Here is a 56,964-nt window from a genome sequence, read left to right as displayed (position 1 = left end):
TGGCCACATAGGCCACGCTCGGAAAGCCGTAATTGGCGACCAGTCCCGCGATGGATGAAATGTTCACGATGGAGCCCTTTCCTGCGCGCAGCATCGCCGGGATAACGGCTTGCATGCCCAGAAACACCGAGTGCTGGTTGATCTCGCACACGGCGTGGTAGTCCGCCACCGGCAACTCCGCGGTGTTGCGCATGGGGCCCAGGATGCCGGCGTTGTTGACCAGGACGTTGACTTGACCGAAGCGCGCCTCCGCCTGTCGCACCACCCGCTGCCATGCGGCCGCGTCGCGCACGTCATGGTCCACAAACAGCGCGCTGGCGCCCAGCTCATCGGCCAGTGCCTGGCCCGCCGCCGCGTTCATGTCCGTCAGCACCACTTTCGCGCCTTCGGCCACGAAGCGGCGGGCGTGCGAAGCGCCCATGCCGCGCGCGGCGCCCGTGATGATGGCTACTTTCCCGTCCAATCGATTCATTTTTCCCCCTCCGGTTTAATAAACGTGTCGTAAGCGTGTTGCGTATCCATGTATTCCTTGACGCGCCAGATCTTGCCGTCGGCGATCTCGAATACAAAGTGATAGAAATTGTTGTAGACGCGGCCGTTTTGCAGTTCCGCGTAGGACTCGGCCTCGGCCGCCACCCGGGCGCCCTCGGCGATCATCGACAGGGGCGTGATCTTGAGCGCGCCTTGCTTGTAGATGGCGGTGACGCCTTTCAGCAGTTCACCGAGCTCCCGCCGCGTGTAGGTGGCGGACAAACCGGCGATCCGGCCCGACACCCACCAAGTGGCGTCCGGATGCAGCAGTCCGACGATGCCGGCGACGTCGCCGCTTGAGAATACCTCGAGAAAATGGCGGACAACATCCTTGTTGTCCGCGGCGGGGGAAATAGCCATTCTGGTCTCCTGTTTTTTGGTCCGGGCGCGCCCGGCGGCGCATGTTTTACGCTGGATTCAGGCTATCACGGGTTTCCGCCATCGGTCAACTGTAGTGTTGATTGATGTGGTGTTGCGTTCCAGCCACACCGCTCGCCTTCCATCGAGAGGTCGCGGGAGCCGGGCGGGCGGCCGGCGCTGTGGCGGCGAATACAATTCAAATCAACAATAGCGTTGACGATCCGGTTTTTCTGGGCTATCGTTAATGTCATCGAAGGCGCCCGGACAAGAGCGATGTCGATGCAATCTAATTCTTACTACGTATTCACATGAGGAGGGACATATCTTGGCAATGGAGACCGGTCTAATTTTTCACCCGTACATGCGGCCAGGACGGACGGCGCGCCAAACCTTCGATTGGGGCGTGCAAAGTTCAATCGCCGCCGACAAGGCGGGTTTCAGCTCGATGATGATCTCGGAGCACGCGTCCCAAATCTGGGAGAACATTCCGAATCCGGAACTGATGATCGCGGCGGCGGCGCTGCAGACCAAGAACATCAAGTTCGCGCCGATGGCGCACCTGCTGCCGCACCAGCATCCCGCCAAGCTGGCGATCATGATCGGCTGGCTGTCGCAGATTCTCGAGGGCCGCTATTTCCTCGGCATCGGCGCCGGCGCCTATCCGCAGGCCTCGTACATCCACGGCATCAAAAACGGCCAGGACACGCAGTTCCTGAACCAGATGGTGCGCGAGTCGCTCGACATCATGGAGAAGATCTGGAAGCGCGAGCCATTCTTTTATGAGGGCAAATTCTGGAACGCCGGCTATCCCGAGGAGGTCGCGTCGGACCACGAGGACGACGAGCAGCACAAGCTGGCCAATTTCGCGCCGTGGAACGGCGTGGCGCCGGAAATCGCGGTGACCGGCTTCAGCATGAACTCGCCGTCGATGCGGCTGGCGGGCGAGCGCAACTTCAAGCCGGTGTCCATTTTCTCCGGACTGGACGCGCTGAAGAGCCACTGGGACATCTATGCCGAAGCCCAGATCAAGGCCGGCTTCACCCCGGACCGTTCGCGGCACGCGGTGTCGCAGACGGTGTTCGTGGCCGAGACCGACAAAGAGGCCAAGCGGCTGGTGATGGAGGGCCCGATCGGCTACTGCTTCGAACGCTACCTGATCCCGATCTGGCGCCGCTTCGGCATGATGGACGGCTTCGCCAAGGACGCGGGCATCGACCCGGCCGACGCCGATCTGGAATTCCTGGTCGACAAGGTGTTCGTGGTGGGCTCGCCGGACACCGTGACCGACAAGATCAACACCTTGTTCGAAGCCTGCGGCGGCTGGGGCACCCTGCAGGTGGAGTCGCATGACTACTACGACGATCCGGCGCCCTGGTTCCAGTCGCTCGAGCTGATCGCCAAGGAAGTCGCGCCCCGCATCAAGCTGCCGTCCTGAAGCCGGCCTCCGCCGGCCGAGGGGCCGGCGGAGGCGCTGTTTCGCCCTCTTAGTCAACGTTAGTGTTGATAGAATATGAAAATGCGTGGAGTGAACATGAAAACAACCGAGCAAAAAGTGGAACAACTGCTGGCGGAGGCGGAGATCAGCCGTCTGATTTACGACTATGCCTATCATCTGGACATGAACCACGCCAGCGAGCTGGCCGAATTGTTCGTCGAGGACTGCGTCGTGTTGTACGCGCCCAATTTCGGCGCCGAGGGCCGCGCCGCCTACGCCAAGACGCTGGAGGGCGTGGGTTCGTACTTCGTCGCCACCAGCCACCATGTGTCGAACATCGTGATCGACTTCGACGGCGCCGACGCGGCGAAGGTGCGCACCATCGTGTACGCCTGGCATCGATACAGCCGGGAGCGCCCGGACTCGCACGTGTGGGGCCAGTACCACGACGAGGTGGTGCGCGTCGACGGCCGCTGGCGTTTCAAGCGGCGCGAGTTGCGCACCACCGGGGCGAAGGATTTCCATGTGAAGGAAACCCTGGCCATCGGACGCCGCGGCTGATGCGGGAGTCCGCCGTGTTCAACTACAACACCATCCGCGTCGAGCATCGCGGGCCGCTGACCTGGGTGATACTGGACCGGCCCGGCAAGGCCAACGCGCTGTCGAACGAGCTGCTCGACGAGTTCTCGGACGCGCTGCGCCGCCTGGCCACGGAGGGCGGGCCGGTGATCGCCATCCGCGGCGAAGGCAAGGGTTTTTCGTCCGGCTACGACCTGGAGCAGGTCGGCAAGCTCACGGTGCTGCCCGACCCGGTGGTCGACCGGGAGCGCCTGCAGCGCAACGTCGACCGCTATCTCGCGATGTGGGACCATCCGAAACCCATCATCGCCGCCGTCCACGGCTATTGCATCGCCGGCGCCACCCAGATGTGCGTCTACGCCGACATCACCGTGGTGGCCGACGACGCGCGCATCGGCGAGCCGACCGTGCCGATCGGCGGCGGCTATGTGGCGCCGCTGTGGGTGCCGCTGGTCGGCCCCAAGCGGGCCAAGGAGTTCGCCTTCGTGCCCGGCAACAGCATCGACGGCCCCACCGCCGTCGAGTGGGGCTGGGCCAACCACAGCGTGCCGGCCGACCAGTTGGTGGCCGTGGTGGAGGACCTGGCCCGGCGCATCGCCATGACCCCGCCGTCGGTGCTGCGCATCAAGAAATTGTCGATCAACCGGGCCGCCGAGGCGACCGGGTTCCGCGACGCGGCGTCGGCGGGGGCGGGCATGGACGCCTTGCTGCACCTGTCCCCCGAGGTGCTCGAGGTGAAGGAATTCATCAAGCGCGTCGGACTCAAGGAGGCCATGGCCGCCTACCGGGTCGCCGCCACCACACCGTTGACCGTATCGCCCGTCCATACTTCCAAGGAGACCCCACCCCATGTCTGATATCGAATTTTCCATCCAGGGCCATGTCGCGCACGTCAAGCTGAACCGCCCGAAGTCGCTCAACGCCATCGATCCCGGCATGGACGCGGCGCTGCTCGAGGCGTGGCGGGAAATCAACCGCAACCCCGAGATCCGGGCCGCGATTTTAAGCGCGGAGGGCGAGCGCGCCTTTTGCGTGGGCGCGGACGTCAGCCAGGGCACGGAGCGCGCCGGGCGCATGGCGCTCGGCGGCGGCCTGACCGGCATCGGCGGGCCGCAAGTGACGCTGACCAAGCCCCTGGTCGCGGCGGTCCAGGGCTACGCCCTCGGCGGCGGCTTCGAACTGGCGATGTGCGCCGACGTCATCGTCGCGGCCGGCAACACCCTGTTCGGCCTGCCAGAAACCAAGGCGGGCATCATGGGCGAATGCGGCGTGATGCACCGCGCCATCCGCCAACTGCCGCACCGCGTGGCGATGGCCATGATCCTGACGGGCGACCGGATGCCGGCCGCCGACGCGCTGGCGCACGGGCTGGTCAACGAAGTGGTGGAACTGGCCGACCTGGCCGCCGCCGCGCAGCGCTGGGCCGACAAGATCGTCGCCGCCTCGCCGCTGGCGGTGCAGGCCGCGAAGGCGGCGGTGCTGCAGCGCCTGGACTGGCCGCTGGAGGTGGCGCTCGCCACCCGCTTCGAGCCGATCGAGGCCTACGCCTACACCGAGGACCGGCACGAGGGCGAGCGCGCCTTCGCCGAGAAGCGCAAGCCCGTGTGGCGCGGGCGTTAACCCCATCACGACGACGAGGCATGACATGACTACATCCAGCCAGGAAGCGCGCAAGGCCAGCGATCCCAAATGGTTCAGGCAGGTACTCGGCCAGTTCCCCACCGGGGTCTGCGTCATCACGGCGGCCCCCCCCGGCGCACCATTGGCTGGCATGGTGGTCGGTTCGTTCACCTCCGTCTCGCTCGATCCGCCGCTGGTCGCGTTCCTGCCCGACCGGACTTCGTCCAGCTGGCCGAAGATCGAGGCGGCCGGCAGGTTCTGCGTCAACATCCTGGGCGCGGACCAGGAGGCGCTGTGCCGCCGTTTCGCCGCCAAGGCGGGGGACAAATTCGAGGGCGTGGCCTGGCGGCCGGCGCCCACCGGTTCGCCCATCCTGGCCGACTCGGTCGCCTGGATCGACTGCGAAATCGGCTCGGTGCTGGAGGCGGGCGACCATTACATCGTGATCGGCGAAGTCGGCGAACTGCAGATCAACACGGGCGGCCTGCCGATGCTGTTCTTCCAGGGCGGTTACGGCAAATTCTCGCCCTTGTCGATGGTGGCGCCGGATCCGCTGGGCGCCATCGCCGAGCCGCTGCGCCAGGTCGACATGCTGCGCGCGGAGATGGAGGAGTTGGCCGCCGAGCTCGACGCGCGCTGCATCGCCACCGCGCGGGTCGACGACGAGATCGTCATCATCGCCGGCGCCGGCAGCGCGCGCCGCGACTCCATCCCGACGCTGGTGGGACAGCGCTTGCCGAACATGCCGCCGACCGCCTCCGTGTTCGGCGCCTGGTGCGGCGACGCCGAGATCGCCCGCTGGTTGGACGCTTCCATCCCGGCCGCGGCGCGGCCGCGGGCCCTGACCGCCCTGCGCCTGGTCCGCGAGCGCGGCTATTCGGTGGGGCTGGTCAACGATGCGCAGCGCGCCTTCATCAGCACGCTGGCGCAACTGGCCGGCGCCGGAACGGCGGGGCCGGACACGGAACTGCGCGAACTGATCCCGCGCCTGTCGTTCGATCCCGAACACCTGCTGCCGGCGGTGCAAAACGATATCCGGCTGATCTCGGTGCCGGTGTTCGGGCCGCGCGGCAATGTCGCGCTGGCGTTGACGCTGCACGATTTCCCCAAGCCGGCCGAGGGCGTCGGCATCCAGTCCTATATCGACCGCATGCTCGCCATGGCCGGCCGGGCGACCCGTAAAATCGGCGGCTTCCCGAAGGAATCGTCGAGCTAACCGTTCACCATCGAGTATCCAAACCATGATCGATCTAGAGTATTTCAGCGAAGTGTCGAGCATCCCGGACCTGCTGGTGCGCGCCGCGCGCGCGCAGCCGCTGCGCGACGCGGTGGTCTTTCCCGACGCCAGCAAGAGTTATCGCCAATTGCTGCTGGACGCGGTGGAGGTCGCGCGCGGCCTGCACGCGCTGGGCGTCAAGCGGGGCGACCATGTGGGGCTGCTGGCCGTCAACTGCCCCGAGTTCGTGGACGCCTTGTTCGGCATCAGCCTGCTCGGCTGCGTCGCCGTGCCGCTCAATGCGCGCCACAAGGCCAGTGAACTCGGCTATATCATCGACAACGCCCAACTGACGGCCGTGCTGACCACGGCGGCCGAGGGCCAGTACGTGGACTTTTGCCAGTTGCTGTGCGAAGCCCTGCCGTCGCTGTCCGGCGCCGCCGATCCGCCGCGGCTGGCGCTGCCCGAGGCGCCTTTGCTGCGCAGGGTGGTCGTGCTGCGCGGCGGGGAACGCGCCGGCTGCGTCGGCCGGGCCGACTTTGTCCGCCTGGCCGCGCGGGTCGACGACGACGTGGTGGAGCGGGCGCGGTGCCGGATCAGACTGCGCGACCCGGCCTTGATCATGTATACGTCCGGCACCACGGCCAATCCGAAGGGCTGCGTACTGGCGCACGAGGCGGTGACGCGCGGTCCCGCCGAGCGCAGCCGGCGCCGCCTGTCGCGCGGCGGGCATGACGTGACATGGGGGGCGGGCCCGCTGTTCCACATCGGCTCGCTGGCGCCGTTCATCGGCACCATCGCGGTGGCCGGCACCTATCTGACCGACACCCATTTCGAGCCGGGCAGGGCGCTCGAACTGATGGCGCGGGGCGGGGTCACCAACGCCTGGCCATGGTTCCCGGCCATCGTGCAGGGCTTGCTGGACCACCCGGCGTTCGATCCGGCCAGGCTGGCGCAGCTGCGCCACCTGATCGTGATCGGTCCGCCGTCGCTGATCGTTCGCTTGCAACGGTTGCTGCCGGATGTCGAGGTCATCCAGGGATGCGGCATGACCGAGACCGCCGGCATCTTCGCCATCAGCGACCGCGACGCCCCGCAGGCGTTGCGCGCCACCACGCATGGCAAGGTGGTGCCCGGCATGGAGATCCGGATCGTCGATCCGGGATCCGGGCTGCCGGTGGCGCCGGGCCAGGTCGGCGAGATCCAGGTGCGCGGGTATTGCGTCATGGACGGCTATTTCCGCGATCCGGCCAAGACCGCCGAGGCGCTGGACGGCGACGGCTGGCTGCACACCGGCGACCTGTACTGCCAGAGCGCCGCCGACGACCTGATGTTCCAGGGCCGGCTCAAGGACATGCTGAAGGTCGGCGGCGAGAACGTGGCGGCGATCGAGGTGGAAGCCTTCCTGTGCGGCCACCCGGCGGTCAAGCTGGCCGAGGTGATCGGCCGCCCCGACCCCCGGCTCGACGAGGTGCCCGTCGCCTTCGTCGAACTGCGTCCCGGGGCCAGCGCCGACGCCGAGGAGCTGATCGCGTTTTGCAAAGGCCGCATCGCCAACTACAAGGTGCCGCGCGCGGTGTACTTCATGCGGGCCGACGAATGGCCGATGTCGGCGACCAAGGTCAACAAGCGCGCCTTGCGCGCCCGCCTGCCCGCCGCCGGCGGCCAGTAGGCCACCGGCCGGCGCGGCGGCCGGGAACCACCGCCGCGCCATCCGCCGCCGGCCCCCGGTTCTGTCAACGGCGTCGCTCATTTCGGCCGTTCGCCGCCCGTTCCATTCATCTCGTCCATCCCCATCCGCGCGCCTCTCCGTGCCGAAACGCATGGGTGCGTGCCGTTGTCCCGGGCGGGAGCGTGCTATGGTGAAACGGATCGATGTCGTCTTTGATCAACACCCGAGTTTACTATCAACATTAGTGTTGACATGTCTCCGGGACCAGTGCATTCTTCAAAATAAGCGATCCGGAAACGGAACGCGGTCAACCGAAAACAAACACCCAGACAAAGGAGTCAATGCAATGGGGATCAAGAAGGTTAGGAGACAGGCGGACAGCACGGGCGGCAACGCCCTCGAACGCAACGCGCCGCAGGCACGCCAGGCCACGTTGCTGCGCCGCGGCGTCATGGCCGCCACCGTCGCGTCGATTTGCGCGGCCGGCGCGGCCCACGCCGTCCAGCTCGATGCCGGCCCGGACTGGAAAATCAATCTGGACAATTCCGCCATGTACACGGCCGGCTGGCGGGTCCAGGGAGTCAGCCCGTATGTGGCCAACCATCCGTTTTTCCACCAGGGGGAGACCCGCTTCGGCAAGGGCGACATGGTCACCAACCGCCTGCAGGACCTGGTGGAATTCCAGGCGATCTACCAGGACCGCTTCGGCGTGCGGGTGACCGGTTCCGGCTGGAAGGACTGGGCGTATCACGACCGCGTGCCGGGCAACCCGGCGCTGCTGGCGATGGGCTTGAACACCTACCCCGGCGGCGTCAGCGATTACACCAAGCGCTATCACTACCAGGGCGGCGAATTGCTGGACGCCTTCGTGTTCGGCAGCGCCAAATTCGGCGACGTGACGATGCACGCCAAGGCCGGCCGCCTGACCCAGTTCTGGGGCAACGCCTTCTACTTCGGCTTTTCCAACATCGCCTACGGACAGGCCGGCGTCGACAACATCAAGGGTTTTTCGCAGCCGGGTTCCGAGCTCAAGGAACTATTCCTGCCGCGTAAGCAGCTGCTGCTGTCGGCCGACATTTCCCCCGAGCTGTCCGTCGCCGCCCAGTACTTCTTCGAATTCGGCGCCAACCGCTACCCCGAGGCCGGCACTTACTTCAGCGCGGGCGACTTCATCTACAAGGGACCGGCCTCGGTGCCGGCGCTGGCCGGCTTCGCCGGCGGCGCGGTCTCGGCCGGCACCGAGAACGCGCCGCCGGACAACAACCACAATTTCGGCGTCAAGGTGGCTTGGTCGCCGGCCTGGGCGCAGGGCGATCTGGGCCTTTACTATCGCCAGCTCGACGATCCGCACCCCTGGGCCCTGTTCGACATCAACGCAGGCGCCAACGGCGGCAGCGTCCACCTCGATTACGCCCGCAAGGTCAAGCTGATGGGGCTGAGCTACGAGCGCACCTTCGGCACCGTCAGCACCGGCTTCGAACTGTCCTATCGCAAGAACACCGGCTTGAACAGCGCGCTCGGCAACTTCGTGCCCGGCGCGCCGTCGCAGGGCGCCACCGGCGATATCGTCAACCTGATCGCCAACGCCTTCATCCAGCTCGGCTCGACCCCGCTGTACGACACCGGCCTGTTCATCGCCGAGCTGTCGCACACCCACCTGGCCAAGGTGACCGGCAACGAAGGCATGTACAACGGCGTCGGCCACGCCGCCTGCGCCGGGGGCAGCAAGTGGAGCGGCTGCTCGACCAAGAACGCGACCGCGCTGTGGGTCAGTTTCGAGCCGCAGTGGCTGCAGGTGTGGCCGGGCATCGATCTCAGCATGCCATCCTCGTACGCGTGGGGGGCGAAAGGGCTGCCCGCGTACGCGGCCGGCGCGTTCTACGCGCAGGGCACCGGCATCTACAACATCGGCCTCAAGGCGCTACTGGACGGCAAGCACTCGGTGACGCTGTCGTACAACGGCCTGAACTGGAAACCGGGCCCGGTCGTCGACGGGCCGGTGGGCCCGATGTACGGCAGCGGCACCGGCGCCCACGCCCTCAACAGCCGCAACTGGGTGTCGCTGACTTTCAAGACCTCGTTTTAGGATTTTTCAGGAGACTAGCAATGGATAACAAAAAGAGTGTCATGGGCGGCCTGCTGGCCGCAGCGTCCCTCGCCTGGCTGGCGCAGCCGGCGCTGGCGCAGGTGGGCGCCGACGAGGCGCGCCAGCTGGGCGCCAAGTTGACCGAATTCGGCGCCGAGAAGGGCGCCAACGCCGACGGCTCCATCCCCGCCTACACCGGCGGCCTGAGCAAGCCGCCGGCCGGCTGGAGCAAGGGCGCGGAACGCTACGTCGACCCGTTCGCGGCGGAAAAGCCGCTGTTCTCGGTCACCTCGAAAAACATGGCGCAGTACGGCGCCATGCTCACCGAGGGCAACAAGGCGATGCTGGAGCGTTTTCCGGACAGCTACCGGCTCGACGTCTACCCGACCCAGCGCACGATGGTGTATCCGTCGTGGGTGCTGAAGAACACGGTGAAAAACGCCACCACCGCCAAGCTGGCGGGGAAGGTCGAGGGCGACTCGGTGACGGGCGCCGACGCCGACGGCGCGCCGTACCCCGGGATTCCGTTCCCGCTGCCGAAAAGCGGCGTCGAGGTCATGTGGAACGCCAACTTCCACTACGCGCCGCCGGTCACGCACACCATCGCCGGGGCCTGGCTGATCGACACTGGCGGGCGGGCCTCGAGCCTGCCGACGCCCAACGAGTACTTCCTGCACCCGTGGTACGAGCAGAGCGGCAAACTGCGCAAGGAAACCTACAACGCGGTCCACGGCCTGACGTCGCTGCTGCAGGACCCGCCGTCGTCGGCCGGTATCGTGTTCCTGAACTACTATATGCACGACGCCGGCGACGGCGGACAGAAGGTCTGGTTTTACACGCCGGGCCAGCGCCGCGTCCGCGCCGCGCCGGAGTTCGCCTACGACATTCCGATCGCCAGCTATGGCGGCGTGTTGCTGTGGGACGAGATCCATGGCTTCACGGGCCGCATGGACCGTTTCGACTTCAAGCTGGTCGGCAAGAAGGAGATGCTGGTGCCGTACAACGTGTTCGGCATCACCAACCAGGTCGCGTCGAAGGACTTCATCGGGCCCAAGCACGTGAACCCCGAGGCGGTGCGCTTCGAAAAACGGCGGGTCTGGGTGGTGGACGCGACGCGCAAGACGGGCGCCCGCCACGTCTACAGCCGGCGCACCTTCTATGTCGAGGAGGACTGCTGGTGCATCGTGGCGTCGGAGTCCTATGACAACGGCGGCAAGCTGTGGAAGAACATGAGCTTGTACACCTTCCCGGCCTATGACGTCGGCGGCGTCAACAACGATGGCTGGGGCTTCAACGACCTGATCAAGGGCAACTACACGGTGATCAACGTCGGCCGCAAGGATCCGGGCAAGCTGGTGCGCAGCTACAACAGCCACGAGGGCTTGCCGCTGATGCTGTCGCCGCAGGCGGTGGTGGGGGGCAGCGTTCGCTAGCACAGCCCGGGCCGCGCGCGCCCGGCGCGCGCGGCCCTCCCGCAACAGCCTACACCGGACCATATTCATGAAAACATTCACTCTTCGATGCCGCGCGCGGCGCGGCGCGGCCGCGGCGGCGGCCCTCTTCGCGCTGATGGCGCCCGCGCACGGCGCCGGCGTCCCGGCCCCGTCGGCTTTCAAGGACCCGCTGGACCACCCGGCGCCGCGGGTGACGGAACCGCAGCTGCGGCCGATGATGGCCGTCGCGCGGGCGGGCGCGCGCATTGTCGCGGTCGGCTCCCGGGGCCTGGTCGTCGTCTCCGACGACCAGGGCGCGAGCTGGACGCAGGCGCGGGTGCCGGTCCAGAGCGACCTGGTGGCGGTGCAATTCCCGAACGCCAGCGATGGCTGGGCGGTGGGGCACGACGGCGTCATCCTGCACAGCGCCGATGGCGGCGCCAGCTGGACCAAACAACTCGACGGCCGCATGGCCGCGACACGGTTCCGCGCGTTCTACGCCAAACTGGTGGCCGACGGCGCGCCCGACGCCGCCCGCGTGCTGGCCCAGGTCGAGCGCAACTTCAAATCCGGGCCCGCGCTGCCGTACCTGGACGTCTGGTTCAGCGACAGCCTGCGCGGCTACGCGGTCGGCGCGTTCGGCATGATCGCGGCCACCGTGGACGGCGGCAAGACCTGGGAGCCATGGCTGCACCGGATCGACAATCCCGAGTTCCTCAACCTGAACGGCATACGCGGCGTGGGCGAGCGGATCTACGTCGTCGGCGAGCAGGGCACCGTGTACGCCCTGGACGGCGACGGCGCGCGCTTCGGCCGCGCGCAGACCGGCTATGCGGGCAGCTTCTTCGGCGTCGCCGGCAACGAGCGGGTGCTGCTGGCGTTCGGCCTGCGCGGCAACGTCTATCGCAGCGAGGACCAGGGACGGCGCTGGGAAGCCGTCAAGACCGGCTCCGACGCCACCGTGATGGGCGGCGCCGCGGCGCCGGACCAGGGCGGCTTCGTGCTGGTCAACAGCGCCGGCCTGCTGTTGCTGGGCGGCGCGGCGGGGCACGAGTTCAAACCCGTTCAGCCGGCCCGCCCGATGCGCTACACCAACCTGGCCATCCTGGACGACCGCGCCCTGGTGCTGACCGGGCTGGCCGGCGTGCGGGTCGAGCCGCGCCCGGCCGCCCAGCCTCCGACCGATCATCCCTGAACCTGGCACCGATATCATGCATGCAACCACCAATGAACTGGACGCGATGCCCGTCGTGGCGTCGCCCTCGCTTTTCGATCACAAGTCGGGGCATTTGCTCGAACGGCTGATTTTCAACAACCGCGCCGTCCTGCTGGCGCTGTGCCTGCTGGCCTCGCTGTTCCTGGGCTACAAGAGCTTCCAGCTGGAGATCAACGCCAGTTTCGAGAAGATGATGCCGCTGTCCCATCCCTACGTGCAGAACTACCGGGCGCACGCGGCCTCGCTCGGCGGACTGGGCAACTCGGTGCGGATCGTCGTCGAAAACCCGACCGGCGACATCTACAACGCGGCCTACCTGGAGAAGCTGCGCGCGATCAACGACCAGGTGTTCCTGATACCGGGCGTCGACCGTTCCTTCATGAAGTCGCTCTGGATGTCGGTGGTGCGCTGGACCGAGATCACCGAGGCCGGCTACAAGGGCGGCTCGGTCATGCCGGACAGCTACGACGGCTCGGCCGCCAGCATCGAGGCGCTGCGCTTCAACGTCAACCGCGCCGGCATCGTCGGCTCGCTGGTGGCCAACGACCAGAAATCGAGCACCATTTTCGTGCCGCTGGTCGAGATCGACGCGGCCACCGGCAAGACGCTCGACTACCGCAAGTTCACCGAAGAGCTCAACAAGATACGCGCGCATGAAAAGGACGGCGTCAAGATCCACATCATCGGCTTCGCGCAGCTGGTCGGCGACCTGATCAATGGCATGCTCGAGGTGTTCGCCTACTTCGCCATCGCCGCCGCCATCGCCACCGCCATCATCCTGCTCTACACGCGCTGCCTGCGCAGCACCCTGCTGGTGGTGCTGTGCTCGTTCGTGGCGGTGCTCTGGCAGCTCGGCCTGATGCGCCTGCTCGGCTTCGTGCTCGATCCCTATTCGGTGCTGGTGCCCTTCCTGATCTTCGCGATCGGCGTCTCGCACGGCGCGCAGAAGATGAACGGCATCATGCAGGACATCGGCCGCGGCACCCACCGCTACGTGGCCGCGCGCTACACCTTCCGGCGCCTGTTCCTGGCCGGACTGACGGCGCTGCTGGCCGACGCGGTGGGCTTCATGGTGCTGTCCGTGATCGACATCCCCGTCATCCACGGGCTGGCGATTTCGGCCAGCATCGGCGTCGCCGTGCTGATCTTCACCAACCTGATCCTGCTGCCCATCCTGCTGTCCTACACGGGCGTCAGCCTGGCCTCGGCCGAGCGCACCCTGAAGAGCGACGAGGCCGACCATCCGCTGATGGTCTGGCTCGGCCGGTTCACCGAGCGCGGCCGCGCGAAGGTGGTGCTGGCCGCCGCCGTGGCGCTGACCGCGGCGGGGCTGGTGGCGTCGGGCGGATTGAAAATCGGCGACCTCGACCCGGGGGCGCCGGAGCTGCGTCCCGATTCGCGCTACAACCGCGACAACGCCTACATCACCGCCAAGTACCAGCTCTCGAGCGACCAGTTCGCCGTGATCGTGGACGCCGGGGAGGGTGGCCTGATCAGCTTTGAAACCATGCTGGAAATGGACCGCCTCGAGGAGGAACTGCGCGCGCTGCCGGGCGTGCAGACCACCGTGGCCGCGTCCAGCCTGGCGCGCGCCTACACCTCGGCCGGTTTCGAGGGGTCGGAAAAATGGATGACCCTGAACCGCGACCCGGCGGTGATCGCCGACGCCCTGAACTACGTGTTCGACTCCAACCCGGAAATGCTCAACGAGGCCCGCTCGGTCTCGCCGATCATCGCCTACCTGGCCGACCACAAGGCCGAGACCCTGGAACGGGTGGTCGACACGGTCGAGAAGTTCGCCGCCGTCCACAACACGGCGGACCGCAAGTTCCTGCTGGCGGCCGGCAACGCCGGGATCGAGGCGGCCACCAACATCGCCGTCAGCCGCGCCAACCGGACCATGCTGCTGTACGTGTACGCCGCCGTGATCGTGCTGTGCTACGTGACCTTCCGCAGCTGGCGCGCGGTGCTGGTCGCCGTGCTGCCGCTGATCGTCACGTCGGTGCTGTGCGAAGCCTTGATGGTGGCGCTAGGGATCGGCGTCAAGGTCGCCACCCTGCCGGTCACGGCGCTCGGTGTCGGCATCGGGATCGACTACTCGCTGTACCTGCTGACGGTCCAGCTGGGCCAGCAGCGCCTGGGCCTGTCGGTGGGCGCCGCCTACAACAAGGCGCTGGCCTTCACCGGCAAGGTGGTGGGGCTGATCGGCGTGACCCTGGCCGCCGCGGTGGTCACCTGGTTCTGGTCGCCGATCAAGTTCCAGGCCGACATGGGCATCCTGCTCGCGTTCATGTTTGTCTGGAACATGCTCGGCGCGCTGATCCTGATGCCAGCGCTGGCCACCTTCCTGCTCCCGACGGCGGCGCCGAACAGCGCCGCCAGCGCGGACCGGGTGCGCCGCTTCGCCTGACGCCGGCGCCAGGCCTTTCGAGGAGATGATCATGCATGCCCATGGCGAGCAGCACGGGACCGCGCCCGACACGGTGCGGGAAGTGGTCGCCGCCGTGCTCACGCACGGCGGCCGGATAGGTTTGTTCCGGCGCAGCGCCAGGGTGAGCGGCGATACCGGGCGCTGGCATTGCATCACCGGCCATTTGCCGGCCGGCGCCGATCCGCATCGCCACGCGCTGATCGAAATCGCCGAGGAGACCGGCATGGAAGGCGCCGGCGGGCCATTGCTGACCGGCCGCGCGGTGCTGGAACTCGAGGGCGGGGACGGCGTGCACTGGCGCGTGCATGCCTTCCACTTTTCCTGCGCGCACGACACGGTGCGCCTGAACTGGGAGCACGACGCCTGCTGCTGGCTCGCACCCGACGATCTCGGCGGCCTGGCCACGGTGAGTTGGCTGGAGCGGGTGCTGGCGGCGGTGCTGCCGGCGCCTGTCGGGCAAGGGCCATAGTCGGCCACTGGTTGTGGCCGCCACATTAACAAGAGTTGAAACAACAAGGAGATGACATGAAATACGGCAAAGCGGCAGTGATGGTGGAAGAGAACCGGGTCGAGACCTGGGAAGTACCGGTGGTCGCCCCCGAACCGGGCGGCGCGCTGGTGCGCGTGGTGCTCGGCGGCGTGTGCGGCAGCGACGTGCACATCGTGTCCGGCGAGGCGGGCAAGATGCCGTTCCCGATCATCCTCGGCCACGAGGGCATCGGGCGCATCGAGCAACTCGGCGCGGGCGTGGACACCGATTACGCCGGCACGCCGGTCAAGCCCGGCGACCTGGTGTACTGGGCGCCGATCGCGCTGTGCCACCGCTGCCACTCGTGCACCGTGCTGGACCAGACCCCCTGCGACAACTCGACCTTCTTCGAACACGCCGAAAAACCGAACTGGGGCAGCTACGCCGACTATGCCTGGCTACCCAACGGCATGGCGTTCTACCGGCTGCCCGACCACGCCAACCCGGACGCGATCGCCGCGCTCGGCTGCGCGCTGCCCACCGTGCTGCGCGGCTTCGAACAGGGCGGCCCGGTGGGGCAGGGCGACACCGTCATCGTGCAGGGCGCCGGTCCGGTCGGCCTGGCGGCTGTGCTGGTGGCGGCGGTCTCGGGCGCGCGCAAGATCGTGGTGCTGGACCACTCTCAACACCGGCTCGACGTCGCCATGTCGCTCGGGGCGACGGCGGCCATCTCGCTCAAAGAGACCAGCGGCGACGAGCGGCGCCGGCAAATCGCGGACGTGTTGGGCCCGCGCGGCGCCAGCGTGGTGGTGGAGGCGGCCGGCGCCTTGCCGGCCTTCCCCGAGGGCGTCGATCTGACCGGCAACCATGGCCGCTACATCGTCCTGGGCCTGTGGGGGGCGATCGGCACGCAGCCGATCGCGCCGCGCGACCTGACCATTAAAAACATGCGCATCACGGGCGCCACCTTCGCCAAGCCGAAACACTACTACCAGTCGCTGCACCTGGCCGTGCACCTGCAGGACCGCTATCCGCTGGCCAGCCTGATCAGCCACCGGCTCGCCATCGGCGACGCGGTCAAGGCGCTTGAATTGGTGAAGTCCGGCGCGGCGATCAAGCCGGTGATCGATCCCACCCTGTGACCCGCCGCCCACTTCCCCCGTCACCCATTAGAAAAGACGAGACCATCATGACTACCACCGAAGCGATTCCCCTGTCCAAGCTGGCGCCGTTGCCGGCCCATGTGCCCGAGAGCCTGGTTTTTGATTTCGACATGTACAACCCGGTCGGCCTGGACGCCGGCCTGCAGGAAGCTTACAAGCGGCTGCAGGCGCCCGGCGTGCCGGACCTGGTCTGGACCCGCCACAACGGCGGCCACTGGATCGCCACCCGCGGCCAGATCATCCGCGAGGCCTTCGAGGACACGGGGCATTTTTCCAGCCAGTGCCCCTTCATTCCGCGCGAAGTCGGCGAGGCGTACGATTTCATTCCCACCTCGATGGACCCGCCGGAGCAGCGCAAGTACCGCGCGCTGGCCAGCACCACGGTCGGCATGCCGGTGGTGGACGCGCTGGAGCCGCGTATCCAGGCGCTGGCGGTCGAATTGATCGAGCAGCTGAGGCCGCTCGGCAAGTGCAACTTCACCGAGGACTTCGCCGAACCGTTCCCGATCCGGATCTTCTTCATGCTGGCCGACCTGCCCGACCGGGACATGCCGTTCCTGAAAAACCTCGGCGACCAGATGACCCGGCCGGACGGCTCGATGACGTTCGCCGAGGCCCGCGACGCCTTTTACACCTATTTGTCGCCGATCATCGACGCGCGCATGGCGGCGCCGGGCGACGACGCGATCAGCAAGATCGCCGGCGGCAAGATCGACGGCCGTCCGATCACCAAGAACGAGGCGCTGCGCATGACTGGCCTGCTGTTGCTGGGCGGGCTGGACACGGTGATCAATTTCCTCGGGTTCTGCATGCAGTTCCTGGCGCAAAGCCCGGCCCACCGCCAGGAACTGGTGGACGATCCGGCGCGCATCCCGGCCGCGACGGAGGAATTGCTGCGCCGTTTCGGCCTGGTCGCCGACGGCCGCATCCTCACTTCGGACCTGAGCTTCCACGGCGTGCAGCTGAAACAGGGCGACCAGATCCTGTTGCCGCAATTGCTCACCGGCCTGGATGAACGCGAGAACGCCTGCCCGATGCATGTCGATTTCGGCCGCAAGAAAGTGTCGCACACGACGTTCGGCCACGGCTCCCATCTGTGTCTGGGCCAGCACCTGGCGCGGCGGGAAATCATCGCGACCTTGACCGAATGGCTGGCGCGCATTCCGCGGTTCGAGATCGCGCCGGGCGCGACCATCTCGCACCAGGGCGGCATCGTCGGCTCGGTCAAGGGCCTGCCGCTGGTGTGGAATCCCGCCACCACCCGGGCGGTGCCCGGCCCAACGTAACCTTAACCCCAAGCAGCGAAGGAATCGGCATGAAGCAAAAAGAAGTGGTGGTGGTCGGCATGGCCCGCACCGCGATCGGCTCGTTCGGCGGCGCGCTCAAGGACGTGTCGCCGTGCGAATTGGGCGCCATTGTGGTGCGCGCCGCGCTCGAGCGTTCCGGCGCCCCGCCGGACAGCGTCGGCCATGTGGTGATGGGCAACGTGGTGCCGACCGAACCGCGCGACGCCTACCTGAGCAGGGTGGCCGCGATCGACGCCGGCATTCCGCAACAGACCCCGGCGTTCAACGTCAACCGCCTGTGCGGCTCCGGGCTGCAGGCGATCGTCTCGGCGGCCCAGGCCATCCAGCTCGACGACGCCGGCGTGGCGATCGGCGGCGGCGCCGAGTCGATGAGCCGGGGCGCGTTCATGCTGCCGGCGGCGCGCTGGGGCGCGCGCATGGGCGACAGCGCGCTGGTCGATTGCATGAGCGGCATCCTGCACGATCCGTGGGAGGCGACGCACATGGGGGTGACGGCCGAGAACGTCGCGGCGCGCTACGGCGTCACGCGCGAGGCGCAGGACGCGCTCGCGCTGGAGAGCCAGCGCCGGGCGGCGAGGGCGATCGCGGCCGGCTATTTCCGGGAGCAGATCGTGCCGGTCGAGGTGCGCACGCGCAAGGGCGTGGCGCGGTTCGACACCGATGAACACGTGCGGGGCGACACCACCGCGCAGGCGCTGGCCGCCATGCGGCCCGCGTTCCGGAAGGACGGCCTGGTCACCGCCGGCAACGCCTCGGGAATCAACGACGGCGCCGCCGCCATCGTCATGGCCGAGCGGGAGCGCGCCCTGGCGCTGGGCCTGCGGCCGTTGGCCAGGCTGGTCGGCTACGCCCATGCCGGGGTGGAGCCCGCGTATATGGGCATCGGTCCGGTGCCCGCCACCCGGCTGGTCTTGCGGCGAACCGGACTGCGCGTGGAGGATCTGGACGTGATCGAATCGAACGAGGCGTTCGCGGCCCAGGCCTGCGCCGTGACCCGCGAGCTCGGCTTCGACCCCGGCAAGGTCAATCCGAACGGGTCCGGCATTTCGCTGGGACATCCGGTGGGCGCGACCGGCGCCATCATCACCATCAAGGCGATCCACGAGTTGCACCGCACCGGCGGCCGCTATGCGCTGGTCACCATGTGCATCGGCGGCGGCCAGGGCATCGCGGCGGTCTTCGAGCGCCTCTGAGCCGGGTTGCGCCGATCTGTCAACACATGTGTTGACAGATCGGGTGGCCGGCGGCATAATCGATGCATCGTCGGCTCCCCCGCCAGGGCAGGGAATCGGAACCGATACATCCCAACCCACCGGCAGGAGCGCGCATGGAACTGAATACGACAGAGGAAATCATCCAAGACATCCGGGACGGCAAAATGGTCGTGCTGATGGATGACGAGGACCGCGAGAACGAGGGCGACATCGTGATGGCGGCGGAGCGCGTCACGGCCGGGCACATCAACTTCATGGCGCGCCACGCCCGCGGCCTGATTTGCATGCCGATGAGCCAGGCGCGCAGCGAGCGGCTGGGGCTGCGCGCCATGGTCGAGGGCAACGGTTCCGGATTCGGCACCAACTTCACCACCTCGATCGAGGCGGCGACGGGCGTCACGACCGGGATCTCGGCGGCCGACCGCGCGCGCACGGTGCAGGTGGCCGCCGCGCGCGGCGCCGGCGTCTGCGACATTGTGCAGCCGGGCCACATCTTCCCGCTGGTCGCGCGCCCGGGCGGCGTGATGGTGCGGGCGGGACACACCGAGGCCGCCTGCGACCTGGCGCGCCTGGCCGGCTTCGAGGAGACCGGCGTCATTTGCGAGATCATGAACGACGACGGCACCATGGCGCGCCGGCCCGACCTGGAATTGTTCGCGCGCGAGCACGGGCTCAAGATCGGCACGATCGCCGATCTGATCCATTACCGCGTGCTGTACGAGAGCACCATCGAGAAGCTCGGCGAGGCGCCGGTCGCCACGGCGGACGGCCAGTTCATGCTGCACACCTACCGCGACACGATCACCGGCAAGGTGCACCTGGCGATGGTGCGCGGCCAGATCGATCCGGAGCAGGCGGTGCTGGCGCGGGTCCAGCTGGCGGTCACGGTGCGCGACATGTTCGCCATCCAGGCCGCCGGCAGCAGCGGCTGGGACATCCGGCGCTGCCTGGCGCGCGTGGCGGCCGAGGGCGCCGGAGTGGTGGTGCTGCTCTCCGAGCAGGAGACGGCCGACGACCTGCTCGACAGCATAGACACGGTGCGCTGCGGCAGCGACTTTCCGCGCCGGCCGCAACGCGGCCGCCAGACTTTCCTCAACGTGGGCGTCGGTTCGCAGATCCTGCGCGCGCTCGGCCTGCGCAAGCTGCGGCTGATGAGCGCCCCCGTCAAATACCACGCCATCTCCGGCTTCGACCTGAAAGTGGTCGAATACGTCAAACCCGACTAAGGGAGGCGCCCGTGCCCATCCATCACATCGCGTCATGCCGGCTGCCCACGCGGTTCGCCGAATTCGAGCTGCACGGCTTTCAAGACCCGGCGAGCGGGCACGAGCACCTTGCGCTGACGCTGGGCGATATCGGCGACGGCCTGCCGGTGCTGTGCCGCGTCCATTCCGAGTGCATGACCGGCGACGCGCTGTTCAGCCAGCGCTGCGATTGCGGCGCCCAGCTGGCCGCCGCGCTCGAGCGCATCGCCGCGCGCGGCCGCGGCGTCGTGCTTTACCTGCGCCAGGAAGGGCGCGGGATCGGACTGATGAACAAGATCCGGGCCTATGGCCTGCAGGACGCGGGCGCCGACACGGTCGAGGCCAACGCGCGCCTCGGCTTCGCGGCCGACTTGCGCGACTACGCGATGTGCGGCCCCATGCTGGCGCATGTGCGGGTGGCGTCCATCGAGTTGATGACCAATAACCCGCGCAAGCTCGACGCGCTGCGCGAAGCCGGTGTCGTGGTGGCCGGGCGGATAGGCCTGGTGCATGGCGTCAACCCGCACAACCGGCGTTATCTCGCCACCAAGGCCGCCAAGCTGGGCCATCTGTTCGGACCGGCGTCGGGAATCGGACCGGAAGCCGAGGTGCTGCCATGAAGCTGCCGCGCACCCACCAAGCCGCCGCCGGCGAGCCTTGCTTGCTGGTGGTGTCCGATTTCGACGGCCCGCACGGCGCGCACCGGCGCCTGCTGGCGCGCGCGCGCGCGCGGGCCGATGCCGATGGGCTGGCGCTGGCGGCGCTGTTGCTGGCGCCCGGCCGGCAAGAGGGCAGGAGCGCCAGCAATCTGCGCGACGCCGCCATGGCCTTGCGGGAATGCGGCGTCGAACAATTGATGATCGCGCGCGCCGGCAGCGCCAGGGCGCGCCGCATCATGGCATGGCCGAACGTGAGGCAGTGCATGGAGGCGGACGACGAGGCGCGGATGGCGCGCTCGGCGCAGGCCGTGGACGCCGCGGTGCGCGCCGCCGATTTCGCCGCCGTCCAGCGTCTGCTGGAGCGTCCCCTCGTGGTTTCGGGACGCGTGGTGCATGGACGAAAACTGGGACGCACGCTGGGCTTTCCGACCTTGAACTTGCGGATGCCGCACGGCCCGCGCGGGCTGGACGGCGTGTATGCCGTCCGGGTCCACGGGCTGGCGCCGAGCGCCTTGCCGGCGGTGGCGAGCGTGGGCATCAGGCCCACCGTGGAGGACGACGGCGAGCGCCTGCTCGAGGTGCATGTGCTCGAGCCGATCGCCGCCTGCTATGGCAAGATCGTCGGCGTCGAGTTCTTGAAAAAGCTCCGCGACGAGGTCAAGCTCGATGGCCTGGAGGCGCTCGAGGCCGCGATTGGCCGCGATATCATCGCGGCCAGTTTGTATCTGGGCTGAGCGGCCTCCCGCGGACCGCGGCGGGCGTCGCGCCCGCCGTGTCGCATCACCATTGGGTTTCGGGTATCCGCAGGATAATGCCGTCGAGCTGTTCCTCCATGACGATCTGGCAGCTGAGCCGGCTTTCCGCGGTCCTGGGGGACGCCGTGCTGCCCATCATCTGCTCCTCCCTCGGGCCGGGCGCCGGCACCAGTTGCGCGAACGCGGGATCGAGGTAGACGTGGCAGGTGGCGCAACTGGCGCTGCCGCCGCAGTCGCCGACGATCTCGTAGATGCCGTTGGAAACGGCGGCCTGCATCAGATTGACCCCCGCATCGACTTCCAGTTCGGTGCGCTCTCCCGCCGCGGTAATGTAGATAACTTTTGCCATTTTCTTCTCCTGGTCTCCAACTGTTGAAATTATTCGGGAACGGGCGCGGTCGCCGCCATCAGGCCTTCCAGCGGCAGCGTATCGTCGGCCAGCAGGGCGTCATCGACGGCGATGCGTTCATTGACGATCCGTTTTGCCAAGGCGAATTCCTGCGGGCGATTGACCGTGTCGGCCGCCAGCACGCGGTTCCCCAGCAGATAGAAGGCGCTGAAGCCGCCCTGGTCCGGGTCGCCGCGCAACACGACCCGCTCGTGGCCTTGCGCAAGACCGACCATTTTCAGGTTCAGGTCGTACTGATCGGACCAGAACCAGGGCGCGGCGTCGGGGCGCGGCGTCTTGCCGCATAACAGCGCCGCCAGTTTTCTCGCCTGCTCGAGCGCGTTCGGGACCGATTCGATCCGCACCCGCCGGTCATACAAGGCGCTGTGGTGGTTGCCGCAATCGCCGATGGCGGCGATGTGCGGGTCGGCGGTGCGCAGTTCGTGGTCCACGACGATGCCGTTGTCGACCGCCAGTCCGGCCGCGCTGGCCAGTTCGGTATTGGGCACCAGGCCGACGCCGGCCACCACCAGGTCGGCCGCGATGGGCGGGCCGCCGGCGCAGTGCACGGCCGCGACACGGCGCCGGTCCGCCGTCAGTTCCAGTTCATCGACATGCGCGTCCACGCGCACGTTGACGCCGGCGCGGCGATGCGTGTCGAGGTAAAACTGCGACAGGCGGGGGGCGGTGACGCGCGCCAGCAGGCGCGGGGCGACTTCCAGCAAGGTCACCTGCATGCCGGCCTTGCGCGCGGCGGCGGCCACCTCGAGGCCGACGTAGCCGCCGCCGATGACCACCAGCCGCTTGCCCGGTCCAAACCCGGCGCGGATCGCCGCGGCGTCGCTCTTGGTTCTGAGGTAATGGAAATTCTCGCACGATTCGGCGCCGCCGGCCGCCGCGGGCAGGGGGCGCGGACGGCCTCCGGTGGCCAGGGCCAGCCGGTCGTACGGCAGCGCGCGGCCGTCGTCGAGAAGCAAACGGCGGTTCGGGCGGTCGATCGCGGCGGCCGCCGTTCCCGTGATCAGGCCGATGTTGAACTTGTCGTAGACCGCCGGCGCCTTGATTTGCAGGGACGCCTCGCTGGTCTCGCCGCTGAGGTAGGCCTTGGACAATGGCGGGCGATGGTACGGCGCGGCCGCTTCGGCCCCGACGATGGTGACCGGGCCGCTCCAGCCGGCGGCGCGCGCGGCGAACGCCAATTCGGTGCCGCCGCAACCGGCGCCAACGATCAATAGGGTGTGGTTCATATCAGTTCCGTTGTCTTGCCTGGGTTGTGGTGGCGCTAATTGGATGAGAGGTGTCGAGCATGTGCAACGAGTCTGACATATGGCTCCCCGTCAGTCAACTGTAATGTTGACTGACGGGGAGGTGCGGAAAAGGGACGGGCTATGCGCTCAGCGCAAGCTCGAAACGTAGCCGATGACGATGGTTGCCGCGGCCGCGAAATTCCAGCTCTCGAACAGAAAGCGCCAGTGTGGAAGTGCCCGCCCGACCTCCATGAAGCTGACGATCACGACCCGCACCTTGGTCATCGCAACCAGCACCGCCAGTACCGACGCGGCCTCCCGCCACGAGACGTTCTCGAACACCGCGAGGGAGAGCAGGGTGAGTACGGTCAGGAAAATCCATACGCCGGCAGTGGTGCATCGGCCGAATACGTTTTTCATGCGCGCCCCACCAGATAAAGCATGGGGAAGATAAAGATCCACAGGATATCGACGAGATGCCAATACAGTCCGACGTTCTCCAGCAGCGTGTGGTATTCCTTGGCGCCGGCGCGCGCGAACGCGTGCCTCCGGCAATAGGCGATGAGGCCCATCCCGACGATGACGTGGAGAAAATGGACCATGGTGATAAAGAAGTAAAACGAAAGGAATGGATCGGTGGCCGGAGTGAGGCCCTGATCGATCTTGAGGAAATATTCGATCAGCTTGGTCACGGAAAACGCGAGTCCAAGCAGAAACGCCAGTCCCAGCCTGCGTGACACTTGCGCTGGCATGCATCGCTTCGATGCCTTCCAGCCTCCACCACCATCCATGAACTCGTCAGAAGAATCAGCGTGTTGGCGAATCCGAATAGTTCGTTCAATTGAAGTTGCGACCTTGTGTACTGCCCGGCGTGCGAGAGTCGTTCGCTCATGAAGGTGAAAAAGATCAACAGGAAGATGATCATGTCTATGAACAGGAAAGTCCAAAGGCCGTTGGTTCCGGGGGCGCGGCCAGCCTCGGAAACGTACGGTGGATATGGGTGTTTTTGCATCGGGGTTCCAGTGGGGGCGGCGCGTGCGGTGCCCAGGCGCAGGCATCGGCAAGATGACGCCTGTCGCCTGGGCTGGGATTGAACTATCCGAGCGCCGGTGCAAAGGCCTGCTTGGCGCGCGCGTTATAGCCCAGGGTTTCCTTCAGCATGTAGTAGCTGTAAGGGGTGAAGAACGCGAACAGCCAGGTGCCGAAGACGATGTAGAAATTCCAGCTTCCCGCGACTGTGAACGGCCCCTCGCTGACAAACGGCATCAACACCAGTGGCAGGAAAATGATGCCGACCGCGATCGCGCACCATCCGGTCCAGGCGGGGAAGATTTTCTGCTTCCTGTTCAGAATGGTGTACAGGCCCAGGCCCGCCAACTGGATCGTGGTGATCATGAAGGTGCAGTCATAGATCACCCATGTGAACACATGCATGGCCTTGATCATGTATGCCGGAATGCTGGTCGCGAGCAGGGCGCATGCGGCCCAGATCGCTGGGCAAAATGCCAGCAGCCACGCCGTCAACAGGCCGCCGGCGGCTTCCATCAGGCTGAGCACCCCCAGCGATCCATCCTCCTCGCGCAGCATGGAGGCGAGCAGCATCGACCATGGAAGATATAGCAGGCCGACCACGCAGCAGCCGACCATGCCGATCGCGATGTCATTTTGGTACTTTCCGTAATATTCCGAAACGAGCTGGTCAGGTGTCATCGCCATCATATTGGGAGGCGGAACGTTATGCCCGAGCACCGCCCAAAACAGGATGTAGCCGAGCACGAACAGCGGCCCGGTCCATGCCAAAGAAATATCCACAATTCGCTTTGTCGCTTTTTCCATTTTCGTCTCCAAGATGGACCCGTCGTTGGACAGGCCTGTTAACAATGCCCCGGGAATTTTTCAGAGTCCCGGTGGCGGATGGGATGTGCCATGTCCGGGCGGCGGCCAGCCCTCCCGGCCCTTCCGGAAGGCTGTCCGGATTAATATAACGTCGTTATAATATCACCCGAAATTTGTCATGTCATCCACAAAATGCGGCCCCGCGGCGGATGTCGGGGACCGGACGGCTGGCGCCGGCGGCGCGCCCGGGCGGTTGGGACGGGCTCCGGAAGCGACCTATAATGGCGCTACTTCATCCGTCATCAGAAAAGCACCCATGCACGTTGTTTCAACATTTTTCACCGCCGCCGGGCATCGCCATGAGCAATCCTAAGCAAGCAGGGCGGGGCCGCCCCGTCGAGACGGCGGGGCGAGCCAAGAAGGATCTGCTCAAGGTCGCGATCCGGCTCCTGAGCTCCGTCGGGCGCGAAGGCGCCACCGCCCGCGCCATCTGCGCCGAGGCGGGGGTTGGCGCGCCCGCCATGTATCACCATTACGGCGACTTGAACGGACTGCATCGGGCGGCCATCAATCAGACCTTTCGCGCGGTGGCGGCGTCTTATCGGCGTGGCGCGAGAACCAAGGGTACCCGGCAAGGCATCCATGACGGTTGGCTGACGTTCATGCGCTTCGCGAACGAAGAGCCACGCATGTGCCGCATCGTCATTCAGCAAATTTTGATTGGCGAGCCGCCGCAGGCGGTCGCCAGTACACTGGAGAACGCCGTCAGGGACATGTCGAGACTGGAGGAGCAGGGCCGTATGAATTGCAGCCCCGAATTCGCGGTCCGCCTCCTATGGGCGGGTGCCCTGGGCGCCGCATGTTTCACCGTGGCCGAGCGCCGCGAACTGAAAAACGGCGAGGATGTGAGCAACGATCAGGCGGTGCAGCGGACCATGCTTGAGGCGCTGCTGGATTCCCTGGCCCTGGGCCAAACGGAAACATGATCGCAGGCTTGAGGAGATGGCGACGGGCGACACCCAGGCTGTGAAAGTCTTCGCCGGGCTCGAATGGAGGGAATGCGCGCCGCCCTTGTTGAAACCTCACTCCAGGTTCTGCACCTGCTCCCGCATCTGCTCGATCAGCAGCTTCAGTTCCATCGACGCGTCGGCCAGCTCCTTGACGGAGGCCTTGGCGCCCAGCGTGTTGGCTTCGCGGTTCAGCTCCTGCATCATGAAGTCCAGGCGCTTGCCGACCTGGCCGCCCTTTTTCAGGATGTGGCGGGTCTCGCCCAGGTGCGCCGACAGGCGGCCCAGTTCCTCGGCCACGTCGATGCGGATGCCGTACAGGATCACTTCCTGACGGATGCGCTCCATCGCGTCCTGGCGCGACAGGCTGGTGTTCGAGCCCTGGCAGGCCAGGCCCAGCGCCTCCTGCATGCGCTCCACGGCCTTTTGCTGGAAGGCCGCCACCACCTGCGGGATCAGCGGCGTGATGCGCTTGACGATGGCCTCCATGGCCTCGATGCGGGAAACCAGCATGGCTTCCAGCGCCGCGCCCTCGCGCTGGCGGCTGGTGACGAAGGCCGACAGGGTGCGTCCCATCAGCGCGGCCACGTCGGCCTGCAGCGTCTCCTGGCCGATCTGGGCCTCCTCGATCACGCCGGGCCAGCGCAGCAATTCCGCAACAGTCATCACCGGAGCGGCGACGAAATGCTTGCCCACCTCTCCTTGCAAGCGCGACAACTCCTCCAGCAGCGCCATGTTCAGCGCCTGGGTGCCGGCGCCGGCGGCCTTGCGGCCGAAGCTCAGGCGCAGCTCCACCTTGCCGCGCGTGATGGCGCCCATGATGGCGGACCGCAGATCGGGTTCCAGCGCGCGCAAATCGTCGTTTATTCGAAACTGCAAGTCTAGAAAACGCGAATTGACGCTCTTGATTTCGATCGTCAGAGTGCCGGCTGCGCTCTCGCTGGTGGCAACCGCGTAGCCCGTCATGCTGGAAATGCTCAAAGGATGTCCCCGATTTAATCTTTACAAAACAGTGATTTATCCACACAATCCGGATGTTGAGGCGAGGAATCTATGGCTGCACAAAACAACGCCCCGTTGCCCGATGGTCTGGAAATTGCTGGATATCGCATTGTAAAGAAAATTGCGTCCGGCGGGTTCAGTATTGTTTACCTCGCCTATGACGCGGAGGGCGGCGCCGTGGCGATCAAGGAGTATCTGCCCAGTTCCCTGGCGCTGCGCCAGCCCGGCGAACTCGCGCCCGCCATAGCGAAAGCCAATCTGCCGGTGTTCCGTATCGGCCTCAAATGCTTCTTCGAGGAGGGCCGGGCGCTGGCGCGGATCTCGCATCCGAATGTTGTAAGAGTGCTGAATTTCTTCCGCGCGAACGAAACGGTTTATATGGTTATGGCCTACGAATCGGGCCATTCGCTGCAGGAGCACATCCAGGCGCAGCGCGCGCGCGGCGGCAAACTGGGCGAGGCCTTCATCCGCCGCATCTTCCTGCAGGTGCTGAAAGGGCTGCGCGAGGTCCACGCCAGCAAGCTGCTGCACCTGGACCTGAAGCCGGCCAACATCTACCTGCGCACCGACGGCACGCCCATGCTGCTGGACTTCGGCGCCGCGCGCCAGACCGTGAACAACGACCTGCCCATGCTCACGCCCATGTACACCCCCGGCTTCGCGCCGCCCGAGCTGTACGTGAAGACCGAGCAGCTGGGCCCCTGGACGGACGTCTACAGCATCGGCGCCGCCATGTTCGCCTGCATGGTCGGTTCGCCGCCGCAGCCGGCCGACCAGCGCCGCAAGGAGGATAAAATGGCGGGGCATTTCGCCAAGCTCGATGGCATGTACACGCCGGAACTGGTGGCGCTGGTGCGGCGCGCGCTGGAGATCGATCCGCTGGCGCGGCCGCAAAGCCTGTTCGAGATGCAGAAGGTGCTGCAAACGCCGCTGGCCGCGCCCGTCGAGCCGGGCGCGCTCGAAAAGCTGGGCGGCCAGTTCCGCGGCCTGCTGGGCCGCTTCGGCCGCAAGAAGGGCGAGGCGCAGACCACGCTGCAATCCTGAAAGGATAGTCATGCAATTCTCCGTGTATCAGGAAAGCCAGATCGGCGGCCGCCGCGTCAACCAGGACCGCATGGGCTACAGCTTCACGCGCGACGCGCTCTTGCTGGTGCTGGCCGACGGCATGGGCGGCCACCTGCGCGGCGAGGTGGCCGCCACCATCGCGCTCGAGACCCTGTCCACCATGTTCCAGCAACAGGCCACGCCCTACGTGAGGAAGCCGGAGCGCTTCCTGGAGGAGGCCTTCCTGGCCGCGCACCAGGAGATCCACCGCTACAAGGCCATGCACAACCTGCCGGACACGCCGCGCACCACGGTGGTGGCCTGCCTGATCCAGCACAACATCGCCACCTGGGCGCACTGCGGCGACTCTCGCCTGTACTGGATGCGCGGCGGCCAGGTGCTGGCGCGCACGCGCGACCACTCGCACGTGGAAAACCTGATCGCGCGCGGCGCCGTGCCCGCGTCCGCGCGCACCACCCACCCGGACCGCAACAAGCTCTATAACTGCCTGGGCGCCTCCATGCTGCCGAAGGTGGAGATGTCGCGCCGCGCCAGCATGCTGCCCGGCGACGTGATGCTATTATGCTCGGACGGCCTGTGGGCGGTGCTGGGCGACGAGGACATGGCGCAGCGCCTGCACACGCAGACCGTGGTGCGCGCCGTGCCGGACATGCTGACCGCGGCGGTCGCCATGGCCGGCCCGGCCAGCGACAATGCCACCGCGCTGGCCATCATGTGGCAGGGCGGCGGCGTCGCCGACGGCGCGGCCGGCGTTCCGACCGGCGCCTCGACCACGATCTCCACCGAGATGCTGGCCGAGGACCAGGTCAGCACCACGATCAGCGGCGCCGCGCGGCAGGACGCCGAGGCCCCGGTCGACGCCTTCGACGAAGACGAGATCGAACGCGCCATCGCCGAGATACGGGGCGCGATAGAAAAATCATCCCAATTACTGACACGGAAAGACAACAACAATGACATTTGAATCCCGCCCCAGCGGCCGCCCCGTGGACGCGCTGCGCGCCATCCGTTTGACGCGCCAGTACACCAAGCACGCCGAGGGCTCGGTGCTGATCGAATGCGGCGACACCAAGGTGATCTGCACCGCCAGCATCGAGGACAAGGTGCCGGGCTTCCTGAAGGGCAAAGGGCAGGGCTGGCTGACGGCCGAATACGGCATGCTGCCGCGCTCCACGCACACCCGCATGGACCGCGAGGCGGCGCGCGGCAAGCAAAGCGGGCGCACGCAGGAGATCCAGCGCCTGATCGGCCGCTCGCTGCGCGCCGCCTTCGACCTGGAGGCCTTCGGCGAGCGCACGCTGAACCTGGACTGCGACGTGATCCAGGCCGACGGCGGCACCCGCACCGCCTCCATCACCGGCGCCATGGTGGCCGCGTACGATGCGTTCAGCAAATTGGTGGAGCGCGGCGCGATACCGGCCGTGCCGCTCAAGCACTTCGTGGCCGCGATCTCGGTCGGCGTGTACAAGGGCATGCCGGTGCTGGACCTGGACTATGTGGAGGACTCCGACTGCGACACCGACATGAACGTGGTGATGACGGACGCCGGCCACTTCATCGAGGTGCAGGGCACGGCCGAAGGCGCCGCCTTCGACCGCGCCGGCATGAACCGCCTGCTGGACCTGGCGCAGGCCGGCATCGCGGACCTGGTCAAGCTGCAGAAACAGGCCCTGGACCTGGCCGCCTGAAGCGCAGGCGCATTGTTGACGCCGCTTTGGGGTCAGACCCCAAAGCGGCGTCAGCCGAACGCGCCCGCGCCGACAATGCCGCATGGAAGCGGCGTCAGCAACGGGACGGGGTCTGACCCCAAAGCGGCGTCAGCTGTGACTTAGGCGCTCCTGCAGGAAGTCCACGAACGCCGCCGTCTTCAGCGCGAGGAAGTCGCGCGCCGGGTACACGGCGTAGTTGGAGGGGCCCGGCGGCAGCGGCAGGTGCGCCAGCACCTTCACCAGCTCCCCGCTGGCCAACTCCTCCCGCACCAGCGGCAGCGGCACCTTCAATATCCCCGCGCCGCCCGCCGCCGCCGTCACCAGCGCGCCGCCGTCGTTCATCTGCAGCGGGCCGTCCACCCGCACCGTGTACGGCCCGCCCGGGCCCTGGAACGCCCACTCGTCGTACACCCGGCTACCCACCGCGTACAGCAGGCAGGCGTGGTGCCGCAAGTCGTCCACCGTTTGCGGCGTGCCCGCGCGCGTCAGGTAGGAGGGGGCGGCCACGATGACGCTGGGGTTGTCGCTCAGCTTGCGCGCGATCAGCGTCGAGTCGACCAGGTTGGAGGTGCGGATCGCCACGTCGATCTGCTCCGCGATCAGGTCCACCATGCGGTCGTCCAGCTGCAGCGCCACCTTCACCTGCGGATGGCGCGTGGTGAATTCGGCCAGCAGCGGCACCAGCACCCGCCTGCCCGCCATCGAACACGACACGCGCAGCAGCCCGCGCGCCTGTTGCTGGTACTGCCCGCTCAATTGCTCGATATTGGCCAAGGCCCGCTCGATCCGCCTGGCCTCCTGCAGCACCAGTTCGCCGATCTCGGTGAGCGCCAGCCTCCGCGTGGAGCGCTGTATCAGGCGCGCGCCCAGCTCCTCCTCCAGCTTCGCCAGCTGGCGCGACACCACGGATTTGCCGCAGCGTAGCTGCAGCGCGGCCGCGCTGATGCTGCCGGCCTGGATGATGGCGGCGAATATCGCCAGCCGCTGCGGATTGAGCGCCATGATGCCCCCCCTTGATTGTCGCTGTTCAGGCAACAATGTAATGCGATATTGATGACTTATCAAGCAACGAAGCGGGCCCTATACTTCCCTCATCCACTTTGATGAAGGAATGCCGACATGAACACCACCAACCACCAGTTCCGCCTCGCCCGCCGTCCCGTGGGCGCCGTCCAGCGCGCCGATTTCGACTACGTGGCCGAGCCGTTGCGCGAGCCGGCCGAGGGCGAGGTGCTGGTGCGGCTGGAATACGTGTCGCTGGACCCGGCCATGCGCGGCTGGATGAACGAAAGCAAGGAGTCCTACATGCCGCCGGTGGCCATCGGCGAGGTGATGCGCGCCATCGCCGTGGGCCGCGTGGTGGCCTCGAACAACGCCGGCTTCGCGGTGGGCGACCATGTGAGCGGCCTGCTGGGCGTGCAGGAATACGCGTACTCCACCGGCCAGGGCCTGACCAAGGTGAATCCCGCGCTGGCGCCGCTGCCGCTGTTCCTGGGCGCGCTGGGCATGCCGGGACTGACCGCGTATTTCGGCCTGCTGGAGGTGGGCCAGCCCAAGGAGGGCGAGACGGTGGTGGTGTCCGGCGCGGCGGGCGCGGTCGGCATGGTGGTGGGGCAGATCGCCAAGATCAAGGGCGCGCGCGTGGTCGGCATCGCCGGCGGCGCGGACAAGTGCCGCTACCTGGTGGAGGAACTGGGCTTCGACGCCGCCATCGACTACAAGAGCGAGGACGTGGGGCGGGCGCTCAAGCAGCACGCGCCCAACGGCGTGGACGTGTATTTCGACAATGTCGGCGGCGACATCCTGGACGCGGTGCTGGGCAAGCTGGCGCACGGCGCGCGCATCGTGATCTGCGGCGCCATCTCGCAGTACAACAACACCACCGCCGTCAAGGGGCCGTCCAACTACCTGCAGCTGCTGGTCAAGCGCGCCACGATGCGCGGCGTGATGGTGGCCGACTACTATCCGCGCGCGATGGAGGCCATCACCGCCATGGGCGGCTGGATCGCGGCCGGCCGGCTGAAGACCCGCGAAGACGTCGTGGCCGGCCTGGAGACCTTCCCCGACACCTTCGCGAAGCTGTTCAGCGGCGCGAACAACGGCAAGCTGGTGCTGAAGGTCGCGCCCTGATGCTCCGCCGCTAGTTGATGTTCAGGCCGTACTTCCCGGCCCGCACCCACACCGTCACCTTGCCCGCCGGCGCCTGGAAATAGCCCCAGCCGCTGGCGTTCGCGCACACCTGGGCCGCCACCGCGTTGGTCACGTCGGTGAAGCACTGGTTGGCGTGCGCGCCGCCCACGTACATCCATTTCGCGCCGGCCGTGTTCTGGTTGTCGTTCATCAGCACGGCCACGCCGTACCAGTGCTGGGCGTCGCCCTCGCGGGTCCAGCCCACCACGTCCGAGTGGTCGAAGTAGTCGTTCTGCGCGCCGTAGGCGTGGAACTTGCGGGCCTTCATCAACTGGTCCAGCATCCAGCCGTGGTTGGCCACCTTGCCCGGCACGCCCTCGTAGTCGCCCAGGAACACGGTCGGATAGCCGCCCTGGCGCAGCAGGATGGTGGCGTAGGCCATGGGCTTGAACCAGTCCAGCACCTTGGACGACAGCGCGCGGCCGTCGAGCGTGTCGTGGTTGTCGACGAAGGTCGCGGCCTTGGTCGGCTGCCAGGACACCAGCGTGTTGGTCAACAGCGAGCCCATGTCGAAACCGCCCCAGGCGTTGCCGGCCTGCTGGAACTTGGCGTGCAGCGGCACGTCGAAGGAGGACATCTTGTCGTTGGCGGTGCCGTTCACCGAGTTCACATAGGTGTTCAGGCGGTTGATGTCGGCGTCCCAGTATTCGGAGACCGCGAAGGCGTTAGGCTTGCCGGTGGCCGTGCGCACGTGGTACAGCCACTCGTTGAAGTAGCTGGACATGATGTGCTTCGTGGCGTCGATGCGGAAGCCGTCCAGCTTCGCGGTGTTGGTGTACCACACGCCCCAGTCCTTCAGGTGGCTGCGCACGTCCGGGTGCTGGAAGTCCACGTCCGCGCCCATCAGATAGTCGTAGTTGCCCTTCTCGTTGCTCACCTCCGGGTCCCAGCCCTTGCCGGTGCCGCGGAACTTGTAGATGCGGCAGCCGGAGCAGCCGTCCGCGCCCAGGTTCTGCGCCCAGTCCACGCCGTCGAAGTGGTACCACGACCACTTGAAGTTGTTGTACTTGAGCGTGCCGTTGGCCTGCACGCGGCCGGGGAAGTTGAAGGCGGTCCAGCTCTGGATGCCGATGTCGCCGCCGAATTCCGCGTTGCGGTTGTTCGGGTCCACGCGCACGGCGGTGGCGCTCTCGGTGGCGTCCGCGCCGATGCGGTGGTTCAGCACGATGTCGGCGTAGACCTGGATGCCGGCCGCGTGGGCCGCGTCGATGGCGGCGATGTACTCGTCCTTGGTGCCCCAGCGCGTGCGCACGCTGCCTTTTTGGTTGAATTCGCCCAGGTCGTAGATGTCGTAGACGCCGTAGCCGACGTCGGTGGCGCCCGAATTGCCCTTGTAGGCGGGCGGCAGCCAGAAGGCGGTCACGCCCTTGCCGGCCCAGGAGGCGGAATTGTTCTTGACGCGGTTCCAGTGCTGGCCGTCGCCATTGGAATCCCAGTCGAAATACTGAAGCATGGTGCCGTTGGTCTGGGCCAGGCTGGCGCCCGCGGTGAGGGCGAGCGCAGCCCCGAAGAAAAGCCGTTGCATTTTCATCCGTAAAGTCTCCATGTGTGATTTTTGGTGTTGTTCGAACCGGGCCTGAGTGAGTTGTTTTGCTGACCTCCTTTTCGTACTATGACTACATAAATATATGTAGTCGCCTTAGTTGATTAATTAAAGAATATTATTTAATAAGTAGTTTCACTACATTGCCGCAAAAAGTAAACTGGAATTTTCGGCCTGTGACATGGCCGCCACGGCAAAGGGGATACAATGTCGGCTCCCTGAAAAAAGCCCCTATCCGCCATGACCCAACGCCTCATCCTCGCTTCCAACAACGCCGGCAAGCTCAAGGAATTCAACGAACTGCTCGCGACCGTCGGTTTCGACGTGCACGCGCAGGGCGAACACGGCGTGCCCGAGGCGGACGAGCCTTACTTCACCTTCGTCGAGAACGCGCTGGCCAAGGCGCGCCACGCCTCGCGCCTGACCGGCCTGCCGGCGCTGGCGGACGATTCCGGCGTGTGCGTCAACGCGCTGGGCGGCGCGCCCGGCGTGTTCTCCGCGCGCTACGCGGGCGAGCCCAAATCGGACGCGGCCAACAACGCCAAGGTGGTGGCCGACCTGGCCGCGCATGCCGACAAATCGGCCTACTACTACTGCGTGCTGGTGTTCGTGCGCCACGCGGACGACCCGCAGCCGGTGATCGCCGACGGACGCTGGAACGGCGAGATCGTCGACCAGCCGCGCGGCGGCGGCGGCTTCGGCTACGACCCACATTTCCACATCCCGGAGCTGGGCAAGTGCGCCGCCGAGCTGACCGCGGACGAGAAGAACCGCATGTCGCACCGCGGCCAGGCCTTGCGCGCACTGGTGGAAAAACTGAAATGATCCCGATCAAGGTCGCCGGCTCCAAGCCGGCCGCGAGTCCAGGCAACAACGCGGCCGCCGCCAGCACCGCGCTGCACTACCTGCAGCCTGGCGCGCTGAATCTCGCGGCGCTGCCGCCGCTGTCGCTGTACATCCACTGGCCGTGGTGCGTGCGCAAGTGCCCGTACTGCGACTTCAATTCGCACGAGGCCAAGGGCGAGGTGCCGGAACAGGCCTACCTGGACGCGCTGCGCGCCGACCTGGAAATGGCGCTGCCGCTGATCTGGGGCCGCCGGATACAGACCATCTTCATCGGCGGCGGCACGCCCAGCCTGATGTCGGCGGCCGCGCTGGACCGGCTGATGTCGGACGTGCGCACGCTGCTGCCGATGGACACCGACATCGAGATCACGATGGAGGCCAATCCCGGCACCTTCGAGGCCGAGAAGTTCAAGTCCTACCGCGCCAGCGGCATCAACCGCCTGTCGATCGGCATCCAGAGTTTCAACGAGGCGCACCTGAAGGCGCTGGGCCGCATCCACGACGGCGGCGAGGCGCGCCGCGCGGTGGAGATCGCGCTCGCCAACTTCGACAACTTCAACCTGGACCTGATGTACGCGCTGCCGTCGCAGACGCTGGAGGAGGCGAGGACGGACATCGAGACGGCGATGTCGTTCAAGCCGCCGCACCTGTCGCTATACCACCTGACGATGGAACCGAACACGGTGTTCGCCAAGTACCCGCCGGCGCTGCCGGACGACGACGCCAGCGCCGACATGCAGGACATGATCGCCGAGATGACCGCCGCGCATGGCTACGGGCAGTACGAGGTGTCCGCCTACGCGCGGCCGGGCCATCGCGCGCGGCACAACCTCAATTACTGGACCTTCGGCGACTACATCGGCATCGGCGCGGGCGCGCACTCGAAGATCTCGTTCCCGCACCGCGTGCTGCGGCAGGCGCGCTACAAGCAGCCCAAGTCCTATATGGAGCAGGTGAAGGCGGGCAATCCGGTGCAGGAGGAATACGAAATCGGCCGCGACGACATGGGCTTCGAGTTCATGCTGAACGCGCTGCGCCTGCACGAGGGCTTCGCGCCCAACCTGTTCGCGGAACGCACCGGGTTGACGATCAACGCGATCGAGAAGGGGCTCGACGAGGCGGAGGCCAAGGGGCTGCTGTACCGCGACCACATGCTGATCAAGCCCACCGAACTGGGACAGCGCTTCCTCAACGATTTGCAGCAGATCTTCCTGAACGCTTGAGGCAGCGCTGCGATGCGGCGGAGTAGCTATGCTATTCCGCCATTGCGCGCGGATCGACGGCGCTCAGAAGGGGACCGTCACCTTCAAGTCAGGCTTCTCCACCCAGCGCGCGAAGGCCTCGGCCATGCGCTCGCTTTCGCCGATGGCGCGGGTCCAGTCGCGGATGCGGGTGTCGTGGTTCTGGCCGTAGGCCTTGAAGTCCGAGCGGTCCGGCATCTTCCCGTTCGGCAGCTTCGCCAGGAAGGCCTGCGACGGCGACACCAGTATCACGTTCTCCAGCGACGCGTCGCGCGCGCGGCGCCACGGCATGGACTTGTCCAGCCATCCCGGCACGATGTAATCGCTGAAGTGCGGATACAGCACCAGGCCGGGATCGCGCTGGTAGGGCAGGTGCAGGTGATAGTCGATCAGGCCGCCGTCCCAGTAGGCGCCGTCCGGCGCGCCGGCGATGCCGGACACCGCCTGCAGCACCATCGGTATCGAGCCCGAGGCCAGCAGCGCGTCGCGCAGGTTGTCGGCGGAGAGGTCGACGAAGCGGGTGGCGAAGGCGTCGAATTGCTGTTTGAGCCAGGCCGCGTCGTCGCGGCTGTCGTGGAACACCACGCGCTCCATGGCGCCGGCCAGGCGCTTGCGCGAGACCGCGTTGGCGGCGGCCGCGCGCAGAAAGCCGGCCGCCTCGCGCCAGCGGCTGCCGGCCGCTTGCGCCAGCGGGCCGATGCCGCGCACCGCGATCACGGACAGGTGGTGGTCGGGATTGGAGAGCATCTCGGCGCCGCGGCCGTCCAGCACCTCGTCGAGCAGGGCGCGGCAATTGCGGGTGATGTCGGCCGAGGTCACGGTGGCCGCGTAGCGCTGGTGGGCGTAGTGGTGGGCCAGGCGCTTGTGCGCCGCGACCGGGTCGTGGAAGGCGCCGGCGGCCATGCGCCAAGCGCCGATGGAGGCGCCGATCAGCCGGCGCTGGCGCGGCGCCTTGCGCAGGAACTCGCCGAACAACCACAGATCGAGGCCGTGCAGCACCAAGCCCTTCGGACCGCCGGCGGCGGCCGGGATGATGGCCACATCGGCCGCCCGCAAGCCCTCGCTCGCGATGCGCCGCCGCGCCCGCGCGCCCAGGCGAATGGTGATCGGAGACTGCATATCCACATCCCGTTAAAAAATCATCAAATCTTGCCACAATCACATCGGTGTCAGGCGCGACATTCGGACATTTTCTCGCTATGCGGAATGATGTCCGAATGTCGCGCCTGACACCGATGTGATTGTGATAACTTTTTATTGCTTGAGGCCGCCGCCGAGGGCGCGGTAGAGGTCGATCGCGCTGGTGGTGCGCAGCAGCCGCGCCTGGACCAGGTTCTGCTCGGCGCTGAATAGCTCGCGCTGGGCGTCCAGCACGTCCAGCGAGCTGGCCACGCCGTTTTCGAAGCGTAGTTGCAGCAGCTTGAGACGCTCGGCTTGCGCGTCCTGCACCGCGCGCTGGGCCGCCACCTGGTCGCCCAGGTAGCTGCGCGCGGCCAGGGCGTCGGCCACTTCGCGGAACGCGGTCTGGATGGTCTTTTCGTAGTCGGCCACGGCCAGGTTCTTGCGCACCTCGGCCAGCGTCAGGTTGGCGCGGTTGCGGCCGGCGTCGAAGATCGGCAGCGCCAGTTGCGGCACGAAGGACCAGCTGCCGCTGCCACCGTCGAACAGGCCGGAGAACGCGGCGCTGCTGCTGCCCACCGCGGCCGTGAGGCTGATGCGCGGGAAGAACGCGGCGCGCGCGGCGCCGATGTTGGCGTTGGCCGCCAGCAGCCGCTGCTCGGCGGCGCGGATGTCCGGACGGCGCGCGATCAGCTCGGACGGCAGGCCTTCCGGTATCGCGCTCATCGCGTCGATGGCGGCGTCGGCCGGCTGGCCCTGGGCCTTGACGCCGCCGTTGCCCGCGCCGTTGCCGGCGGCCTGGTCGCCGGGCGGCGTGGACGCGGGCACCGGCGACTGCGTCGGCCGCGTTGGAACGATGGCGCCGCCGGCCTGCGCGGGGGCGGCTTCCGCCGGCCGGCCGACCAGCAGCGTCAGCGCGTTGGCGGCCTGCGCGCGCTGGCGGGCCAGCGTCAGCGCGGCCACGCGCGCCGTTTCCATCAGCGTTTCGTTGGAGCGCAGATCCAGGCGCGAGGAGGCGCCCGCGTCCACGCGTTGCTGCGTGAGCCGGTAGGTGCGGGCGCGCGCCTCGTGGGTCTGCCGCGCCAGCGCGTACTGCTCGGCGTAGGCGCGCTCGGTGTACCAGGCCTTGGCCACTTCGGCCACCACGCTGATCTGCGCGGCTTGGCGCGCCTCGTCCGTGGCCAGGTAGCTGGCCAAGGCGGCGTCGTTCAGGCTTTTCACGCGGCCGAAGAAGTCCAGCTCGAACGAGGAGATGGCCAGTCCCGCGTCGAAGCGCCTGCCGATCACCGCCTGCCCGCTGGGCGACAGGAAGGCGGGCGTGCGCGCGCGGGTCGCGCCCAGCGACGCGTTCACGTTCGGCAGCCGGTCCGCCGACTGGATGTCGTAGGCGGCGCGCGCCTCCTCGATGCGCAGCGCGGCGGTGCGCAGGTCGCGGTTGTGCTCGAGCGCGGCGGCGATCAGTTCCCGCAGGCGCTGGTCGGCGAAGAACTCGCGCCAGCCGGTGTCGATGGCCGCTTTGCCGGCGGTGGCGGCGCCGGCGTTGGCGCTCGCGGAGGCCGCCGCGGGCGCGGATGCGGCGGCGGCGGGTGTGGCGGGGTAGGCGGCGGCCACCGGCGCGTCCGGGCGCTGGTAGGCCGGCGCCATCGAGCAGCCGGCCAGGCCCAGCGCGACGAGCGCCGACAGGCTGGCGCCGGCCGCGCGCATGCCGCCGCGATGGCGGGTGGGCGATGCCGCTGCCCGGCCCGTCGCCCTGTGCGGGGCGGCGATCTTGCGTTTGTTTTCGGTCTTCATCATGCTTTGTTCTCTGGCAGGTCCAGCTCGTGCGCGGCCAGCCGGCGTTGGCGCTCGCTTCCCTTGAATATCCTGCGCACCACCACGAAGAACACCGGCACCAGGAACACGGCCAGCACGGTGGCGGTGATCATGCCGCCCATGACGCCGGTGCCGATGGCGCGCTGGCTGGCCGAGCCGGCGCCGGTGGCGATCACCAGCGGCAGCACGCCGAGGATGAAGGCGAGCGAGGTCATGATGATGGGGCGGAAGCGCAGGTGCACCGCTTCCAGCGTCGATTCGATCAGCCCCTTGCCCTGCGCCTGCAGGTCCTTGGCGAATTCGATGATCAGGATCGCGTTCTTCGCCGACAGGCCGATGATGGCGATCAGCCCGACCTTGAAGTAGACGTCGTTCGACAGGTCGCGCAGGGTGGCGCCCAGCAGCGCGCCGAGCACGCCCAGCGGCACCACCAGCAGCACCGCCACCGGGATCGATTCGCTCTCGTACAGCGCGGCCAGCACCAGGAAGGCCGCCAGCATGGACAGCGCGAACAGCGCGGGCGCCTGCGAGCCGGAGGTTTTCTCCTCCAGCGATTGGCCGGTCCATTCGATGCCGAAGCCGGGCGGCAGCTGTCGCGCCAGCCGTTCCAGTTCGTCCATGGCCTCGCCGGTGCTGCGGCCGGGGGCCGCGTCGCCGGTCAGCTTGATGGCGGGGTAGCCGTTGTAGCGCACCAGCTGCACCGCGCCGGTGATCCAGCGCGCGTTGGTGAAGGAGGACAGCGGCACCATGGAGCCGCTGGCGCCGCGCACGTGCAGGCGCAGGATGTCCTCCGGCTGCATGCGCCGCGGCGCGTCGGCCTGCACGATCACGCGCTGCTGGCGCCCGCCGCTGGTGAAGTCGTTCACGTAGCTCGAGCCCAGCGCCACGGACAGCGCGCTGTTGATGTCGGCGAAGGCCACGCCAAGCGCGTTGGCCTTGTCGCGGTCGATGTCGAGCTGCAGCAGCGGCGCGTCCTCCAGGCCCTCGGGGCGCAGGGTTTTGAACACGGGGCTCTTGGCGGCCAGACCCATCAGCTCGTTGCGCGCGGCGATCAGCGCGGCGTGGCCCTGCGAGCTGCGGTCCTGCAGGCGCGCGGTGATGCCGGTGGCGTTGCCCAGCTCGCGGATGGGCGGAGGGCTGAGCGGGAAGACGATGGCGTCCGGGATGCCGGACAGCGCGCCGAAGGCGCGGCCGGCGATCTTCTCGGCCGCGTCCTCCGGCCCGCGCTCGCTCCAGTCCTTCAGCGGCACGAACACCAGGCCGGCGTTCTGGCCGTTGCCGGAGAAGCTGAAGCCCGCCACGGCGATGGTGCGCGCCACGCCGGGCTGCTTGCTCAGATACTCCTCCACCTTGTTCAGCACCGCCTCGGTGCGGCTCTTGGAGGCACCGGGCGGCAGCTGCACGTTGGTGATGATGTAGCCCTGGTCCTCGTTCGGCAGGAAGGAGGAGGGCAGGCGCGCGTACAGCCACGCCACCACGCCGCAGATCAGCGCGAAGATCAGCATGTAGCGGCCGGTGCGGGTCAGTATCCTCGCGATCATGCCCTGGTAGCCGGCGGCGGTGACGGCGAAGCGGCGGTTGAACCAGCCGAAGAAGCCGCGCTTCTCGTGGTGGTGGCCGGCCTGCACCGGCTTGAGGATGGTGGCGCACAGCGCGGGCGTGAGCGTCAGCGCCATCAGGGCGGAGAACACCATGGCCGACACCATGGACAGCGAGAACTGGCGGTAGATCGCGCCCACCGCGCCGCCGAAGAAGGCCATCGGGATGAACACGGCGATCAGCACCAGCGTGATGCCGATGATGGCGCCGGTGATCTGCGACATGGCCTTGCGCGTGGCCTCGCGCGGCGACAGCCCCTCTTCGCTCATGATGCGTTCCACGTTCTCCACCACCACGATGGCGTCGTCGACCAGGATGCCGATCGCCAGCACCATGCCGAACATGGTCAGCACGTTGATGGAGAAGCCGGCCACCTGCATCACGGCGAAGGTGCCCAGCAGCGCGACCGGCACCACGATGGTCGGAATCAGCGTGTAGCGGAAGTTCTGCAGGAACACGTACATCACGATGAACACCAGCAGCACCGCCTCCAGCAGCGTCTTGACCACCTCCTCGATGGAGATCTTGACGAACAGCGAGGTGTCGTAGGGGACGGTGTAGGTCAGGCCGGGCGGGAAGAACTTGGACAGCTCGTCCATCTTGGCGCGCACCAGGTTGGCGGTGGCCAGCGCGTTGCCGGTCAGCGACTGCTGCACGGCGATGGCGACGAAGGGCTTGCCGTTCAGGCGCGCGCTGATGTTGGAGTTGGCGCCGGCCATTTCGATGCGGGCCACGTCGCCCAGGCGCACCACGGCGCCGCTGCCGGCGGCGCGCAGCACCACCTTGGCGAATTCCTCGGGGGAGGTGAGCTGGCCCTGCACCACCACCGGCGCGGAGTAGGTCTGCGACCGCGGCGCGGGCAGGTCGCCCACCGTGCCGGCCGACACCTGCGCGTTCTGCGCGCGGATCGCGGCGGTGACGTCGGCCATGGTCAGCTTGTAGCCCACCAGCTTGGCCGGGTCGACCCAGACCCGCATCGCGCGCTCGGTGCCGAACAACTGGGCCTGGCCCACGCCCGGCAGGCGCTTGATCTCGTTGACGACGTTGCGGGCCAGGTAGTCGCCGATGGCGGCCGGGTCCATCTTGCCGTCGCTGGAGGAGGCGCCCACGAACATCAGGATGTTGCTGCGCGCCTTGTTGACCTGCACGCCCTGCTGCGTGACGGCCTGCGGCAGGCGCGACTCCACCCGCTTGATGCGGTTCTGCACGTCCACCGCGGCCAGGTCGGGATTGGTGCCGGGCTGGAAGGTCACGGTGATGTTGACCGAGCCGTTCGCCTCGCTTTGCGATTCGACGTACTGCAGGCCGTCGGCGCCGTTCATCTCCTGTTCGATCACGCTGGTGACCGCGTCGTCGAGCACCTGCGCGGTGGCGCCGGGATAGTTGGCGGTGATGACGATGGACGGCGGGGCGATGGTCGGGTACTGGGCCACCGGCAGCATGGTGATGGAGAGCGCGCCGCCCAGCAGGATGAAGAGCGCGATCACCCACGCGAACACGGGGCGGTCGATGAAGAATTTTGCCATTCGAGCTCCCGCCTACTTGCCGGCGCCGGCGGGCGCTGGATTCGCGCCCGGCGCCTGCCACGGCGTCGGCGTGACGGTGCCGCCCGGCTTGGCCTTCTGGAAGCCCTCCACGATGACGCGCTCGCCGCCCTTCAGGCCGGAGCTGACGATCCAGCTGCCGTCCTGCGCCGCGTCGGCCTTCACCGGCACGGCGCTGACCTTGTTGTCGGCGCCCACCACCATCACGGTGGCGCCCTCCGGGCCGCGCACCACGGCCTGCTGCGGCACCGTGATGGCCGCCTCGTCGACCGCCTGCTCCAGGCGGGCGCGCACGTACATGCCGGGCAGCAGCGTGCGTTTCGGATTCGGGAACTCGGCCCGCATCGCCACCGAGCCGGTGGTCTCGTCCACCGCCACGTCGGAGAACAGCAGCTTGCCCGATTGCGGGTAGGGCTGGCCGTCCTCGGTCACCAGGGTGACTTTCGCGGCGCCGCCGCCGTCGGCCGCCTTCAGCTTGCCGGCGGCCAGCGCGCGCTGCAGCTTCAGCACCTCGGTGGACGATTGCGTGATGGTCACGTAGATCGGGTCCAGCGTCTGCACGGTGGCCATGGGCGTCGCCTCGCCCTGGCCCACCAGGGCGCCCTCGGTGACCAGCGCGCGGCCCACGCGGCCGGAGATGGGCGCGGTCACGGTGGCGTAGCCCAGGGTCAGGCCGGCGCTCTGGCGCGTGGCGCGGGCGGTGGCCAGGTCGGCGGCGGCCTGCTTCTGCGCGGTGACGGCGTCGTCGAACTCCTGCCGGCTGACGGCCTGCGCGTCCAGCAGCGGGCGATAGCGCCTGACCTTCAGCTCGGCCTGCGCCAGGTTGGCTTCGGCCTTGGCGACGGCGGCCTGCGCGCTGTCGTACGTGGCCTGGAACTGGGCCGGGTCGATGCGGAACAGCAGGTCGCCCGCCTTCACGTCGCTACCCTCCTTGTACACGCGCCGCAGCACGATGCCGGGCGTGCGGGCGCGCACCTGCGCCACGCGCGAGGCCTCGAGGCGGCCCGGCAGTTCGGAGGAGAGGGTGAGGGTGGAGGCGGTGACGGTGTGGACGGCGACCTTGGGCGGTGGCGGCGGACCGGCCGGTTTGTCGTCCTTCTTGCCGCAGGCGGCCAGCAGCGCCAGGGTGATGATCGCGATCGCGAGAGGGGTGCGGCGAGGGACTGATCTCATGGATGTCTCTGTGTTTTCAATGGGGCAAATGCGGTGCCGGCCATTGTATATCAGAGACAATTGTAACGTTTTGTTATGAAAATAAAGCCGGCTCATGGCCGGCTCCGGGGTGCCGCCGGGTACGCGGAACGCTTAGCGCATGGCCGAAATGATCTGTTTCAGCTTGCCGGAATCGGCGCAGAAGGCGCGGATGCCCTCGGCCAGTTTCTCGGTCGCCATCGCGTCCTCGTTCAGCATGAAGCGGAAGGTCTTTTCATCGACCGACATCTTGATGATGCCGGAGGTGTTGCCGCCGTCCGCGCTCAGCTTGCGCTCGACCGGGGCGTTGGTGTCGGCCAAGGTTTGCAGCAGGTCCGGGCTGATGGTCAGCAGGTCGCAGCCGGCCAGTTCCAGGATCTGGCTGGTGTTGCGGAAGCTGGCGCCCATCACCTCGGTGTCGTAGCCGAACTTGCGGTAGTAGTTGTAGATGCGCTTGACCGACTGCACGCCCGGGTCCTCGGCGCCCATGTAGTCGATGCCGGTGCTCTTCTTGAACCAGTCGTAGATGCGGCCGACGAACGGCGAGATCAGTTGCGCGCCCGCCTCGGCGCAGGCGATGGCCTGCGCCAGCGAGAACAGCAGCGTCATGTTGCAGCGGATGCCTTCCTTCTCCAGGATCTCGGCGGCGCGGATGCCCTCCCAGGTGGAGGCGATCTTGATCAGGATACGCTCGCGCGGGATGCCGGCCTTCTCGTACAGGCCGATCAGCTCGCGGCCCTTGGCCACGTTGCCCTCCACGTCGAACGACAGGCGCGCGTCGATCTCGGTCGAGACGCGGCCGGGGATCACTTTCAGGATCTCGGTGCCGAAGGCGATCAGCAGGTGGTCGATGATGTCGCCGGTGGAGGCGGAGGGATTGTCGCGCACGGCCTTTTCCAGCAGCGGCTTGTACTCGTCCTTCTGCACGGCTTTCAGGATCAGCGACGGGTTGGTGGTCGCGTCGCGCGGCGTGTAGGCCTTGATCGACTGGAAATCGCCGGTGTCGGCAACAACGGTGGTGTATTGCTTGAGCTGTTCTAGTTGGTTCATGGCTGCGCGGAAAGTTTAAGGACTGAACGAACATTGTACACAATTCAGGTGTGTGCCCAGCACAAAGTTGGCCGCGTTTTTAAGTCGCCCAGGCGGCGCGAAATGTTTTAACATTTCGACACTATTAACCTACGCCACGGAGCCGGACCCGATGAGAATACTGACGCTGCTGCTGTTATCCACCGTCGCCGGCGCCGCCTCGGCCGACGACGCCGCCATGCTGCGCTGCCGCGCGCTCGCCGACGTGGCCGCGCGCGCCGCCTGTTACGACGCGATCCCCATTGGCGCCGCCGCCACCGCTTCCGCGCTCGCCGCGCCGGCGCCGGCGGCGCGCGAGGCTGCCATCGCGGCCTTCGGCGCGCCCGCCGCCGCCGCGAAGGAGCGGCCGTTGCAAAGCTTCGAGACCCGCATCGCCGGCAAGTTCGAAGGCTGGGAGCCGGGCCAGAACATCAAGCTGGCCAACGGCCAGGTATGGCGCGTGGTCGACGAGAGCGTCGACACCTTCGACGCCGTCGATCCGCCAGTGACGGTGCGCCGCGGCCTGCTGGGCGCGACCTTCCTCGACATCGCCGGCGCGCACCGTTCGCCGAAAGTGCGCAGGGTGCAATAAAAGTGCTTGCCAAAGCGTGGCCAATTCGATAATGTAGACATCCCCTCAACCAGTGCCACCGAACGAAAGGAGTCAACGATGATTGCTGCACGAAAGACGACTACTTCGGTGGGCCTGGAATCCCGCACGCGCAACGCATCGAGTTAACGACAGCGCCGCGTCGCCCCAGCGCCCATTTCCAAGGACCACACATGGAAATAAAGAATGGGCAAATTCATTCGCATTCTGTCCGACCGCGCATCCGTCGTGGCGTCGGACGACCTGTGGCTGGAAGGCGCTGCGCTGCAACAGCTCCAGACCACTTCCCAATTGTCCGGCATGCGCCGGGTGGTTGGACTGCCTGACTTGCACCCGGGCCGCGGCTATCCCGTCGGCGCGTCGTTCTTCTCGGTCGGCCGTTTCTACCCCGCGCTGTGCGGCGGCGACATCGGCTGCGGCGTCGGCCTGTGGCAGACCGGCCTGGTCGCGGGCAAGGTCAAGCTGGACAAGCTCGACAAGCAAATCGGCAACCTGGACGCGCCGCCGGACGACGCCGAACTGGCGCGCATGGATGGGCTGCAAGGCGCGTCGGGCGGCGCCATCGGCGACAGCCTGGCGGCGCTGGAGCGCGAACTGGCCGCCGCCGGGCTGGACGCCTCCAGCATGCGGTCGCTGGGCACCATCGGCCTGGGCAACCACTTCGTCGAGCTGCAGTCGGTGGCCGGCGTCGAGAACCAGGAACTGTTCGACGGCGCCGGCCTGCACGCCAAGCGGCTGCAACTGCTGGTGCACAGCGGCTCGCGCGGCTTGGGGCAGGTCGTGCTGCGCCAGCACGTGGACCGCCACAGCCACGCTGGCCTGGAGCAGGACACGCCGGAGGCGCGGGACTACCTGCGGCGGCACGACGCCGCGCTGGCCTACGCGCACCTGAACCGGCGCCTGATCGCCCTGCGCGTGCTGCAACGCCTGCGCACGGAAGGCGAAATGGCGCTGGACGTGGACCACAACCTGGTGACGCCCGCCGTCATCGACGGCGAGGCCGGCTGGCTGCACCGCAAGGGCGCCAATCCGTCGGACCGCGGCCTGGTGATGCTGCCGGGATCGCGCGGCGATTACAGCCATCTGTTGCGGCCGCTGCCGGCGCCGGACGCCGCCAGCCTGCAATCGCTGGCGCACGGCGCGGGCCGCAAATGGATGCGCACCGATTGCAAGGAGCGCCTGCAGCGCAAGGCCACGCCCGCGCAACTGGCGCGCACCGCCTTCGGCGGCCGCGTGATCTGCGAGGACAAGGGACTGATTTACGAGGAGGCGCCGCAAGCCTACAAGGACGTGGGCAGCGTGCTGGAAAGCATGCGCGGGGCCGGCCTGGTGGAGGCGGTGGCGCGCTTCCAGCCTTTGCTGACGTACAAAACCCGCGGGGAGTGCTGCTGATGATCTTGTTGCAATTGACGGCCAATACTGGCCCCGCGGAATGCTGCCTGGCGGTGAGGCACGCCTTGCAGGTGCTCACGCGCGAGGGCGCGAGGAGCGGCGTGAGGGTGGACGTGCTGGAGGAGGAACCCGGCCCCGTGCCGGGCACCTTCAGCTCGCTGTTGCTGGGCCTGGCCAGCAAGGAGGAAAACCAGATGGCGCGCAGCCTGGCGCGGAACTGGTCCGGCACCATGGTGTGGATATGCGACAGTCCCTACCGGCCCGGCCACAGGCGCAAGAACTGGTTCATCGGCGGGGCGGTGCACGAGGCGCCCGAGCCGCTGCCGGACAGCGAGATCCGTTTCGAAGCCATGCGCGCGTCGGGTCCGGGCGGCCAGCACGTGAACAAGACCAGCAGCGCGGTGCGGGCCACGCATATCGCCAGCGGCTTGTCGGTGAAGGTGCAGGCCCAGCGCAGCCAGTTGGCCAACAAGCGGCTGGCCGCCTCCCTGCTGGCGGGCAAGCTGGCGGCGGTGGAGGCCGGGCGCGGCCAGGCCGGGCAGGCGGCGCGCCGCGCGCTGCACACGCGGGTGGAGCGCGGCAACGCGCGCCGCACCTTCGTGGGCAAGAGCTTCATCGAGGCGTCGGGGCCGGAAGTGTTGCAAGCAAGCTCGTAAAGCAAGCCCATAACCGGGCAGGGGATGGCCGTCCAGGACGAATTGCTTGAGGGATAGAGGCGAACTATGCTAATGTCGATATCGTTTGTCACTCTATATTGATGAGTATGGCCGCGCTTCTCCGCGGTACCGGCAGCCCATGATTAAAAACTCCCTGTGGCGCGGCGGCGGCATGCCATGCGGCGATCCCCCGCCAGCCGAGGCCCGCGCGCCCGGCCGGGCATTTGCAGGCGGCGCCCGCTGGGCGCCGCTGGGCGTCGCGCTGGCCCTCGCCGCGCTGGGAGGCTGCGCGGCCAAGCGCACGGCCTACGACGTTCCGCTTGTTCCCGTCCCCCCCGTTTTCCAGCAGCACCAACAGCAAAACCCGCGGCAAAACCCGCAGCCCACCCAGCCGCCCGCCGCCGCGGAGGCCGCGCGCCCCGGCGCGCGCGCGCTGGACCAGGTGCTGCCGCAGTGGTGGCGCACGCTGGGCAGCGCCGAGCTGGACGGGCTGGTGGCGCGGGCGCTGGAGCGGAATCCGGACCTGCGCATGGCTACGCTGCGCGTGCGGCAGGCGCGGGCGCGGGCCGAGCAGGCCGTGTCCGACCAGTTGCCGGTGGTGACGGGCACGCTGCAACAGCGCCGCGAGGCCGCCGCCGGCGACGTCGGCGGCGGCGTCACCAGCGGCCGGACCCCGGCCCGCACGGTGTCCCAGGCCGGCCTGCGGGCCGACCTGCGCGTGGACGTGTGGGGCGAGCGGCAGGCCATGGCCGAGTCGGCGGACATGCAGCAGCGGCGCGCCGCCCTCCAGCGCGACGACGTCCAGCGCAACCTGGTGGCCAGCGTGGTGGGCGCCTACCTCGATTACCTGTCCTTCAACGATCGCGTGCAGGTGGCGCGCGAGACCGACATCGCCGTGTCGGACATGCTGGCGGCGGTCGAGGTGCGGCTGGACAAGGGCGACGCCACGGTGATCGACATGGAGCAGCAGCGCGCCGCCGTCTACGCGGTGAAGGCCACCATCCCCGCGCTGGAACAGCAGCGCGACGAGGCGCTGAACAACCTCAGCGTGCTGCTGGGCGCCGCGCCCGGCGCGCTCAAGCTGGAGGCCAAGGGGCTGGCGTCGCTGTCGTTCCCGGCGGTGACGCCCGGCGTGCCGTCGGCGCTGCTGTTGCGCCGTCCCGATATCCGCGTGATGGAGGCGCGCCTGCTGGCGGCCGACGCGGATCTCGATGTGGCGCGCACGCGGCTGCTGCCGTCGCTCGACCTGTCGGCGCAGGCAGGCTACGGCAGCCAGCATTTTTCCCGCCTGTTCGAGCCACAGACCCTGTTCTGGAACCTGGTGGCGAGCCTGACGGCCACCATTTTCGACCATGGCCGGCGCGACCGCGAGGTCGATTTCGCCAACGCCGTGCACGAGGAGCTGGTGGAGGGCTACGCCCGCGTCATCTACGGCGCCGTGCGCGAGGTGGACGACGCGCTCAACGCCATACGGCTGAGCAGGCAGCGGCTGGATGCCCAGCGCGAGGCGGCGCAGGCGTCGCGCCGCGCCTGGGACTACAGCCGTGAGTCCTACCAGGCCGGCGCCATCGACCACCTGCTGCTGCTCGACACGGAACGCACCTACCACCGCAATCTGGACGAGCAGCACAACATCGACCTGCAACGCTACCGCGGCCTGGTCAATCTGTTCACCGCGCTGGGCGGTGGCGTGGCGGACGCCGCGCCGTTGCCGGGACGGGGCAAGCGCCCGCAGTCCGCCGCGCAGGGCGGGGAGGTGGCCTCCGGCCCCGCGCAGCCCGCGGTCGGCGCGGCCGCCGCGCCGGGCCAGGGTTCGGCGGCGCAGGTCCCGGCTCTGGCTCCGGCCTCGGCGCCGGTGCAAGCGCAGGCCCAGGCCCCAGCCCAGGCCCAGGCCCAGGCCCAGGCTGGCGCGGGCTGGCAGCTTGAATTGGCCAGTGTGGCCGACGCGGCCGCCGTCGCGCGCGCCTGGCGCGACCTGTTGCAGCGCTTCCCCGACCTGATGGCGCAACGCCAGCTGCTCTCGCGCACCCAGCCGGGCGGCGGCGCCGGACTGAGGGTCTTCGTGGCCGGCTTCGCCAGCGGCGCCGAGGCGGAGATCGCCTGCGCCCGGCTGCGCGAGCAGCGCATCCAGTGCCAGGCCGTGGCGCCCGGCGCGGCGCCCGCGGCACCGCCGCTGGCGACGGCGTCGCCGCCCGGCTGGCTGTCCCGCGTGGCGGCGCGGGCCGGCGCGGCCGGCATGGCGCGGCCGTGATGGAGCGGCTGCCCGACAGGCGCGGCCCCGCCGGCGCGGACGACGGCGGGGCCGATCCGCAGCCGACGGTCAGGTCGCCGGCGGACCTGACGCCGCGCCAGCGCCAGATCATGGAGCTGCTGCGGGCGGGCAAGGTGAACAAGGAGATCGCGCGCGAGCTGGGCATCGGCGTCGGCACCGTCAAGCAGCACGTGGTGACGCTGTTCAAGCGGCTCAACGTCAGCAACCGCACCATGGCCGTGTCGCGCGGCATGGGGCTGGCGGACGCGCCGGCGGCGGGCGCCGAGCCGGCCACCCCGGCGCCCGCCGCCGGCGTCCTGGAGCGGCGTCCCTGCGTGCTGCTCAGCCTGGCCCTGCCGGCGCGCGCCGACGACGCGGCCGTGCGCCGCCTGCACGACTACCTGGCCGCGCTGGCCTTCGACATGGACGCGGTGTTCCTGGCGCGGCGCGGCAACGCGGTGGACCTGATCTTCGGCCTGCACCGCGTCGGCGAGCGCGACCTGATGAAGGCCATGCGCAGCGCGCGGCGGCTGCACGCCCATTTCAGCGCCCACGCCCCCATGCTGGCCGACGGCATGCACGGCGGCGTCACGGTCGGCATCGTGGTGGCCAGCATGCTGCGCCTCGGCGGCTGGTCCGGCGAGGCCATCGTCAGCAGCGCCATCGCCAGCGCGCGCGAACTGCAGGAGCGGGCGGCGCCGGGCCAGCTGGCGCTGGGCCGGCCGGTGCTGGAACTGATGCGCGCGCTGGGGCTGGGCGGCGAGGGGCTGTTCGGGCCGGGCGCCGGGCCGGGCCGGGTCGCCCTGGCCGCGCTGGCGGGCATGGACTGGCGCGGCGAGCGCCCCTCCTATCCGCTGGTGGGCCGGACGGCGGAACTGAAAACGCTGGGCGGCCTGCTGCGGCGCGCCGGCGCCGGCGAGGGCAAACTGGTGCTGCTGGAGGGCGAGACCGGCATGGGCAAGTCGCGCCTGTGCGAGGCGCTGCGCGCCTTGTGCCTGCAGGCGCAAGGCCGCGGCGCGTTCCACCGCGTGCGGCCCGACGCCGCGCAGCGCGCCGACGCCCCCGGCGCCGGCGAGGCGGGCGAGATCGTGGCGCTGCTGAACGGGCTGGCGCCCGGCGCCGGCGGCGCGCCGGCGCTGGCCATCGTCGACGACTGCCACCTGCTGCCGGGGGAGGACCGCCGTGCCGTGCTGGCCGCGGCGCGCGCCGCCGCCGGGCGCGGCGCGCTGGTGCTGCTGTCCGGCCGCCACATGGCCGAGGCGGCGGAGGCGGACGGCGGGGGGGATCCCGGCCGCGCCGTCGCCGTCACCCTGGCGCTGCGCCGCCAGAGCGCCCGCGAGATCGAGGCGCTGGTGCGCCACGTGCTGGCGCCCGAGGCGCCGGCGGCGGGCCAGGCGCAACGCATCGCCGCCGAGGCGGCCGGCGTGCCGCTGTTCGCGGTGGAGCTGGCGCGCCACCGCCACGAGGCCGGGGTCGCCCTGCCGCTGCTGGTGGCGGTGATCGCGCGCCTGGACAGCCTGCCCCTGGACCGCAAGCTGCTGCGCGTGGCGGCACGCCGCAGCCAGCCGCTGGCGGCGGCCGGCATCGCCGCGCTGCTGGACGAGCCGCCCGAGGCGATCGCCGAGCCGGTGGCGCGCGCCGTCGCCGCCGGCGTGCTGCGCGCCGGCGACGACGGCCGGCTCGATTTCGGCCATCCGCTGCTCCGTAAAATCATCGATTACCTGGCGCTTGAATGACATGACCACCACTTCCTCCACAACCGGCGCGCCGGCGGCGAAGGACGCCGCCGCCCCGCCGCGCCCCGCCTTCGCGGACAGCCCGCTGGGCCAGGTGCTGCGCTCGCCGGACCTGCGCCGCGTGGCGCCCGGCCTGGCGCTGTCGGCGCTGCTGTCGAACCTGCTGTCGCTGGGCCTGCCGCTGGCCATCCTGCAGATCATGGACCGGGTGGTGGCCAACCAGTCGCTCGAGACGCTGGCCTTCCTGGTGGGCGGCATCGTGGTGGCGCTGGTGCTGGAGGAGGTGCTGCGCACCGTCAGCTCGGTGGTCACCGGCTGGCTGGGCATCCGCTACGAGCACAAGGTGGGGCTGGCCGCGCTGGAGCGCCTGCTGCGGGTGCCGATGCGGCGCTTCCGCGCCGAGGAGGCGGGCGTGTACGCCGAGCGCATCCTGGCCAGCGCCAAGGTGGCCGAGTTCTATTCCGGACAGGCGCTGCTGGTGGTGTTCGACCTGCCGTTCGTGGTGCTGTTCCTGGCCATCATCATGGCCATCGGCGGCTGGGTGGCGCTGGTGCCGGCCGTGCTGCTGGCCGCCTTCGTGGCCCTCAGCCTGCTGTTCGGGCGCCGCCTGAGCGACCAGATCGAACTGCGCCAGGTGCTCGACGATCGCCGCAGCAGCTTCCTGGCCGAGGTGCTAGCCAACATCCACACCGTCAAGACGCAGGCCATGGAGCTCCTGATGGCGCGCCGCTACGAGCGGCTGCAGGAGGCCAACGCCGGCATCGGCGAGCAGTTGACCGGCAGCAGCGCGCGCGCCACCGACCTGGGCACCCTGTTCTCGCAGGTGATGGTGGTGGGCGTGATCTCGGCCGGCTCGGCCGCCGTGATCGCCGGCCAGATGACCCCCGGCGGCCTGGCCGCCGTGATGCTGCTGTCGGTTCGCGCGCTGCAGCCGCTGCGCCGCAGCCTGACCATCTGGCTGCGCTACCAGTCCTTCGTGTCGGCCCAGCAGCGCCTGAACGACATCATGGCGCTGCCGTTCGAGGACGGCGCCGCGCGCCCGCCGCTGCCGCCGCTGAGGCAGGGGCTGGAGCTGCGCGGCATTTCGCTCAGCCACGGCGCCGGGCGGCTGTTCTCGGACCTGTCGCTGACGGTGCCGGCCGGCCAGTGCGTCGCCATCCAGGGCGACAGCGGCAGCGGCAAGACCACGCTGCTGTCGCTGGTCAACGGGCTGGAGCGGGCCGAGCAGGGCCAGGTGCTGCTGGACGGCCTGCCCGTCGAGGGCTACGCGCCGGACAGCCTGCACAAGGAGATCGCCTTCCTGCCGCAGGCCGGGCGCATCATGGCCGGCACCATCCTGGAGAACATGACGATGTTCGACCCGTCCCTGAACCAGGCGGCGCTGGCCATCGCGCGCGCCATGGGGCTGGACCGGGTGGTGGCCGGCATGAAGGCCGGCTACGAGACCCAGCTGGGCGAGGGGCAGGGCGAGACGCTGCCCGAGGGGGTGCGCCAGATGATCGCCATCGCGCGCGCGCTGGCGCACGACCCCAGCGTGATCCTGTTCGACGAGACCAACATCTCGCTCGACATGGACGGCGACCGGCGCCTGCGCGACTACCTGGCCGCCTGCAAGGGCGTGCGCACCATGATCCTGGTGACGCACCGGCCGTCGATGCTGTCGCTGGCCGACCGGGTGTACTCGCTGGCCGACGGCCGCCTGCGCGAGGGGCGGCTGCACGAGCCGTCGCCGGCCGAGCAGGAGGCGCAGCCCGCGCCCGCGCCGGAGCGCCCGGAGCCGATGACGGACCTGGCCGCGCTGATCGCCGCGCAGTACGCCGAGCCGTCCGACCTGGCGCGCTGCCTGGCGCCGCTGCTGGCGGCGCTGGACTGGCAGGGCCAGCCGCGGCACCTGGCCGACGCGCTGCCGCACCTGGCGCGCGAGCTGGACCTGTCGGGCCTGTGCAGCGTGCTGTCCAACCTGGGCTTCCCGCCGCGCCATTTCGAGACCACGCTGGACACGCTCGACGAGCGCCTGCTGCCCTGCTTGTTCCTGGCGCCGGACACGCCGGCCATGGTGGTCCTGGGGCCGCTGCCGGACGGCGGCCTGCGCGTGTTCGACAGCGGCGCCGGCGCCGTCAAGTCGCTGGCGCCGGAGGCGCTGGGACAGCTGGGCGAGGCCTACCTGTTCCGCCAGCAGACGCCGGCCGAGGCCAAGGCGCAGCGCGGCGAGAGCTGGTTCGGATCGCTGGTCTGGCGCCTGCGCAAGCACCTGGCGCTGATCCTGGCGCTGACCGTGGTGTCGACCGCGCTGGCGCTGGCGCCGCCGCTGTTCGTCAAGACCGTGTTCGACACCGTGATCCCCAGCGGCGACATGGTGCTGGGCCAGCTGCTGACGCTGGGGGTGGTGCTGATGATAGGCCTGGACTGGCTGCTGCGCGGGCTGAAGAACCGCGTGCTGGCCTACGTGGGCGGGCGCACCGAGTACGTGCTGGGCACCGGCGTGTTCGAGCGCGTGATCTGCCTGCCCGCCAGCGCCACCGAGGGCGCCTCCAGCGCGCGCCAGCTGGAGCGCATCAAGAACCTGGAAAGCCTGCGCGACTTCTTCCTCGGCCCGCTGGTGCTGATCGCCTTCGAGCTGCCGGCCAGCCTGGTCATGCTGCTGGCGCTGGCCGTGGTCAACCCCTGGGTGGTGCTGGTGATGGCGCTGGCCATCGCCGCCTACGCCGCGCTGTGGTTCGGCACCCGGCGCTGGAACCAGAGTTCGATGGCGCGCGCCTCGCAGGCGGCCACCACGCGCAGTGAATTCATCAACGAGGTGCTGGCCAGCATGCGGCTGATCCGCAGCGCCGGCGCCGCGCAGACCTGGCTCAAGCGCTTCCACGACGTCAGCGGCAAGGCCGTGCTGGCCGCCTACCAGGACCAGCAGTTGCGCGTGCGCACCGCCGGCGCCGCGCAGATCCTGGGCATGTGCACCGGCCTGTTCGCGATGGCGGCGTCGGCCTGGCTGGCCATCGCCGGCAACCTCACCGGCGGCGCCATGGTGGCCACGATGATGATCGTGTGGCGCCTGACGGGGCCGATCCAGAACGTGTTCCTGGCCGCCAGCTCGCTGGTGCGCACCCGCTCCAACATCCGTCAGATCGAGAACCTGATGCGCCTGCCGATGGAGCGCGAGAGCGGCATCAAGCCGGTGGCGCGGCCCGAGCTGAGCGGCGAGCTGGCCTTCGCCCGCGTCTCCTTCCGCTACGCCAACGACGCCGACCCGGCCCTGCTGGGCCTGAACTTCACGGTCGAGCCGGGGCAGATGGTGGTGATCGCCGGGCCGAACGGCGCCGGCAAGTCCACCCTGCTCAAGCTGATCGTGCGGGTCTACTCGCCGCAGGCCGGCACCATCCGGCTCGACCAGCTCGACATCCGCCAGCTGGCCGCGGCCGAGCTGCGCGGCGGCGTCAGCTACATGCCGCAGAACTGCGAGATCTTCCACGGCACGGTGCTGCAGAACCTGAAGCTGGTGCACCCGGTGGCCACCGACGCCGAGCTGCGCTGGGCGGTCGACATGGCCGGCCTGACGGCCGACATCGCGGCCCTGCCGCAAGGCTTCGAGACGCGCATCTCCGACAGCCGCTCCGAGCAGCTGCCCTACGGCTTCCGCCAGCGCCTGTTGCTGGCGCGCGTCATGCTCAAGCCGGCCTCGGTGGTGCTGCTCGACGAGCCGGGCACCGGCATGGACCAGGCCGGGGAGCAGGCGCTGATCCGCTGCCTGGCCTGGCTGCGCGGGCGCAGCACGCTGCTGGTGGTGTCGCACCGGCCCGGCCACATGCGCATGGCCGACCGGGTGATCTGCATGAACAACGGCGCGGTGACGGCGATGGGACCGTTCGACAGCGTGAAGGCCAACGTGATGGCGGGACTGGGTTAATCTTGAAGAAGAACGTCATGAAGAAAATCGTGCAACAGATATTGTCGGGCCAGAGCGAACGCACCGGCATCGGCGGGCGCAAGCGGCGCCTGCTGTCGGAGGCGGCGCGCGTCGAGGAGGAACTGGTGCCGGCCTTCGTGCGCCCGCTGCTGGCGCTGGTGGCGGTGGTGGTGCTGCTGTTCATCCTGTGGGCCGCGTTCACCCCCATCACCGAGGTGGCGCGGGCGCCGGGCGAGGTGGCGCCGTCCGGCCAGGTCAAGGTGGTGCAGCACCTGGACGGCGGCGCCGTGGCCGAGATCCTGGTCGAGGAGAAGGCGCTGGTGCAACAGGGCCAGGTGCTGGTGCGCATGGACGGCGCGCAGGCCCTGTCGGACCTGCGCCAGACCGGCGTGCGCATGGTGTCGCTGCGCCTGCGCGCCGAGCGCCTCGGCGCCTACGTGGAGAACCGCGCGCCCGCCTTCGCGGCGCTGGCGGCCGACCACCCGGAGCTGGTCGGCTACCAGCAGCAGATATACCAGACCCAGTTGTCCACGCGCGACTCGGCGCTGTCCATCCTCGACCACCAGATTGCCCAGCGCGGCGACCGCCTGGCGCAGCTGCGCAAGGCGCTGACGGTGGCGCAGGAGCACCAGGGGCTGACCGGGGAGCTGGCCACCATGCGCGAGGACCTGGCCAGCCGCAAGCTGGTGAACCGCTCGGTGCTGCTGGAGACGCGCCGCGCCAAGGTCAGCGCCGAGGGCGAGGTGGCGCGCATCGGCGCCGACATCAAGGTGTCCGAGCAGGAGCTGGCCGAGATCCGCAGCCGCCGCGCCGACACGCTCAACCTGCTGCGGCGCGACGCGCTGGCCGAGATGGCCACCGTCAGCACCGAGCTGGCCGAGGTCACCGAGCTGCAGGCGCGGCTGCAGGCCAAGGTCGACCGCCTGGTGGTGCGCGCGCCCGTGCGCGGCTACGTGCAGGACCTGAAGGTGCTCACGCTCGGCCAGGTGGTGCAGCCGGGCGGGCTGATGATGCAGATCGTGCCCGACGACGTGCCGCTGGAGGCGGTGGTGCGGATCGCGCCCAAGGACATCGGCTATGTGCGGGTGGGGCAGCAGGTCAACCTGCGCGTGTCCAGCTTCGACTACGCCCGCTTCGGCTTCGCCGAGGGGCGGCTCAAGCGCGTCACCGCCACCAGCGTGGTGGGCGAGGACGGCCGGCCGTACTTCCGCGGCTGGGTCGCGCTGCCCAACCCCTACGTCGGCAACCGCGCCGGCCGCTACCAGCTGCAGCCCGGCATGGGCGTGGAGGCCGAGATCCTGACCGGCGAGAAGACCGTGCTGGCCTACCTGTCCAAGCCGCTGATGGACATGTTCTCGCGCTCGTTCCGCGAGCGTTGAGGCCGGTGCCGGCGGCATAGTTTCCACGTGGAAACTGACGGATTGTACAGCGACTATAACCTATGGCCGTGTGGAGCATTGATGGAGGGAAAGTTATACTGGGGAATCATTTAATACGCTAGGAAAAGTCATGGCTGACAACAATCAACCCGACAATGCCGCCGGCCAGCCGGCCCAGCAGGACGGGGGCGCCAACCAGCAGGAAGCGGCGCTGTTCGACGACTTGACTGTTCTCAGCCGCGGCGAGGGCCTGGGCGAGACCACGCGCACCGACATCATGGGCGCGGCCCCGGAGCGCGTCGACGGCACCGGCAACGAGAACGTCCAGGCGGACGTGCGCGGCGCCGACGAGCGCGACCGTCCTCTGCTGGACGAGGGCGCCATCGCCGACGACGGCCTCGGGGCCACCAGCGGCGCGGTGGACGGCGGCGTCGACCTGCCGTTCATCGCCACCGGAAGCACGGGCGGCCAGGTGGGCGTGCCCTTCGTCGACCAGCCGCTGCCCGCGGCCGAGGTCAACCTCGCGGCGGGCGCCGACGGCGCCGGCGGCGACGCGGCCGCCACCGCCGGCAATGTGGTGGGCACCGCCGGCGACACCGGCGAACGGTCGCTGGCCGGCGGCGCGGCGCCCGCCGAGGCGACGGCCCAGACGGCGACGGGCGGGGAGGCCGCCGCCACGGCCGACGCGCCGACGCCGACGGACAACCCGGCGCCGACCGAGACGCCGGCTCCGACGGATACGCCAGCTCCGACCGATACCCCGGCGCCGACCGACACGCCGGCCCCAACGCAGACGCCGGCGCCGACCGAAACGCCGGCGCCAACGGATACGCCCGCGCCGACCGATACGCCGGCTCCAACGCAGACGCCCGCGCCGACTGATACACCGGCCCCAACCAGTACGCCCGCGCTAACCGATACGCCCACGCCAACCGCGACGCCGGCGCCAACCGGGACGCCGACGACAACCTCGTCTCCGACGGATACGCCGGCGCCTACAGAGATCCCCGCGCCGACGGCGACGCTGGCTCCGGCGGAAACGGCCGCACCGACTGAGACGCCGGCGCCAACCGCGACGCCGGCCCCGACGGAACCGGCCGAGTCAACGGACCCGACCGAAACATCGCCTGTGCTGACGGACGCGCCGACAGCGACTGAGTCCCCAATTCCCACTGACACGCCCGCGCCAACGGGCGCCCCTGCTCCGACCGATACCCCGGCACCGACGGATACGCCGGCACC

Annotated in this window: 48 protein-coding genes and 1 pseudogene (1 of these 49 only partly in view); 32 read left to right on the top strand and 17 right to left on the bottom strand. The window is 68.5% G+C overall.

The window, feature by feature from the left end:
- The 3 genes from BM436_RS20880 to BM436_RS36350 all read right to left on the bottom strand — a co-directional run.
- Positions 1 to 472, bottom strand: partial view of a glucose 1-dehydrogenase gene (locus BM436_RS20880; protein ID WP_093557465.1) — the 5' portion only. 275 nt of this gene lie to the left of the window's left edge; 472 of the gene's 747 nt are visible here — the first part of the coding sequence; it begins with the start codon at positions 470 to 472; the stop codon falls past the left edge of the window.
- Positions 469 to 891 carry a nuclear transport factor 2 family protein gene (locus BM436_RS20875; RefSeq protein ID WP_093557464.1) on the bottom strand — a complete coding sequence of 141 codons (423 nt, stop codon included), beginning with the start codon at positions 889 to 891 and terminating at the stop codon, positions 469 to 471. The genes BM436_RS20880 and BM436_RS20875 overlap by 4 nt, the downstream gene beginning before the upstream one ends.
- A 65-nt stretch (positions 892 to 956) precedes the next feature.
- The gene (locus BM436_RS36350; RefSeq protein ID WP_143133255.1) at positions 957 to 1,142 is read right to left on the bottom strand and encodes a hypothetical protein; all 186 of its coding nucleotides are present in this window, start codon (positions 1,140 to 1,142) and stop codon (positions 957 to 959) included.
- Between BM436_RS36350 and BM436_RS20870 the strand changes: the two genes are divergently transcribed.
- The 17 genes from BM436_RS20870 to BM436_RS20790 all read left to right on the top strand — a co-directional run bounded on the left by BM436_RS20870 (position 1,136) and on the right by BM436_RS20790 (position 21,369).
- Positions 1,136 to 2,326 carry an LLM class flavin-dependent oxidoreductase gene (locus BM436_RS20870; protein WP_307666138.1) on the top strand — a complete coding sequence of 397 codons (1,191 nt, stop codon included), beginning with the start codon at positions 1,136 to 1,138 and terminating at the stop codon, positions 2,324 to 2,326. The two genes, BM436_RS36350 and BM436_RS20870, sit on opposite strands and share 7 nt — an antisense overlap.
- Positions 2,327 to 2,422: 96 nt before the next feature.
- Positions 2,423 to 2,887: a nuclear transport factor 2 family protein gene (locus BM436_RS20865; RefSeq protein ID WP_093557462.1), complete on the top strand. Its 465-nt coding sequence runs from the start codon at positions 2,423 to 2,425 to the stop codon at positions 2,885 to 2,887.
- Positions 2,888 to 2,901: 14 nt separating this feature from the next.
- Positions 2,902 to 3,762 carry an enoyl-CoA hydratase-related protein gene (locus BM436_RS20860; protein ID WP_229490550.1) on the top strand — a complete coding sequence of 287 codons (861 nt, stop codon included), beginning with the start codon at positions 2,902 to 2,904 and terminating at the stop codon, positions 3,760 to 3,762.
- Positions 3,755 to 4,525 carry an enoyl-CoA hydratase-related protein gene (locus BM436_RS20855; RefSeq protein WP_093557460.1) on the top strand — a complete coding sequence of 257 codons (771 nt, stop codon included), beginning with the start codon at positions 3,755 to 3,757 and terminating at the stop codon, positions 4,523 to 4,525. Before BM436_RS20860 ends, BM436_RS20855 begins: the two co-directional genes overlap by 8 nt.
- Positions 4,526 to 4,550: 25 nt before the next feature.
- Complete coding sequence (locus BM436_RS20850) at positions 4,551 to 5,741, top strand: flavin reductase (RefSeq protein ID WP_093557459.1); 1,191 nt, start codon at positions 4,551 to 4,553, stop codon at positions 5,739 to 5,741.
- 25 nt (positions 5,742 to 5,766) lie between these two features.
- Positions 5,767 to 7,413, top strand: a complete 1,647-nt coding sequence (locus BM436_RS20845) for a class I adenylate-forming enzyme family protein (RefSeq protein ID WP_093557458.1) — start codon at positions 5,767 to 5,769, stop codon at positions 7,411 to 7,413.
- A gap of 346 nt (positions 7,414 to 7,759) precedes the next feature.
- Entirely contained in the window at positions 7,760 to 9,499 is a 1,740-nt protein-coding gene (locus BM436_RS20840; RefSeq protein ID WP_177307392.1) for a DUF1302 domain-containing protein, read from the top strand.
- Positions 9,500 to 9,519: 20 nt separating this feature from the next.
- Positions 9,520 to 10,932: a DUF1329 domain-containing protein gene (locus BM436_RS20835; RefSeq protein WP_093557456.1), complete on the top strand. Its 1,413-nt coding sequence runs from the start codon at positions 9,520 to 9,522 to the stop codon at positions 10,930 to 10,932.
- A gap of 67 nt (positions 10,933 to 10,999) precedes the next feature.
- Positions 11,000 to 12,127 carry a WD40/YVTN/BNR-like repeat-containing protein gene (locus tag BM436_RS20830; protein ID WP_093557455.1) on the top strand — a complete coding sequence of 376 codons (1,128 nt, stop codon included), beginning with the start codon at positions 11,000 to 11,002 and terminating at the stop codon, positions 12,125 to 12,127.
- 16 nt (positions 12,128 to 12,143) lie between these two features.
- Complete coding sequence (locus BM436_RS20825; protein ID WP_093557454.1) at positions 12,144 to 14,558, top strand: efflux RND transporter permease subunit; 2,415 nt, start codon at positions 12,144 to 12,146, stop codon at positions 14,556 to 14,558.
- A gap of 31 nt (positions 14,559 to 14,589) precedes the next feature.
- Positions 14,590 to 15,048 carry an NUDIX domain-containing protein gene (locus BM436_RS20820; protein ID WP_177307390.1) on the top strand — a complete coding sequence of 153 codons (459 nt, stop codon included), beginning with the start codon at positions 14,590 to 14,592 and terminating at the stop codon, positions 15,046 to 15,048.
- Between the two features lie 56 nt (positions 15,049 to 15,104).
- Complete coding sequence (locus BM436_RS20815; RefSeq protein WP_093557452.1) at positions 15,105 to 16,190, top strand: zinc-binding dehydrogenase; 1,086 nt, start codon at positions 15,105 to 15,107, stop codon at positions 16,188 to 16,190.
- Positions 16,191 to 16,237: 47 nt separating this feature from the next.
- Complete coding sequence (locus BM436_RS20810; protein WP_093557451.1) at positions 16,238 to 17,497, top strand: cytochrome P450; 1,260 nt, start codon at positions 16,238 to 16,240, stop codon at positions 17,495 to 17,497.
- Positions 17,498 to 17,526: 29 nt separating this feature from the next.
- Positions 17,527 to 18,711 (top strand): acetyl-CoA C-acyltransferase family protein, encoded by a 1,185-nt coding sequence (locus BM436_RS20805; protein ID WP_093557450.1) that lies wholly within the window; start codon positions 17,527 to 17,529, stop codon positions 18,709 to 18,711.
- A gap of 134 nt (positions 18,712 to 18,845) precedes the next feature.
- A complete protein-coding gene (gene ribBA, locus BM436_RS20800; protein WP_093557449.1) occupies positions 18,846 to 19,958 on the top strand; it encodes a bifunctional 3,4-dihydroxy-2-butanone-4-phosphate synthase/GTP cyclohydrolase II in 1,113 nt (370 codons plus the stop codon).
- A gap of 17 nt (positions 19,959 to 19,975) precedes the next feature.
- Entirely contained in the window at positions 19,976 to 20,596 is a 621-nt protein-coding gene (gene ribA / locus BM436_RS20795; protein WP_218164903.1) for a GTP cyclohydrolase II, read from the top strand.
- On the top strand, positions 20,593 to 21,369 hold the full coding sequence (locus BM436_RS20790) for a riboflavin kinase (RefSeq protein WP_093557447.1): 777 nt from the start codon (positions 20,593 to 20,595) through the stop codon (positions 21,367 to 21,369). Before ribA ends, BM436_RS20790 begins: the two co-directional genes overlap by 4 nt.
- A 46-nt stretch (positions 21,370 to 21,415) precedes the next feature.
- Here BM436_RS20790 and BM436_RS20785 read toward each other — a convergent pair whose 3' ends face one another.
- From BM436_RS20785 to BM436_RS20765, 6 genes are all read right to left on the bottom strand, one after another.
- Entirely contained in the window at positions 21,416 to 21,739 is a 324-nt protein-coding gene (locus BM436_RS20785; RefSeq protein ID WP_093557446.1) for a 2Fe-2S iron-sulfur cluster-binding protein, read from the bottom strand.
- A gap of 29 nt (positions 21,740 to 21,768) precedes the next feature.
- Complete coding sequence (locus BM436_RS20780; protein ID WP_093557445.1) at positions 21,769 to 23,025, bottom strand: NAD(P)/FAD-dependent oxidoreductase; 1,257 nt, start codon at positions 23,023 to 23,025, stop codon at positions 21,769 to 21,771.
- A 147-nt stretch (positions 23,026 to 23,172) separates the two neighbouring features.
- Positions 23,173 to 23,445: a cytochrome C oxidase subunit IV family protein gene (locus BM436_RS20775; protein ID WP_093557444.1), complete on the bottom strand. Its 273-nt coding sequence runs from the start codon at positions 23,443 to 23,445 to the stop codon at positions 23,173 to 23,175.
- Positions 23,442 to 23,717, bottom strand: coding sequence for a cytochrome c oxidase subunit 3 (locus BM436_RS37165; protein ID WP_177307388.1), 276 nt, complete (start codon positions 23,715 to 23,717; stop codon positions 23,442 to 23,444). Before BM436_RS37165 ends, BM436_RS20775 begins: the two co-directional genes overlap by 4 nt.
- On the bottom strand, positions 23,714 to 24,037 hold the full coding sequence (locus BM436_RS37160; RefSeq protein ID WP_177307386.1) for a hypothetical protein: 324 nt from the start codon (positions 24,035 to 24,037) through the stop codon (positions 23,714 to 23,716). The genes BM436_RS37165 and BM436_RS37160 overlap by 4 nt, the downstream gene beginning before the upstream one ends.
- An 83-nt stretch (positions 24,038 to 24,120) precedes the next feature.
- A complete protein-coding gene (locus BM436_RS20765) occupies positions 24,121 to 24,861 on the bottom strand; it encodes a hypothetical protein (protein WP_143133253.1) in 741 nt (246 codons plus the stop codon).
- A 359-nt stretch (positions 24,862 to 25,220) separates the two neighbouring features.
- On the opposite strand from BM436_RS20765, the gene BM436_RS20760 reads away from it, so the two are divergent.
- A complete protein-coding gene (locus BM436_RS20760) occupies positions 25,221 to 25,847 on the top strand; it encodes a TetR/AcrR family transcriptional regulator (protein ID WP_177307384.1) in 627 nt (208 codons plus the stop codon).
- A 96-nt stretch (positions 25,848 to 25,943) separates the two neighbouring features.
- On the opposite strand, the gene BM436_RS20755 is transcribed toward BM436_RS20760, so the two are convergent.
- Positions 25,944 to 26,834 carry a YicC/YloC family endoribonuclease gene (locus BM436_RS20755; RefSeq protein WP_093557440.1) on the bottom strand — a complete coding sequence of 297 codons (891 nt, stop codon included), beginning with the start codon at positions 26,832 to 26,834 and terminating at the stop codon, positions 25,944 to 25,946.
- A gap of 87 nt (positions 26,835 to 26,921) precedes the next feature.
- Here BM436_RS20755 and BM436_RS20750 point away from each other — a divergent pair, with 87 nt between their 5' ends.
- From BM436_RS20750 to rph, 3 genes are read left to right on the top strand one after another with little or no spacing between them, the layout of a single operon-like run.
- The gene (locus BM436_RS20750; protein WP_093557439.1) at positions 26,922 to 27,914 is read left to right on the top strand and encodes a serine/threonine protein kinase; all 993 of its coding nucleotides are present in this window, start codon (positions 26,922 to 26,924) and stop codon (positions 27,912 to 27,914) included.
- 10 nt (positions 27,915 to 27,924) lie between these two features.
- Positions 27,925 to 28,899 (top strand): PP2C family protein-serine/threonine phosphatase, encoded by a 975-nt coding sequence (locus tag BM436_RS20745; protein ID WP_093557438.1) that lies wholly within the window; start codon positions 27,925 to 27,927, stop codon positions 28,897 to 28,899.
- Positions 28,889 to 29,623, top strand: a complete 735-nt coding sequence (gene rph / locus BM436_RS20740; protein WP_093557437.1) for a ribonuclease PH — start codon at positions 28,889 to 28,891, stop codon at positions 29,621 to 29,623. The genes BM436_RS20745 and rph overlap by 11 nt, the downstream gene beginning before the upstream one ends.
- 129 nt (positions 29,624 to 29,752) lie before the next feature.
- Here the strand turns inward: rph and BM436_RS20735 are convergent, their stop codons facing one another.
- Positions 29,753 to 30,646 carry a LysR family transcriptional regulator gene (locus tag BM436_RS20735; protein ID WP_093557436.1) on the bottom strand — a complete coding sequence of 298 codons (894 nt, stop codon included), beginning with the start codon at positions 30,644 to 30,646 and terminating at the stop codon, positions 29,753 to 29,755.
- A gap of 117 nt (positions 30,647 to 30,763) precedes the next feature.
- On the opposite strand from BM436_RS20735, the gene BM436_RS20730 reads away from it, so the two are divergent.
- The gene (locus BM436_RS20730) at positions 30,764 to 31,774 is read left to right on the top strand and encodes an NADP-dependent oxidoreductase (protein WP_093557435.1); all 1,011 of its coding nucleotides are present in this window, start codon (positions 30,764 to 30,766) and stop codon (positions 31,772 to 31,774) included.
- A 10-nt stretch (positions 31,775 to 31,784) separates the two neighbouring features.
- On the opposite strand, the gene BM436_RS20725 is transcribed toward BM436_RS20730, so the two are convergent.
- On the bottom strand, positions 31,785 to 33,359 hold the full coding sequence (locus BM436_RS20725; protein ID WP_177307382.1) for an alpha-amylase: 1,575 nt from the start codon (positions 33,357 to 33,359) through the stop codon (positions 31,785 to 31,787).
- Between the two features lie 258 nt (positions 33,360 to 33,617).
- On the opposite strand from BM436_RS20725, the gene rdgB reads away from it, so the two are divergent.
- Both rdgB and hemW read left to right on the top strand, forming a co-directional pair.
- The gene (gene rdgB / locus BM436_RS20720; RefSeq protein WP_093557433.1) at positions 33,618 to 34,202 is read left to right on the top strand and encodes an RdgB/HAM1 family non-canonical purine NTP pyrophosphatase; all 585 of its coding nucleotides are present in this window, start codon (positions 33,618 to 33,620) and stop codon (positions 34,200 to 34,202) included.
- Positions 34,199 to 35,446, top strand: coding sequence for a radical SAM family heme chaperone HemW (gene hemW / locus BM436_RS20715; protein ID WP_093557432.1), 1,248 nt, complete (start codon positions 34,199 to 34,201; stop codon positions 35,444 to 35,446). Before rdgB ends, hemW begins: the two co-directional genes overlap by 4 nt.
- Positions 35,447 to 35,509: 63 nt before the next feature.
- Here hemW and BM436_RS20710 read toward each other — a convergent pair whose 3' ends face one another.
- The 5 genes from BM436_RS20710 to tal all read right to left on the bottom strand — a co-directional run bounded on the left by BM436_RS20710 (position 35,510) and on the right by tal (position 43,779).
- Positions 35,510 to 36,583: a patatin-like phospholipase domain-containing protein gene (locus BM436_RS20710; RefSeq protein ID WP_093557431.1), complete on the bottom strand. Its 1,074-nt coding sequence runs from the start codon at positions 36,581 to 36,583 to the stop codon at positions 35,510 to 35,512.
- A gap of 135 nt (positions 36,584 to 36,718) precedes the next feature.
- The gene (locus BM436_RS20705; RefSeq protein WP_143133260.1) at positions 36,719 to 38,287 is read right to left on the bottom strand and encodes an efflux transporter outer membrane subunit; all 1,569 of its coding nucleotides are present in this window, start codon (positions 38,285 to 38,287) and stop codon (positions 36,719 to 36,721) included.
- A gap of 86 nt (positions 38,288 to 38,373) precedes the next feature.
- Complete coding sequence (locus BM436_RS20700; RefSeq protein ID WP_093557430.1) at positions 38,374 to 41,520, bottom strand: efflux RND transporter permease subunit; 3,147 nt, start codon at positions 41,518 to 41,520, stop codon at positions 38,374 to 38,376.
- A 12-nt stretch (positions 41,521 to 41,532) separates the two neighbouring features.
- Positions 41,533 to 42,711: an efflux RND transporter periplasmic adaptor subunit gene (locus BM436_RS20695; protein WP_093557429.1), complete on the bottom strand. Its 1,179-nt coding sequence runs from the start codon at positions 42,709 to 42,711 to the stop codon at positions 41,533 to 41,535.
- A gap of 132 nt (positions 42,712 to 42,843) precedes the next feature.
- Positions 42,844 to 43,779, bottom strand: coding sequence for a transaldolase (gene tal, locus BM436_RS20690; RefSeq protein WP_093557428.1), 936 nt, complete (start codon positions 43,777 to 43,779; stop codon positions 42,844 to 42,846).
- Positions 43,780 to 43,930: 151 nt separating this feature from the next.
- Here tal and BM436_RS20685 point away from each other — a divergent pair, with 151 nt between their 5' ends.
- The 8 genes and pseudogenes from BM436_RS20685 to BM436_RS38525 form a co-directional block, all read left to right on the top strand.
- On the top strand, positions 43,931 to 44,389 hold the full coding sequence (locus BM436_RS20685; protein WP_093557427.1) for a hypothetical protein: 459 nt from the start codon (positions 43,931 to 43,933) through the stop codon (positions 44,387 to 44,389).
- Positions 44,390 to 44,593: 204 nt separating this feature from the next.
- The gene (locus BM436_RS20680; RefSeq protein ID WP_093557426.1) at positions 44,594 to 45,799 is read left to right on the top strand and encodes an RNA ligase RtcB family protein; all 1,206 of its coding nucleotides are present in this window, start codon (positions 44,594 to 44,596) and stop codon (positions 45,797 to 45,799) included.
- Entirely contained in the window at positions 45,799 to 46,455 is a 657-nt protein-coding gene (gene prfH / locus BM436_RS20675; RefSeq protein ID WP_093557535.1) for a peptide chain release factor H, read from the top strand. Before BM436_RS20680 ends, prfH begins: the two co-directional genes overlap by 1 nt.
- Before the next feature lie 139 nt (positions 46,456 to 46,594).
- Positions 46,595 to 48,706 (top strand): efflux transporter outer membrane subunit, encoded by a 2,112-nt coding sequence (locus BM436_RS20670; protein ID WP_093557425.1) that lies wholly within the window; start codon positions 46,595 to 46,597, stop codon positions 48,704 to 48,706.
- Positions 48,706 to 50,442 (top strand): LuxR C-terminal-related transcriptional regulator, encoded by a 1,737-nt coding sequence (locus tag BM436_RS20665; RefSeq protein WP_093557534.1) that lies wholly within the window; start codon positions 48,706 to 48,708, stop codon positions 50,440 to 50,442. Before BM436_RS20670 ends, BM436_RS20665 begins: the two co-directional genes overlap by 1 nt.
- A 1-nt stretch (position 50,443) precedes the next feature.
- Positions 50,444 to 54,343 carry a peptidase domain-containing ABC transporter gene (locus BM436_RS20660; RefSeq protein WP_093557424.1) on the top strand — a complete coding sequence of 1,300 codons (3,900 nt, stop codon included), beginning with the start codon at positions 50,444 to 50,446 and terminating at the stop codon, positions 54,341 to 54,343.
- A 17-nt stretch (positions 54,344 to 54,360) separates the two neighbouring features.
- Positions 54,361 to 55,722, top strand: a complete 1,362-nt coding sequence (locus tag BM436_RS20655; RefSeq protein ID WP_143133251.1) for an HlyD family type I secretion periplasmic adaptor subunit — start codon at positions 54,361 to 54,363, stop codon at positions 55,720 to 55,722.
- Positions 55,723 to 55,852: 130 nt separating this feature from the next.
- Positions 55,853 to 56,964 (top strand): annotated as a pseudogene (locus BM436_RS38525) (hypothetical protein); the annotation flags it as partial.

The sequence above is a fragment of the Pseudoduganella namucuonensis genome (assembly GCF_900116645.1).
Taxonomy (GTDB): Bacteria; Pseudomonadota; Gammaproteobacteria; order Burkholderiales; family Burkholderiaceae_D; genus Rugamonas; species Rugamonas namucuonensis.
Note: the sequence above shows the minus strand (reverse complement) of the source record. Positions and strands in the feature narration are given on the sequence as shown.

Coding starts and splice junctions, on each gene's coding strand:
- ribBA (WP_093557449.1), top strand. CDS start 18,846: ATGGAACTGAATACGACAGAGGAAATCATCCAAGACATCCGGGACGGC.
- BM436_RS20815 (WP_093557452.1), top strand. CDS start 15,105: ATGAAATACGGCAAAGCGGCAGTGATGGTGGAAGAGAACCGGGTCGAG.
- BM436_RS20780 (WP_093557445.1), bottom strand. CDS start 23,025: ATGAACCACACCCTATTGATCGTTGGCGCCGGTTGCGGCGGCACCGAA.
- BM436_RS20790 (WP_093557447.1), top strand. CDS start 20,593: ATGAAGCTGCCGCGCACCCACCAAGCCGCCGCCGGCGAGCCTTGCTTG.
- BM436_RS20660 (WP_093557424.1), top strand. CDS start 50,444: ATGACCACCACTTCCTCCACAACCGGCGCGCCGGCGGCGAAGGACGCC.
- BM436_RS20695 (WP_093557429.1), bottom strand. CDS start 42,711: ATGAGATCAGTCCCTCGCCGCACCCCTCTCGCGATCGCGATCATCACC.
- BM436_RS20855 (WP_093557460.1), top strand. CDS start 3,755: ATGTCTGATATCGAATTTTCCATCCAGGGCCATGTCGCGCACGTCAAG.
- BM436_RS36350 (WP_143133255.1), bottom strand. CDS start 1,142: ATGACATTAACGATAGCCCAGAAAAACCGGATCGTCAACGCTATTGTT.
- BM436_RS20655 (WP_143133251.1), top strand. CDS start 54,361: ATGAAGAAAATCGTGCAACAGATATTGTCGGGCCAGAGCGAACGCACC.
- BM436_RS20835 (WP_093557456.1), top strand. CDS start 9,520: ATGGATAACAAAAAGAGTGTCATGGGCGGCCTGCTGGCCGCAGCGTCC.
- BM436_RS20680 (WP_093557426.1), top strand. CDS start 44,594: ATGGGCAAATTCATTCGCATTCTGTCCGACCGCGCATCCGTCGTGGCG.
- BM436_RS20735 (WP_093557436.1), bottom strand. CDS start 30,646: ATGGCGCTCAATCCGCAGCGGCTGGCGATATTCGCCGCCATCATCCAG.
- BM436_RS20710 (WP_093557431.1), bottom strand. CDS start 36,583: ATGCAGTCTCCGATCACCATTCGCCTGGGCGCGCGGGCGCGGCGGCGC.
- BM436_RS37160 (WP_177307386.1), bottom strand. CDS start 24,037: ATGCAAAAACACCCATATCCACCGTACGTTTCCGAGGCTGGCCGCGCC.
- rdgB (WP_093557433.1), top strand. CDS start 33,618: ATGACCCAACGCCTCATCCTCGCTTCCAACAACGCCGGCAAGCTCAAG.
- BM436_RS20845 (WP_093557458.1), top strand. CDS start 5,767: ATGATCGATCTAGAGTATTTCAGCGAAGTGTCGAGCATCCCGGACCTG.
- BM436_RS20705 (WP_143133260.1), bottom strand. CDS start 38,287: ATGCGCGCGGCCGGCGCCAGCCTGTCGGCGCTCGTCGCGCTGGGCCTG.
- BM436_RS20830 (WP_093557455.1), top strand. CDS start 11,000: ATGAAAACATTCACTCTTCGATGCCGCGCGCGGCGCGGCGCGGCCGCG.
- BM436_RS20775 (WP_093557444.1), bottom strand. CDS start 23,445: ATGAAAAACGTATTCGGCCGATGCACCACTGCCGGCGTATGGATTTTC.
- BM436_RS20670 (WP_093557425.1), top strand. CDS start 46,595: ATGATTAAAAACTCCCTGTGGCGCGGCGGCGGCATGCCATGCGGCGAT.
- BM436_RS20755 (WP_093557440.1), bottom strand. CDS start 26,834: ATGACGGGCTACGCGGTTGCCACCAGCGAGAGCGCAGCCGGCACTCTG.
- BM436_RS20685 (WP_093557427.1), top strand. CDS start 43,931: ATGAGAATACTGACGCTGCTGCTGTTATCCACCGTCGCCGGCGCCGCC.
- BM436_RS20760 (WP_177307384.1), top strand. CDS start 25,221: ATGAGCAATCCTAAGCAAGCAGGGCGGGGCCGCCCCGTCGAGACGGCG.
- BM436_RS20730 (WP_093557435.1), top strand. CDS start 30,764: ATGAACACCACCAACCACCAGTTCCGCCTCGCCCGCCGTCCCGTGGGC.
- tal (WP_093557428.1), bottom strand. CDS start 43,779: ATGAACCAACTAGAACAGCTCAAGCAATACACCACCGTTGTTGCCGAC.
- BM436_RS20825 (WP_093557454.1), top strand. CDS start 12,144: ATGCATGCAACCACCAATGAACTGGACGCGATGCCCGTCGTGGCGTCG.
- BM436_RS20870 (WP_307666138.1), top strand. CDS start 1,136: ATGTCATCGAAGGCGCCCGGACAAGAGCGATGTCGATGCAATCTAATT.
- BM436_RS20850 (WP_093557459.1), top strand. CDS start 4,551: ATGACTACATCCAGCCAGGAAGCGCGCAAGGCCAGCGATCCCAAATGG.
- rph (WP_093557437.1), top strand. CDS start 28,889: ATGACATTTGAATCCCGCCCCAGCGGCCGCCCCGTGGACGCGCTGCGC.
- BM436_RS20745 (WP_093557438.1), top strand. CDS start 27,925: ATGCAATTCTCCGTGTATCAGGAAAGCCAGATCGGCGGCCGCCGCGTC.
- BM436_RS20875 (WP_093557464.1), bottom strand. CDS start 891: ATGGCTATTTCCCCCGCCGCGGACAACAAGGATGTTGTCCGCCATTTT.
- BM436_RS20785 (WP_093557446.1), bottom strand. CDS start 21,739: ATGGCAAAAGTTATCTACATTACCGCGGCGGGAGAGCGCACCGAACTG.
- BM436_RS20700 (WP_093557430.1), bottom strand. CDS start 41,520: ATGGCAAAATTCTTCATCGACCGCCCCGTGTTCGCGTGGGTGATCGCG.
- BM436_RS20665 (WP_093557534.1), top strand. CDS start 48,706: ATGGAGCGGCTGCCCGACAGGCGCGGCCCCGCCGGCGCGGACGACGGC.
- BM436_RS20820 (WP_177307390.1), top strand. CDS start 14,590: ATGCATGCCCATGGCGAGCAGCACGGGACCGCGCCCGACACGGTGCGG.
- BM436_RS20805 (WP_093557450.1), top strand. CDS start 17,527: ATGAAGCAAAAAGAAGTGGTGGTGGTCGGCATGGCCCGCACCGCGATC.
- prfH (WP_093557535.1), top strand. CDS start 45,799: ATGATCTTGTTGCAATTGACGGCCAATACTGGCCCCGCGGAATGCTGC.
- BM436_RS20810 (WP_093557451.1), top strand. CDS start 16,238: ATGACTACCACCGAAGCGATTCCCCTGTCCAAGCTGGCGCCGTTGCCG.
- BM436_RS20750 (WP_093557439.1), top strand. CDS start 26,922: ATGGCTGCACAAAACAACGCCCCGTTGCCCGATGGTCTGGAAATTGCT.
- hemW (WP_093557432.1), top strand. CDS start 34,199: ATGATCCCGATCAAGGTCGCCGGCTCCAAGCCGGCCGCGAGTCCAGGC.
- BM436_RS20765 (WP_143133253.1), bottom strand. CDS start 24,861: ATGGAAAAAGCGACAAAGCGAATTGTGGATATTTCTTTGGCATGGACC.
- BM436_RS20840 (WP_177307392.1), top strand. CDS start 7,760: ATGGGGATCAAGAAGGTTAGGAGACAGGCGGACAGCACGGGCGGCAAC.
- BM436_RS20725 (WP_177307382.1), bottom strand. CDS start 33,359: ATGCAACGGCTTTTCTTCGGGGCTGCGCTCGCCCTCACCGCGGGCGCC.
- BM436_RS20865 (WP_093557462.1), top strand. CDS start 2,423: ATGAAAACAACCGAGCAAAAAGTGGAACAACTGCTGGCGGAGGCGGAG.